This window comes from Burkholderia aenigmatica (genome assembly GCF_048627025.1).
Classification (GTDB): domain Bacteria; phylum Pseudomonadota; class Gammaproteobacteria; order Burkholderiales; family Burkholderiaceae; genus Burkholderia; species Burkholderia aenigmatica.
Genome location: NZ_CP184469.1, coordinates 2,391,456 through 2,448,783, shown reverse-complemented (window position 1 = coordinate 2,448,783; position 57,328 = coordinate 2,391,456). Strand labels below are relative to the sequence as shown.

The following is a 57,328-nucleotide window of genomic DNA, read 5'->3' as shown; positions in this document are numbered from 1 at the left end:
GTCGTCAGCAGCAGCCCCGCGACCGACGCCGCGTTCTGCAATGCCGTGCGCGTGACCTTGGTCGGATCGAGCACGCCCGATTCGACGAGGTCGCCGTATTCGCCCGTCTGCGCGTTGTACCCGAAGTTGCCCGAGCCTTCGGCCACCTTCGCGACGACGACGCTCGCTTCCTCGCCCGCGTTCGTGACGATCTGGCGCAGCGGTTCCTCGAGCGCGCGCAGCACGATCTTGATGCCCGCGTTCTGGTCGGCGTTCACGCCCTGCAGTTCGCGGATCGCCTGCCGCACTCGGATCAGTGCGACGCCGCCGCCCGGCACGATGCCTTCCTCGACGGCCGCGCGCGTCGCGTGCAGCGCGTCGTCGACGCGGTCCTTCTTCTCCTTCACTTCGATCTCGGTCGCGCCGCCGACCTTGATCACCGCGACGCCGCCCGCGAGCTTCGCGACGCGTTCCTGCAGCTTTTCACGGTCGTAGTCCGACGTGGCTTCGTCGATCTGCACGCGGATCTGCTTCACGCGCGCTTCGATGTTCTTCGCGTCGCCCGCGCCGTCGATCACGGTCGTATTTTCCTTGCCGACCTCGATGCGCTTCGCCTGGCCGAGTTCGGCGAGCGTCGCCTTTTCGAGCGTCAGGCCCGTTTCTTCGGCGATCACCTGCCCGCCGGTGAGGATCGCGATGTCCTCGAGCAGCGCCTTGCGGCGGTCGCCGAAGCCCGGCGCCTTCACGGCCACCGTCTTCAGGATCCCGCGGATGTTGTTCACGACGAGTGTCGCGAGCGCTTCGCCCTCGACATCTTCCGCGATGATCAGCAGCGGCCGGCCCGACTTCGCGACCTGTTCGAGCACCGGCAGCAGGTCGCGGATGTTCGAGATCTTCTTGTCGTGCAGCAGGATGTACGGGCTTTCGATCTCGGCGATCTGCTTGTCGGGATTGTTGATGAAGTACGGCGACAGGTAGCCGCGATCGAACTGCAGCCCCTCGACGACATCGAGTTCGTCCGCGAGCGACTTGCCGTCCTCGACGGTGATCACGCCTTCCTTGCCGACGCGGTCGATCGCTTCCGCGATGCGCTGGCCGATCGACTCCTCGCCGTTCGCGGAGATCGTCGCGACCTGCGCGATTTCCTTGCTCGTGGTGGTCGGCCGGCTGATCTTCTTCAGCTCGTCGACGGCCGCGGTGACGGCCTTGTCGATGCCGCGCTTCAGGTCGAGCGGATTGAGCCCGGCCGCGACGTATTTCTGGCCTTCGCGAACGATCGCCTGGGCGAGCACGGTCGCCGTCGTGGTGCCGTCGCCGGCCGCATCGCTGGTGCGCGACGCGACTTCCTTCACGAGTTGCGCGCCGATGTTCTGCAGCTTGTCGGCCAGTTCGATTTCCTTCGCGACCGACACGCCGTCCTTCGTGACGACGGGCGCGCCGAAGCTGCGTTCGAGCACGACGTTGCGGCCCTTCGGCCCGAGCGTGACCTTCACCGCGTTCGCGAGAATGTTCACGCCTTCGGTCAGCCTGGTCCGTGCGACGTCGCTGAAAATGATTTCCTTTGCTGCCATGATTGCGCTCCGTTATTGATTGACGACCGCGACGATGTCTTCCTCGCGCAGGACGAGAAACTCGGTGCCGTCGAGCTTGACGGCCTGGCCCGCGTACTTGCCGAACAGCACGCGCTCGCCGACCTGCAGGTCGGGCACGATGCGCTGGCCGTCCGCATCCTTGCGGCCGGGGCCGACGGCGATCACTTCACCCTGGTCGGGCTTTTCCGCGGCGCTGTCGGGGATCACGATGCCCGACGCGGTGGTGGTTTCCTGGTCGAGTCGCTTCACGATCACGCGGTCGTGCAAGGGGCGTAGGCTCATTGGTTCGTCCTGTGCTGATCTGTTCTGTCGAGATGGGCTGGCACTCTTTTGCAGAGAGTGCTGACGAGTATAAAAATGCACGGCGGCGCGATCCAATAACGGATTCGGAAATGCATTTTCACGGACGCGCTTTGGACGAACGACGCGAAAGAGAAAGAAGAAGAAAGACGGACGGGGCCGCGCGTCAGATCAGCAGCGACAGCGTCCTGAACAGCGCGAGATCCGCCTTGCGGGCCGATCGCGCATGGCGGCGGATCACGTGCAGCAGGCAGTCGATGAAGCAGCGCGCGGCGTCGCTCAGCGTGCTGCTGCGCCGCGTGACGATCCCGAGGTCGCGCGGCTCGAAGGTTTCCTTCAGCTGCAACGCGCGCATCCGTTCGCCGAACGGCGGCACGGCCGCGAGGATCGTCGGGCACCACGTGCACATGTCGGCCTGTTCGAGCATCGTCTGCAGCATCGCCACCGACTGCGCGCGCACGATGCGCCGTTCGTCGATTTCGGCGCCGTGGCGCGTGAACAGGTAGTCGACGAGCGCGGCCTGCCCGTCGGCCGCGAAATTCAGCACCCAGTCGTTCTCGACCAGGTCGTGGATCGACCGCGCGTGCTCGCGCGGATGGCCGGCGCGCACCATCACCGCGGTTTCGTAGCGCAGCATCGGCTCGAACGCGAATTCCTGCGTGCCGCCGGGTTGCACGTGCCCGAGCGCGAAGTCCATGCTGCCGTCGCGCAACAGCGGCTGCGCGACGGCCATCAGCGCTTCGTAGAGTTCGAGGCGCACGTCGGGCATCTGCTCGCGAAAGCGCAGCACCGTTTCCGCGAGGAAGGTCATCGTGAGCCACGGTGTCACGCCGACGCTCAGCCGGCCCTCGACGCGGCCACGCATGCGTTCGAGATCGCTCTGCGCGTGTTCGAGCTGCTTCAGCACGAGCTTCGCGTGCGTGAGCAGCGTCTTGCCGTAGTCGGTGAAGCCGATCCCCTCCGGTGCGCGGACCAGCAGCGGCAGGCGTTCGCTGGCCTCCAGTTCGCGCAGCGCGCGCGTGACGGCCGCCTGCGACAGCCCGAGGGTGCGCGCCGCGCCGCGAATACTCCCGGCCTCCGCGCTCGCGACGAGCGCCTGCAGCTGATGCAGCTTGATCGTGCTCATGGTGCGATACCCGACAACGAAAGGTTGTCATCATAACGAAACCGCGGCTGTTCGCCGGGATTTTCGCTGCCTACGATGCGGTCACGATCGGTCATTCGGGCGATCGGCAACCGGAATGCATCGAGGAGAATCGGGGTTGGACCACAAACCTATCCTGCCGGAAATGGCGGCCATCGAGACGGAAATGATCGCGCTCCGCCGCCGGCTGCACGCGCATCCGGAGCTCGGCTTCGAGGAGCATGCGACGAGCGACCTCGTGGCCGACTTCCTGACAACGTGGGGTTATCGGGTGACGCGCGGGCTCGGCGGCACGGGCGTGGTCGGTACGCTGACGCACGGCGCCGGGAAACGGCTCGGGCTGCGCGCGGACATGGACGCGCTGCCGATCCGCGAGACGACCGGGCTGCCGCACGCGAGCCGATGCGACGGCGTGATGCACGCGTGCGGCCACGACGGGCATACGGCGATGCTGCTCGCGGCGGCGCGCTGCGTGGCCGAGCGCGGACGCTTCACGGGCACGCTGAACCTGATTTTCCAGCCGGCGGAGGAAGGGCTCGGCGGTGCGAAGCGGATGATCGACGACGGGCTGTTCGCGCAGTTTCCGTGCGATGCGGTGTACGCGATGCACAACGTGCCGGGCCTGCCGGCTGGCGTGCTCGGTTTCTGCGACGGCCCGGCGATGGCATCGGCGGACGAGGTGCGCGTGCGCGTGAGCGGGCGCGGCGGGCATGGCGCGGTGCCGCATACGACGATCGATCCGGTGGTCGTCTGCGCGTCGATCGTGATGGCGCTGCAGACCGTCGTGTCGCGCAACGTGAATCCTCAGGAGCTGGCGATCGTGACGGCCGGCTCGATCCATGCGGGCACCGCATCGAACGTGATCCCGCCGCACGCGGAACTCGCACTCAGCGTGCGTGCGCTGTCGCCGGACGTGCGCGCGCTGCTCGAACGGCGCATTCGCGAGATCGTGCACGGGCAGGCCGCAAGCTATGGCGCGACGGCCGAGATCGACTATCGGCACGAGTACCCGGTGCTCGTCAATCACACGGCGGAAACCGCGTTTGCGCGCGACGTCGCCCGCGAATGGGGCGGCGATGGCGCGCTGATCCCGCATCTGCGGCCGATCGCGGCCAGCGAGGACTTCGCGTTCATGCTGAACGCGTGCCCCGGCAGCTATCTGTCGATCGGCAACGGCGACGGCGCCGCCGGATGCGGGCTGCACCATCCCGGTTACGACTTCAACGACGCGTGCCTCGCGACGGGCGCGAGCTACTGGATTGCGCTGGCGGAACGCTACCTCGCGTGACGGGCCTGCACGATTTTGACTGACGATTCACACAAGGAAGGAGACTGGCAATGAAGCAATGGAAACGGATGGCAGTGCTCGCGATGGCGCTGGCGGCAAGCGCGGCGCACGCGGGCGACTGGGCGGGCAAGGAGATCCGCCTCGCGGTCGATCCGACTTATCCGCCGCTCGAATACAAGCTGCCCGACGGCACGCTGACGGGCTTCGGAATCGACATCACGAATGCGTTGTGCGCGGAGCTGCATGCGCGCTGCGTGTGGGTCGAGTCGAGTTTCGACGGGATGATTCCGGGGCTGCTCGCACGCAAGTTCGACGTGATCGCGTCGTCGATGACGATCACGCCGAAGCGGCAGCAGCAGATCGCCTTCACGAACCGGATCTCGAATGCGCCGGCGCGCCTCATCGCGCGCAAGGGCTCGCCGCTGCTGCCGACGGCCGACGCACTGAAGGGCAAGCGTGTGGGCGTCGAGCAGGGCTCCGCGCAGGCGGACTACGCGGTCGCGAACTGGCAGCCGGCCGGCGTGCAGATCGTGTCGTACCAGAACCAGGATCAGGTCTATGCCGATCTCGTGACGGGCCGGCTCGACGCGGCGTTCCAGGCATCGATCGCGGCCAGCGACGGTTTCCTGAAGAAGCCGCAGGGCAAGGATTTCGCGTTCGTCGGCGCGGCGATCGACGACGTGAAGTATTTCGGGCAGGGCGACGGGCTCGGGCTGCGCAAGCAGGACAACGACCTGCGCGACGCCTTCAACCGCGCGCTCGCGACGATCCTCGCGAACGGCACGTACCAGCGCATCAACAAGAAGTACTTCGACTTCGACATCTACGGCGCGAAGTAAGCTGCGACGCCCGCCAAGCGGGCAGTCACGACAATATCAATAAGGAAAACGAATGAACTGGAGATCGTTATTCGTCGCGATTCCGGCGCTGTGTGCAGCGCCCGCGTTCGCGCAGGGCAGTGTCACGCTGTACGGCCTCGTCGATGCAGGCATCGACTACACGAACAACGTCGGCGGCCACAGCGCGTGGCAGATGGCGAGCGGTTTCGCGCAAGGCAGCCGCTGGGGGCTGAAGGGCACCGAGGATCTGGGCGGCGGCTACAGCGCGCTGTTCCAGATCGAGAACGGCTTCAACGTTAACAGCGGCACGCTTGCACAGGGCGGCCGCATGTTCGGGCGGCAGGCCTACGTCGGCCTCGGCAGCGCGCGTTTCGGCACGCTGACGCTCGGCCGGCAATACGATGCGGTGGTCGACTATCTCGCGCCGACGACCGCGAACGGCAGCTGGGGCGTCTACCCGTTCTCGCATCCGCTCGACAACGACAACACCGGCAATACGTTTCGCGTGAACAACACGGTCAAGTACGCGAGTCCGGATTTCGCCGGCTTCTCGTTCGGCGGCACGTACAGCTTCAGCAACGACACGGGCTTCGCGAACAACCGGCAGTGGAGCATCGGTGCGCAATATGAGCAGGGCGGACTGCTCGTTGGCGCGGCCTTCCTGAATGCGGACAACCCGGGTGCGACGTCAGGCGGCGCGATCGCCGGCTCGGGATCGGTCGGCGCCGATGCGAATTTCGCGTCGGCGCGGCTGCGGATCTTCGGTGCGGGCATCAACTACACGGCGGGGCCCGCGACGCTCGGGTTCGCGTACACGAACAGCAACGTCACGCGGCCGACCGCGAACGTCGGCTACCTGTTCGGCGACGAAACGATCGAGCCGGTGACCGGTCCGCTCGCGGGCGGCACGGTGTCGTCGATCAAGTACCAGAACTTCGAGGTGAACGGCAAATACCAGTTCACGCCCGCGCTGTTCGTCGGTGCACAGTACGTGTACACGACGGTGCGCTATGACGCGACGACGGGCAGCGCGAAGCCGAAGATCCATTCGCTCGGGCTGATGGCCGACTACAACCTGTCGAAGCGCACGGACGTGTACCTGATGGGCGCGTATCAGCGGGTTGCGGGCGATGCGACGGGCTCGTCGCTCGACCAGGCCTATATTCCCGGTGCGGCGGACTTGTCGTCGACGTCGAAGCAGCTGATGGTTCACGCGGGGATTCGTCACAAGTTCTGACGGGGCGATGCGGGAAGCGCCGTTGAGGCGGCGGGCCAAACGGCCCGTCGCCTCGACGCGCTTACTGCGCGACGCGAATCACCACCTTGCCGAAGTGCTGCCCCGACTGCAGGTAGGCATACGCCTGCGGCGCTTCGTCGAAACCGAACACGCGATCGACCACCGGCTTGATCTGCTTTGCGTCGACGAGCCGCACGACGTCGTCGAGCATCGTGCGGCTGCCGACCATGATGCCGTGCAACTGCCGGATCCCGCCGATCAGCGACAGCAGCCCGAGTTCGGGGCCGCCGAAGCTGCTGAGGCCGCCGATCACCGATACGATGCCGCCCATCTTCGTCGCGGCGACCGAGCGCGGCAGCGTATCCTTGCCGCCGACTTCAACGACCAGATCCGCCCCTGCGCCATCGGTGAGCCGCAGCACCTCATGCTGCCATTCGGGCGTCGCGCGATAGTTGATCGTTGCGTCCGCACCGAGTGCACGGGCGCGCTCGAGCTTCGCATCGCTCGACGACGTGACGATCGTGCGCAGCCCCGCCGCATGCGCGAGCTGCAACGCGACGATCGACACGCCGCCCGTGCCGAGCAGCACCACGGTGGCGCCAGGCCCCAGGCCGCCGTCGTCGAACAGCGCGTTCCAGGCCGTGATGCCCGCGCACGACAGCGTCGCCGCCTCGTCGTAGTTCAAATGCGCGGGAATCGCGACCAGCGCGGCTTCGTCGGACACGAAATGTTCGGCCAGCACGCCGTCGAATTGCGCGCCGGGCGACCCGGAGACTTTCTGCGGCGTCGGCGGCCCGTCGAGCCAATGCGGGAAGTACGTGTTGATCACGCGATCGCCCGGCTTGAAGCGCGTGACGTCGCGACCGGTTTCGATCACTTCGCCGGCGCCGTCGGCAACCGGAATCAGCGCGTCCGTGCCGATGCCGAGATAGTCGCCGCGCGCGAACATCAGGTCGCGATAGTTCAGTCCGGCCGAGTGGATCTTCACGACGACGTCGGTCGGCCCGACCGCGCGGCGCGGCGCGTCGATGCGCCGAAGCCCGGCCACGCCGTCGCCCGGTTTCACTTGCCATGCGTTCATGTCGACTCCTTTTCGAGATAGAGCGGACTATCATAGTGTTGCGCACGGGGACGCATTGGCGAGAAATCGGCCGATGACTGTCGTCTGTGTGGATACAAACCGGTGACCCAATGGAGCGTAATCGCATGGATGAGCGGCTGAGAGGCGTGGCCGAATTTGTCGACGTGGTGGAGTCGGGCAGCTTTGCGGCGGCGGCGCTGCGGCTCGGGGTGACGCGCTCGGCCGTCGCGAAGGTCGTCGCGCGGCTCGAACGCCGCCTCGGCGCCCGGCTCCTGCAGCGCACGACGCGCCAGCTCGGCCTGACCGACGAAGGGCTCGTCTATTACGAGCAGTGCCGGCGGCTGCTGGCCGAACTCGGCGAGACGGAGGCCGCGCTCGACGCGGGGCAGCGCGAGCCGGCGGGGCGGTTGCGCGTCAGCGTGCCCGTGCTGTTCGGGCGGCAATGCGTGGCGCCCGTCATGCGACGCCTCGTGGAGCGCCATCCGCGGCTCGAAATCGACGTGTCGTTCAGCGATCGCGTGGCCGATCTGGTCAACGACGGCTTCGACATCGCGGTGCGCATCGGCGAGCTGGCCGATACGAGCGCGCTGGTCGGCCGGAAGCTCGGCGTGCAGCGCATGGGCATCTGCGCATCGCCCGCGTATCTCGAACGTCATGGCCGGCCAGCGGGGCTCGACGCGCTCGCGTCGCACGTCGGCATCGCGTATTCGCGCGGCGGGCATGCGACGCCGTGGCGGGTCGTCGGCGCGGACGGCGCGGTGCACGACCATCGCCCGGCCGGCCGCCTGCGGCTCGACGACCTGCAGGCGATCGCCGATGCCGCCGCCGCCGGCGCGGGCCTCGCGTGGCTGCCGTGCTGGCTGATGGCGCCTTACCTGCGCGACGGCCGCCTCGCGCTCGTGATGGACAGCAACAGCGTATCGGGTGCCGAGGTGTCCGCGGTGCGGCCGGCATCGCGCCAGGTGCCGTCGAAGGTGCGCGTCGTCATCGATGCGCTCGTCGACGAGATACCGCGCATGCTGGCGTCGGACGATTGACGCGTGACGTTGGAGGCGCGACGCGCCGAGCCGCGGCGATCGCGACATCCACACGACGCATGTTCGGCTGGCGCGGCGTATGATCGTCGCAGCCGAATATCCGGGGGCGCGCCGTCATGAAGCGGGAACCGCAGGTTGTCATCGTCGCGACAGTGGCCGTACCGAACCTCAACGGGCACCCGGTGTGCCGCTGATGCGCGGGCTCGCACGCCGCCCCGGCACGAGCGGGCCAGACATCCCTGCGACGACACCATGCGAGCGCGCATGACGACGATCGATACCCCGAAGGCCGCACGGCAACCGGGCTGGTTGCGCATCGCGCCCGCGCTGTTCCTGCTCCTGTGGGCAAGCGGCTTCGTGTTCCTGAAGCTCGGCTTGCGCTATGCCGATCCGCTCACGTTCCTCGCACTGCGCTACGCATGCGTCGTCGCGCTGCTCGCCGGCCCGTTCCTGTGGCTGCGCCCCGCGTTGCCGCGCACGGGGCGTGCCTGGCGCGATCTCATCGTGGTCGGCCTGTTGCTGCAGGCCGGTTATTTCGCGTTCACGTACCTGAGCCTCAAGCTCGGCATGTCGGCCGGCGCCGTCGCGCTCGTCACGTCGCAACAGCCGATTCTCGTCGGATTGCTCGCGCCGATGATTGCCGGCGAGCGCGTTGGCGTGTTGCGCTGGATCGGCCTCGCGCTCGGCGCCGCGGGCGCGGTGCTGGTGATCCTCGCGCGTTCGTCGGTCGACGTCGCGTCACCGTGGGCGCTCGCGTTCGCGCTGTTCGCGCTCGCGTGCATCACCGGCGGCACGCTGTGGGAAAAACGCTTCGGCACCGACGTCCATCCGGTTACCGCGAACCTCGTGCAGTACGCGGTCGGCCTCGCGGTCACGGCACCGCTCGCGTTCGCGCTCGAACCGATGCACGTGCAATGGACCGCCGGGCTCGCCGGTTCGCTCGCGTACCTCGTCATCTGCAACTCGCTGATCGCGATCTCGCTGCTGCTCGCGATGGTGCGCCACGGCGAGGCGTCGCGCGTGTCGGCGCTGTTCTTCCTGATTCCGCCCGCGACCGCGCTGATCGCGCTGGTGGCGCTCGGCGAGACGATCGGCGCGCTCGCATGGCCGGGCATGGCGCTCGCGGCCGCGGGGCTGTTTCTCGTGATGCGCTACTGAACGCACGCGGGATGCAACTCGCCACGCGCATCTCACATATCGAGACGACGTCCCGGTAATTGACGCGAAATTCGCACGGCTTCTAGACTGGCCTGGATGACGCCGCGCTTCACGCGGCGCGACGCCGCCGCCGTGCGCGCGGCGACTGTACCGTCCCTCGAGACGGGCGAGACGAACCAGGAGACACACCGATGACCGCTGCCGCCCCGCAGTTGCACGCCGCGACGATGCGGCGCCTGAACCTGCGCCTGATTCCGTTCCTGATGCTGCTGTATCTCGTCGCGTATATCGACCGCTCGAACATCTCGGTCGCGGCGCTGCAGATGAACGCCGATCTCGGGTTGAGCGCCGGGATGTACGGGCTGGGCGCGGGGCTGTTCTACGTGACCTACATCCTGTTCGAGGTGCCGAGCAACCTGTTCCTCGCGCGCGTCGGCGCACGCCGCTGGATCGCGCGGATCATGATCACGTGGGGCATCGTCGCGGCCGCGATGAGCGCCGTCCATACGCCGGGGCAACTCTATGCGATGCGCCTGCTGCTCGGCGCGGCGGAAGCGGGGTTCACGCCGGGCATCATCTACTACCTGTCCGCATGGTATCCGCCGAGCGATCGTGCACGCGCGATGTCGTTCTTCTATATCGGCGCGACGCTCGCGTCGGTGATCGGGCTGCCGCTGTCCGGCGCGCTGCTGAACCTGAACGGCGTGCTCGGCATCGAGGGCTGGCGCTGGCTGTTCCTTCTCGAAGGCGTGCCCGCGCTGCTGCTCGGATTCGTCGTGCTGCGCCGCCTGCCCGACACGCCCGCCCATGCGCGCTGGCTGCCGGCCGACGAACGCGCGTGGCTCGAAGCGACGCTGCGTGACACCGCGCCGCGCGAGCACCTGTCGCACGGCGTCGCGCTGCGGCGTGCGTTCGGCGACGGCAAGGTGTGGGCGCTCGCCGCGTTCTGGCTGCTGCAGGCGTTCGGCACGATCGGCCTCACGCTTTTCCTGCCGCTGCTCGTGAAGAGCCTGTCGGGACAATCGAGTTTCGCGGTCGGCAGCCTGTCCGCGCTGCCGTTCCTGTTCGCGTGCGTCGCGATGTACGTGAACGGCCGGCGTTCGGATCTCGGCGGCGAACGCGCGCTGCATCTCGGCGTGCCGATGCTGCTCGCCGGCGCGTTGCTGATCGCGGCGATCTATACGCCGACGCTGCCCGTCGCATATGCGCTGCTCGTGCTCGCGGTCGGCTTCAACTGGGCCGCGACGCCAGTGTTCTGGGCCGTGACGACCGAATACGTGTCGGGTCTCACGGCCGCCGCGTCGATCGCGCTGATCAACGCGGTCGCGAACATCGCGGGGCTCGCGCTGCCGCCGGTGATGGGGCGGATCAAGGACGTCACGCATTCGTACGACCTCGCGCTGCTGCTGGTCGCGGTCGCGTTGCTGGCCGGCGGCGTGCTCGGGTTGCGGGTCGCGTCGCGGCGCGCGATGCAGGTGGCGGCGGGGCGGGTGGGCTGACCACCGCCGCGTGCGCCGATGCCGGATGCGTCACGCGGCGGGTGCGTGCCTGGCAAGTGCAGTGACGCACCCGTGACGCGCTCGCGCCGAGCCGAGCCGAGCCGAGCCGAGCCGAGCCGAGCCGAGCCGAGCCGAGCCGAGCCGAGCCGAGCCGAGCCGAGCCGATTCAATTCGACTCCCGGAGTGAATTGCAGTTCACCGAATACTCCGCGTGCTCGCCATTGACGTGCAGCACCCGTGTCGCGTTACAGGCATCGCTCGAATCGACGCTCTGCCGCAGCGTCGCGAGCGGCCGATCCTCGCCGCCGGCGAGCCGCGATTCGCCGGCGCGCGTCAGCGCCGCCGAACCCGCGCCGCCGGTTTTCGTGATGCGCTGGCTGTACGACACGTCGACCGGTGTTGGAAATCACTGACGATGCGGACGCGGATCGAACATACCGTGTTGCTACAGCCGCACCCGTAGCGACACGACGTCATTCCCGTTACGCACGTAGAATCGTCCAACGAAAGCGCAGGTTCCGGGCTTCCGCTCCGGAAACGCGCTTCCACGCCATTCATGTGAACGGACTTCGGGAGCACTCATGTCATCTCGCACGTATCTCGTCACCGGCGCCTCGCGCGGCATCGGCTTTGCGGTCAGCGCCTTGCTCGCACGGCGCGGCCATCGCGTCATCGGCCTCGCGCGTCACACGCAGGACATCGATTTTCCCGGCGAATTGCTCGCGTGCGATCTCGCCGACATTGAGCAGACCGCGGCCACCCTTGCGCGCATCGGCGAGCAGCATCAAGTCGACGGCATCGTGAACAACGCCGGCATCGCGTTGCCGCAACCGCTCGGGCAGATCGACTTCCAGTCGCTGCAGGCGGTGTTCGATCTCAACGTGCGGGCTGCGATCCAGGTCACGCAGCACTTTGCGGATGCGATGAAGGCGCGCGGCTACGGACGCATCGTCAACGTTTGCAGCCGCGCGATCTTCGGCAGTCTCGATCGCACCGCCTATTCCGCCGCGAAGAGTGCGCTCGTCGGCTGCACGCGCACGTGGGCGCTCGAACTGGCCGAGCATGGCGTGACCGTCAACGCGGTGGCGCCGGGGCCGATCGAGACGGAACTGTTCCGGCAGACGCGGCCCGTCGGCAGCGAAGCCGAGCGCAAGGTGCTCGCGACGATTCCCGCGCGCCGGCTCGGCACGTCCGACGACGTGGCGGCCGCGATCGCGTTCTTCCTGGCGGACGAAGCCGGCTTCGTCACGGGGCAGGTGCTGGCCGTGGATGGCGGCGGCAGTCTCGGCGGGCGTAGTTGACGCAGCGGTTGAAGCATTCGGCACGGTAGACGCGAGGCCCGGCAGCGGCCGGCTTCGATACCCAATCCGGGCGCGCGCATACGCGTGCGCTGATGGCGCGCATGTGGCTTGCGCGCATATTCCGCTACCCCGTTAGCATGTGACGAATCCGACTTTGGGCGCCGCGCGCGCGACGCTAAGATCGCCGATCCTGTAGATCGAGCGTTCCAGAGCAATGAAAAAGTCCGCTTCGCCGTTGCATGCTTTTCGTTTCCGTGTCGTCTGCGCCGCGATTGCCGGTGCGCTGTCGCTCGCATCGTGCGGCGGCGTCGACAGCGATCCGCCGTCGTCACCGGCCGGCACCACGCCGCCGCTGGCTCAGAAACGCCCGAACATCCTGTACATCATGGCCGACGATCTCGGCTATTCCGACATCCATGCATTCGGCGGCGAGATCAACACGCCGAACCTCGATGCGCTCGTCGCGTCGGGCCGCATCCTGTCGAACCATCACACGGGCACCGTCTGCGCGATCACGCGTGCGATGCTGGTGTCCGGCACCGACCACCATCTCGTCGGCGAAGGCACGATGGGCGTGCCGACCGACGAACGGCGCGGGCTGCCCGGCTACGAGGGCTACCTGAACGATCGCGCACTGTCGTTCGCACAACTACTGAAGGACGCCGGCTACCACACGTACATCGCGGGCAAGTGGCACATCGGCTCGGGAATCGTCGGCAGCGCGACGGGCAGCGGCCAGACGCCCGACCAGTGGGGTTTCGAGCGCAGCTACGTGCTGCTCGGCGGCGCGGCGACCAATCACTTCGCGCACGAGCCGGCCGGCTCGTCGAACTACACCGAAGACGGCCGCTACGTGCAGCCTGGCCAGCCCGGACAGCCGGGCGGTGTGGGCGGCAGCCCGGCCGTGTTCTATTCGACCGATTTCTATACGCAGAAGCTGATCTCGTACATCGACTCGAACCAGCGCGACGGCAAGCCGTTCTTCGCGTATGCGGCGTATACGTCACCGCACTGGCCGCTGCAGGTGCCCGATCCGTGGCTGCACAAGTACGCGGGCGTGTACGACGCCGGCTACGACGCGATCCGCAACGCGCGGATCGCGCGGCAGAAGGCGCTCGGCCTGATCCCCGCCGACTTCAAGCCGTTCGACGGTCTGCCGGAAACGACGGCCGCGTCGCCCGCGACCGCGAACAACGGCACGGCCGGCGCGAAGTACATCAGCGCGGTGCATTCGGCCGCGGACGGCTACAGCGACTACGGCCCCGGCAAGGTCGACAAGCTGTGGTCGAGCCTGTCGCCGGCCGAGCGCCGTGCGCAGGCGCGCTACATGGAGATCTATGCGGGGATGGTCGAGAACCTCGACTACAACATCGGCCTCCTGATCCAGCACCTGAAGGACATCGGCGAATACGACAACACGTTCATCATGTTCCAGTCGGACAACGGCGCGGAAGGCTGGCCGATCGACGGCGGCGCCGACCCGACCGCGACCGATACCGCGAACGGACAGGCGCCGATCTACTCGACGCTCGGCACCGACAACGGCAAGCAGAACGCGCAGCGCCTGCAGTACGGGCTGCGCTGGGCCGAGGTGAGCGCGTCGCCGTTCCGGCTCACGAAGGGCTATTCGGCCGAAGGCGGCGTGTCGACGCCGACGATCGTGCACCTGCCGGGCCAGACGCAGTCGTTGCCGACGCTGCGCGCGTTCACGCACGTGACCGACAACACGGCGACCTTCCTCGCGGTCGCGGGCGTCACGCCGCCGTCGCAGCCGGCGCCGCCGCTCGTCAACACGCTGACGGGTGTCGACCAGAACAAGGGCAAGGTAATCTACAACAACCGCTACGTGTATCCGGTGACGGGCCAGTCGCTGCTGCCGGTGCTCACGGGTTCCGCGACGGGCGAGGTGCATACGACGCCGTTCGGCGACGAAGCGTACGGCCGCGCATACCTGCGCAGCGCCGATGGCCGCTGGAAGGCGTTGTGGACCGAGCCGCCGCTCGGGCCGCCCGACGGTCACTGGCAGCTGTACGACCTCGCGTCGGATCGCGGCGAGACGACCGACGTGTCTGCGCAGAACCCGTCGGTGATCAGCACGCTCGTCGACCAGTGGAAGACCTACATGAGCAACGTCGGCGGTGTCGAGCCGCTGCGTCCGCGCGGCTACTACTGATCGCGGAGACGACACGATGCGGTTCAGGTTCTGGACGATCGGCGCGGCGCTGGCCGCCACGCTGTTCGCCGCCGCGTTCGCGGCCGGCTATGCGAATCCCGTCGCACCGGCGGGCGATGCGTTCGACGACGCGAATCGCGGCCGCGCGCTCGCGCCGCTCGGCTCGGAGCGGCAGTGCGCGCGCTATTCGGGACTGCCGGCCGGGTGGCGCGACGACGCGAAGGCCGGGATGGTGCACCTGCGCGGCGGCGCGTTCGTGTTCGGCAGCACACGCGGCTACGTGGACGAGCGCCCGGTCGGCGACGGCCGCACGCGTGTCGGCGGGTTCTGGATCGACCAGACCGACGTGACGATCGCGCAGTTCGCCGCTTTCGTGCAGGCGACCGGCTACGTGACCGAGGCCGAGCAGCAAGGTGGGGCGGCGGTGTTCCATGTGCCGACGCGCGACGAGATGAACGCGCGCGACTTTGCGTGGTGGTCGTGGGTGAAGGGCGCGTCGTGGCGCCATCCTCGCGGGCCGGGCAGCGGCATCGACGGGCTCGGCAACCTGCCGGTCACGCTCGTCACGCAGCGCGATGCGCTCGCGTATGCACACTGGCTCGGCCGCGACCTGCCGACCGAGGCCGAATGGGAATACGCGGGCAAGGCCGGCCGCGACGATGCGTCGCTCGATGCCGCGCCGCGCGACGCGCAGGGCAAGCCGGCCGCGAACTACTGGCAGGGCGTGTTCCCGGTGCTCGATACGGCCGAGGACGGTCACGCGGGGCTCGCGCCGGTCGGCTGCTACGCGGCGAACGGGTTCCGGCTCTACGACATGATCGGCAACGCATGGGAATGGACGAAGGACGCGTACACGGGCCCGCACCAGTCGCATACGAACGGCGACACGGCGGCCGTCGCGCCGCCGACGCGCCGGCACGATACGCCGATGGTCATCAAGGGCGGCTCGTTCCTGTGCTCGCGCGACTACTGCGTGCGCTATCGTGCGTCGTCGCGCGAACAGCAGGAAGCCGATCTCGGCGCGTCGCATATCGGGTTCCGCACGATTCTGAGGGATGCAACATGAAGCGCGTGTGGCATTGCGCGGGGGCGTGGCTGATCGTTGCGTGCGGGGTCGTGCATTCGGGCTCGACGGTTGCAGCCGAATCAGTCGCTCCGGCCGTGCGCGTCGGCGTGACGCGCGGCGTGCATGCGCAGATCCTGGACGAAGTGAAGCGGGTCGCCGCGTCGCGAGGGTTGGGTGTCGACGTCGTCGAATTCGACGATGCGTCGCGCATCGACGCGGCGCTGGCCGACGGCCGGATCGACGCGGCCAGCTTCGAGGATGCGCAACAGCTTGCCGCGACACGCGCGCGGAAACGCTACGCACTGGCCGACATCGCGCCGACCGTCACGCTGCCGATGGCGCTCTATTCGCGCAAGCTGAAGACCCTGAACGAACTGCAGCCCGGTGCGAGGGTCGCGATTCCGGCCGATCCGCGCGGGATGGCGCGCGCGCTCGTGCTGCTGCAGAACGACACGCTGGTGACGCTGCGCGAGCAGGCGGGCCTGCACGCGACGTTGCGCGACGTGACCGGCAACCGGCTCGGGCTGAAGCTCGTCGCACTGCGCCGCGATCGCCTTCATGCGGCGCTCGACACGGCCGCGTTCGTCGCGATCGACAGCGACGATGCCGCGCGCGCCGGGCTGCAACCCGCGCGCGACAGCATCAGCATCGAGGATGCGCGCTCGCCGTATGCGAACGTGCTGACGGTGCGCGATGCCGATCGCGCGAAGCCGTGGGTGACGCAGCTCGTCGCGGCCTACCATTCGGACGATGTCGCGCGCTTCATCCTCACGCGCTACCAGGATTCGGTGCGGCGGCCGTGGTAGACAGCTACCTGCTCGCGTGCAACGCATGCGGACGCTGCTGCAACAGCGCGCCGACGTTGTCGTTGCGCGAACTGTTCCGCCATCGGCATCGCTTCGTCGGCGCGCTGACGATCCGTCGCGTACCGAAGCGGCGGATCGGCGAGCGCTGGCGCGCGGGCGGCCGCGAGCACGTGCTCGATGCAGAAGACGTCGCGGCTTCCGATGCGCTGGCGGAGCGGTTGTTTCATCGCACCGGCGGCGCGGGCGCCGAATGGATCGCGCTGACGCTGCAGGGTTACGACTATCCGTCGCTTGGCCGGTGCGCGGCGCTGGCCGACGATGGCCGCTGCAGCGTGCATGCGGACAAGCCGTCGATCTGCAGCGCGGTGCCGCTCGATCCGATGCTGCCGGATCGCTTGCAGTCCCGAGTGCTGGCCGCGCGGCGCGACGATGCGCGATGGCTTGGCGCGAACTGCATCGTCGAAACGGCGAGCGCGCACGCGTCGGTCGAATCGTCATTCCCGATTCCGCTGGTGACGGCCGGACAGGTCGCGGACCGTGCGGCGCTCGACGCGTATCGCGAAGCACTCGTGTTCGAGCGCGCGGTGTGGCGCGATGCGGTGTTCGCGTCGTGGATCGGCGGCGGGCAGGGCGTGCAGCACGCCGTGTCGCGGCTGGCGCCCGGCGGTTACCTGACCGTGTCGATCGTGCCTGTCCTGCTGGCCGTCGCACCGGTATCCGAGCATTGCCGCACGCGCTGCATTGCGTTCATCGACGCGCAACTCGGGTTGATCGACATGAACATCGAAGCGGCACTCGCGCGGCGACATGCCGACGACCGCCCCGCGACACGCGAGCTGCGCGGCTTCGCGCAGGCGCTTGAACGTGCGCGGCAGGCACTGGTCGCGATGCCGACGCCTGCGGCCGGCAGGCGTGAAGACGCGCTGCGCATCGACGCGTGGCTCGCCGACCGGCCCGCCGCCGATCCGCTCGCCGCGTAACGATCGCGGCACGCCACACGTGCCTTACAATCGGCGCTCTTTCAATCGCTTTCGATGGAGCGGGCATGTACGCGTCGACCTTCATTTTCCGAGCCGGGCAATACGACGACGAATTCCACCGGCTCGACCGGCAGATCGCCGACATGGCGCGCGCGACGCCCGGCTATCTCGGCGAGGAGACGTGGGAGAACGCCGAATCGGGGCTGATCCAGAACGTCTACTACTGGGAGTCGGAGGCGGCGCTGCAGCAACTGATGCAGCACCCGGCGCATCTCGAAGCGAAGACGAAGCAGGCGCGCTGGCTGGACGGCTATCGCGTGGTGATTTCGAAAGTGTTGCGCGAGTATGGCGACGGCAAGCTCACGCAGCCGCATGCGGGGCAATCCGCCTGAATGGCTGTCTGATTCATTTCTTTCGCATTACGGATAAATAACAAGGCGCCGCACTCGGCAACCCGTGTTTGCGCACGGGTTTCCGCGAGATCGCGTGCAATCAATTCTTCATCAAGCATGGCTAAGGTGGCGAGGCTTCACGTCGTCAGTCTGTCCACCAACAACGTCCTCACTCGATGTCGTACGGAGCCTTGTCCATGCCGAATTTCGCCTTGTCCGCGAAGCGCCGCCGCGCGCTCCGCGATCGTACCGTTCCTGTCTTCGCACTCACGCTGATCGCCGCGAGCATCGGCGCGCAGGCTGCCCCGCATGACGACGGCGGCGACAGCCGTTTTGCACCGGGGTTCGTGCCCGGCTTCCTGGTGCTCAGCCGCAGCGTGTACGACAACGTGTCGAGCAACGTCCAGCCCGGCGTGATCCTGCCGCCGAACTGCGCGAAGACGACCGGCGGTTGCGGCGCGGCTGCCGGCGCGCCGAACGACGGCACCTATCCGTACGTGTGGAACAACGACCGCTACGACGGCAGCTTCGGCATCACGTCGCGCATCTTCCTCGACCAGATCACGCCGGCCGGCGGTGTCGTCAGCACGCTCGAAGTGCCGAACAGCCTGCACAAAGGCTTCGCGCACGACCAGATGGTGACGAGCTTCAGCTCGAAGTCGGAACTCGGCCTGCACCTGTCCCTCGACGGCAGCTATCTGACGTTCATGGGCTACGTCGCGCCGGTCAACGCGATCGACGTGTCGAACTCGAACACGCCGCTCGCGGTCGATACGACGAACCCGGACGGGCAGAACGTCTATCGCGCGATCGCGCGCGTCGATCGCCACGGGCATTTCCGCTTCACCGAGACGAACGCGTACAGCGGCAACAACGGCCGCGCGGCGATCCTGAACAATCGCGACGGCCGCGAGATGTACTACACGTCGGGCAACGCCGGCAACGGCTCGAACCCGCAACCGGACAACGTGATCCTCGGCGCGGGCGCGCAGCTCGTCGACGGCGCGAAGCATCACGAAACGCAGCAGGATCCGGGCGTGCCGACGCCGCTCGCGAGCTTCTCGGTCACCGAACTCGGCGCGAAGGCCGACAAGATCGGCAAGGACGACAACTTCCGCGGCATCGCGGTGCACGACAACGTCGTGTACTACACGAAGGGCAGCGGCGGCAACGGCGTGAACACCGTGTACTTCGTCGATACGACCGGCACCGCGTGCCCGTCGGGCGTCGGCGTGCCGTCGCCGAAGGCCGTGCTGCCGACGGCGCCGCTCGCATACAACGCGGCCACGCTGCAGACGACGGGCCTGCCGAACAACATGTGCGTGCTGGCCGGCTTCCCGACCACGCCGAACAAGACCGCGACGACGCTCTCCTATCCGTTCGGGATCTGGTTTGCTGACGCGAACACGCTGTATGTCGCGGACGAAGGCGACGGCTACACGGGCGGCGCGGACCTGTACACGCACGCGGCTGCGCAGACGACGGCGGGCCTGCAGAAGTGGGTCTACGACGCGGGCGCGAAGCAGTGGAAGCTCGCCTATACGCTGCAGAACGGGCTGAACCTCGGTCAGCCGTATTCGGTTGCCGGCTACCCGGCGGGCAACAATTCGGCGACGGGCCTGCCGTGGGCACCGGCGACGGCTGGCCTGCGCAACCTGACCGGCCGCGTCGAACGCGACGGCACGGTGACGATCTGGGCGATTACGTCGACGGTCAGCGGCAACGGCGATGTCGGGGCGGATCCGAACCGTCTGGTTGCGGTGCGTGACGTGCTGAAGAACACGAGCGCAACGACGGCCGCGCACGAGCAGTTCGCCGTGCTGCGGACTGCGAAGTTTGCGGAAGTGCTGCGGGGGATCGAGTTCGCACCGGGGACGGATACGGGGCGGTCGCACTGAGGCGAGCGAGCCCCGGCTGATACCGGGTGACAGAGGCCCGGCTGCGCGTTTCCGCGGCCGGGCCTTTCAACTGTGTCTTAGCGCGGGTTCAATCGGTGCGTTGCGCTTCACCGTCCTTCGGCTCCGCTTGCGCCGCGCGCTGCCAGATCGGGAACATCGCGTTCTGGACCGACGTCTGCGCGTCGATGACCTTGCGGTGATCGATGCCTGGCAGGTCGAGCAGCCGATCGACCGCCGCTTTCACACCGTCGGCGTTCTGCGGGAACCCGCACGCGAACTGCTTGTTCGTATCGAACAGGATCCACCACACGTCCGATTCGTAGGGCCCCTGGTCGTTGGTTTCGATCACGACCGCGCCGAGGTCGGCCAGCGCGATTCCGTGCGTCGTGCCCTGCGGGTCGGTCGCCTCGATGCGTGTACCGGTCGTGGTTACGACCCAGCGGCTCGACGGGATGGGCGAAAGAGGCGGTGACGGTGCGGTCCCCGGTTGCGCCGCGTCGCCGGCGCCGGCGGACGCGGCGGCATCCATCGCATCCATTGGATCGACCGGTTCATCCGGCCCGATCCCCGTTGCAGGCGCGACGACGTCCTTGTTCCCGTGCCCGCCGATCCACGGCAACGCGGCGCCGCCAACCATGGCCGCAAGCCACAGGTAGTACCCGATGCCGAAAGCGTGGATCGGCTTGAAGTCCGGGCCGGTCGGAATCGTGTGCCATCCGAGCGCGAAGGCCACGGCCACGGCGAGCAGTGCGGACACGACACGGTTCGGCTTGATCAGCGCCACGATCAGCAGCGGGTTGCCGAGCCACGCGAATTGCAGGTCGAGGATCGCGAGCGGGCCGATCACGAGCACCATGTAACCGCGCCACCAGTGCACCGCGCCGATCGCATTCGGCGGTTCGGCGGCGACCGGCAGCAGCAGCGACACGACGTACAGCGCGACGAGGACGGCGCGCGCGAGGTTCAGGCGAGCGGAAGCGGTACGAGTCTGCATGTTGCCTTCTTGTTGTGCAGGGGCGAGCGACGCGGTCGATGCCGGACGGCCGTGCCGGCATTCACGACGCGTGGCGCGCACGCGTCGCAGGCGATTGTGGGCGATTCGCGCGGCGATGTCGAATGCGCACCGGACACCCGGCCTCGCCCCCCGCCGGCCCGCACCGCATCAAAGCGCTTCGACCAGCAACCGCTTGCTCTTCTCGCAATACTCGTGACATGCGGCCCGCGCGGCAGTGGCCGCGCCGTGCACGAACCGCGGCGCATCCGCCCGCCGCGACATCGACACGACGATCGACGGCGGCGAAGGTTGCAGCGGCAGCTCGACGACTTCACCGCTTTCGATCAGCGCATCGACGAACAGACTCGGAATCGCCGCCACGCCAAACCCGTCGCGCACGAGCTGCACGATCACCGAGATCGACGGCGAGCCGGTGATGCGCGTGTCCGACAGCGGTACGCCGTGCGTGTGCGCGAGCGTACGCACGATGTCCTCCAGCGCACGATGCGGCGCCGTACCGCGCCCGTAGGTGAGAATCGGCTGCCGCAGCACCTGCCGCGCGAGCCCCGTGCGCGCATTCGGCAGCAATCCGGCACGCGCGATCCAGCGCACCGGATAGTTCGCGAGCGCATCGCACACGACCGACGCCTCGTCGCTGCCTTCCACGCGGATGATCAGGTCGAGCTCGCCCGCCATCAGCCGGCGCTGCAGCACGACGCTGACGTCGACGGTCAGGTCGATTTCCAGCTGCGGATAATCGGCCGCGAGCCGCCGCATATAGTGCGGCAGCCAGCTGTGTACGACGGTCTCGATCACGCCGAGCCGCAGCTTGCCGCGCAGCGCGCTCTCGCCGGACGCAGCGGCCTGCAGCTCCTGCGTCGCCTCGACCACGGCTTTCGCATAGCCGAGCAGGTATTCGCCGTTCGGCGTGAGGCGGAATTCGCGGCTGTCGCGGTCGACGAGGACGGTCTGCAGTTCGTCCTCGAGCGCCTTCAGGCGCTGCGAGATCGCGGCCGGCGTCGCGTGCAGCGCGGCGGCCGTCGTACGGAAGTTGCGCAGCTTCGCGAGCGTGACGAAGGTTTCGAGAAAACGCGTGTTCATGGCGGTCGGACGGACGGTGGAGGCGCACTGTGCCGGTGAGGAAAAGTGAACGGAGCCGGGGAAAACCCCGAGATCCGTTAAGAAATTCTATACACGAAGCGCAAAAAAACTCGTTGGCGGCAAAATTTTTTCTTTTCTATTCTTCGCCGTATCCGATGACACGCCATCGTCATCCTGCCGACACACCGATCTGCCACAAGCCTTGACCACCATGACGCCTTCCGAATTCCGCCAGTCCGTGCGCCGCGGCGCGTTCCGCGGCCCGACCGCCGGCCACTGCGGCCCGTACGCGCAAGCGAACCTCGCGATCCTGCCCGAAGCGGTCGCGCACGATTTCCTGCGCTTCTGCCAGGCGAACCCGAAAGCGTGCCCGCTGCTGGGTGTCGGCGAACCGGGCGCGTTCCGGGTCGACGCGCTCGGCGAGGATCTCGACATCCGCACCGACGTGCCGAGCTACAACGTCTACCGCGACGGCCGCCTGACCGAACGCGTCGAATCGCTGGAAGCGCTGTGGCGCGACGATTTCGTCGTGTTCGCGATCGGCTGCTCGTTCTCGTTCGAAGACATGCTGGCCCGCGAAGGGATCGGCCTGCGCCACGTCGAGGAGGGGCGCAACGTGCCGATGTACCGCACGTCGATTCCGAACCGCCGCGCGGGGATCTTCGGCGGCCAGCTCGTCGTGTCGATGCGGCCGATGCGCGGCGCCGACGCGATCCGCGCGGTGCAGATCACGAGCCGGTTCCCCGGCGTGCACGGTGCGCCGATCCATCTCGGCGATCCGCGCGAACTGGGCATTGCCGACCTGAACGCGCCCGAATTCGGCGATGCAGTGACGATCCGCGACGGCGAGCTGCCGGTGTTCTGGGCGTGCGGCGTGACGCCGCAAACCGCGCTGATGGACGCGAAGCTGCCGATCGCGATTGCGCACACGCCGGGCCACATGCTGATGACCGACATCACGAACGCGTCGCTGGCCATATTCTGAGCTGGGGCAACGACGACCCGCACGACATACCGCACGGACGATCGCCATTTGACGGCGCATAACGACAGGAGCACCACCATGGAAAGCAAGACCCTCGCGGCGAGCGCCGCGGAGCCCGCGAGCCCCGAGCGCAACGGCCTGTTCTCGTGGTACGGGGACGCGCAGCCGCGCGAGCGCCGCGCGTTCTGGAGCTGCAAGGTCGGCTACATGCTCGACGGAATGGACACGCAGATGCTGTCGTTCGTGATCCCGACGCTGGTGGCGACCTGGGGCATCTCGCTTGCGGATGCCGGCTTCATCGGCACGATCACGCTGCTCGCGTCGGCGCTCGGCGGCTGGATCGCCGGCATCCTGTCCGACCGGATCGGCCGCGTGCGCACGCTGCAGCTCACCGTGCTGTGGTTCGCGGTGTTCACCGCGCTGTGCGGGCTCGCGCAGAGCTACCACCAGCTGCTCGCGGCGCGCGCGCTGATGGGCTTCGGCTTCGGCGGCGAATGGACGGCCGGCGCGGTGCTGATCGGCGAAGTGATCCGCGCGCGCGACCGCGGCAAGGCGGTCGGCCTCGTGCAGTCGGGCTGGGCGATCGGCTGGGGCCTGTGCGCGCTGCTGTATGCGCTGCTGTTCTCGGTGCTGCCGGCCGAGCAGGCGTGGCGCGCGCTGTTCCTCGTCGGGCTGGCACCGGCGCTGCTGGTCGTCGCGATCCGCCGCTACGTGAAGGAGCCGGACGTCTACGAGAAGGAGAAGGCCGCGCAGGCGAAGGTGGCCGATGCACCGCGCCTCACCGAGATCTTCGCGCCGAAGCTGATCACGACGACGCTGCGCGCGGCGCTGCTGACGACCGGTGCGCAGGGCGGCTACTACGCGATCACGACGTGGCTGCCGACCTTCCTGAAGACCGAGCGCCACCTCACCGTGATGGGCACCGGCGGCTATCTCGCGATGATCATCTTCGGCTCGTGGGTCGGCTACCTGACGAGCGCGTACCTGACCGACCGCCTCGGCCGCAAGCCGAACTTCATCCTGTTCGCGGTCGGCTCGATGGTGATCGCGTTCGCGTACACGTCGCTGAACCTGACCAACGCATCGATGCTGTGGCTCGGCTTCCCGCTCGGCTTCTTCGCGTCGGGCATCTTCTCGGGGATGGGCGCGTTCCTCACCGAACTGTTCCCGACCCGCGTGCGCGGCTCCGGCCAGGGCTTCTGCTACAACGTGGGCCGCGCGATCGGTGCGCTGTTCCCGTTCCTGATCGGCGCGCTGTCCAAGCAATACGGGCTCGGCATGAGCATCGGCATCTTCGCGGTCGCCGCGTACGGCGTGGTGATCGTCGCCGCGCTGACGCTGCCCGAGACACGCGGCCGCGAACTCGACGCCGCGTAAGCGGCAGGGCGCTCCGCCCTTCAATTTTTTCCCCTTTCATCGACCCCGTGACACGGCGCGCGACGCGCGCCGTGCGGCGGCGCTCGTCCTTCGATTCAACGACGCATCGACCCGACATCATGACTGACCGACACCTTTCCCCCGTTCCGTCCGACGCCGCACGCTGGCAATTCTGGATCGACCGCGGCGGCACGTTCACCGACATCGTCGCGCGCCGGCCCGACGGCACGCTCGTCACGCACAAGCTGCTGTCGGAGAACCCCGAGCAGTACCGCGACGCGGCCGTGGCCGGGATCCGCCACCTGCTGGGCCTCGCGGCCGGCGAGCCGATCACGCCCCAGCGCGTCGACATGGTGAAGATGGGCACGACGGTCGCGACCAACGCGCTGCTCGAACGCAAGGGCGAACGCACCGCGCTCGCGACGACGCGCGGCTTTCGCGACGTGCTGCGCATCGCGTACCAGAACCGGCCGCGCCTGTTCGATCTCGACATCGTGCTGCCCGACGCGCTGTACGAGACCGTCGTCGAGATCGACGAGCGCATCGGCGCGCACGGCGACGTCGTCGTGCCGCTCGATGTCCAGGGTGCCGAAGCGTCGCTGCGCCGCGTGTTCGACTCGGGCGTGCGCGCACTCGCGATCGTGCTGATCCACGGCTATCGCTACACCGCGCACGAACGCGCGCTGGCGGACCTCGCGCGCCGCATCGGCTTCACGCAGGTGTCGGTGTCGCACGAGGTGTCGCCGCTGATGAAGATGGTGTCGCGCGGCGATACGACCGTGGTCGACGCGTACCTGTCGCCGATCCTGCGCCGCTACGTCGAGCAGGTCGCGCACGAGATGCCGGGCGTGAACCTGCAGTTCATGCAGAGCAGCGGCGGGCTGACGCGCGCCGACGCGTTCCAGGGCAAGGACGCGATCCTGTCGGGCCCGGCCGGCGGCATCGTCGGGATGGTGCGCGCCGCGCAGGCGGCCGGCTTCGAGCGCGTGATCGGCTTCGACATGGGCGGCACGTCGACCGACGTGTCGCACTACCACGGCGAGTTCGAGCGCGTGTTCGAGACGCAGGTGGCCGGCGTGCGGATGCGCGCGCCGATGATGAGCATCCACACGGTCGCCGCCGGCGGCGGCTCGGTGCTCGGCTTCGACGGCGCGCGGCTGCGCGTCGGGCCCGAATCGGCCGGCGCGAACCCGGGGCCGGCCGCGTACCGGCGCGGCGGCCCGCTGACGGTGACCGACTGCAACGTGATGCTCGGCAAGATCCAGCCCGATCATTTCCCGCGCGTGTTCGGCCCGCAGGCGGACGAACCGCTCGACCGCGACGGCGTGGTCGCGAAGTTCGCCGCGCTCGCCGACGAGATCCACGCGGCGACGGGGCGGCGCGAGACGCCCGAGGCGCTCGCCGAAGGCTTCCTGGAGATCGCGATCGGCAGCATGGCGAACGCGATCAAGAAGATCTCCGTGCAGCGCGGCCACGACGTGTCGCGCTACGTGCTGACGACGTTCGGCGGCGCGGGCGGCCAGCACGCGTGCGGCGTGGCCGACGCGCTCGGGATGACGCAGGTGTTCGCGCATCCGCTTGCGGGCGTGCTGTCCGCATACGGAATGGGGCTCGCCGACCAGACCGCGATGCGCGAGCGGGCGGTCGAGGCCGTGTTGTCGGACGATTCGCTGCCGGCGCTGAATGCCGCGCTCGACCGGCTGGCCGACGAGGCGGTCGGCGCGCTGCTCGAACAGGGTGTGCCGCCGGAGCGGATCGCGACCGAGCGCCGCGTGCACCTGCGCTACCAGGGCACCGACTCGGCGCTCGACGTGCCGGCCGGCAGTGTTGCGGCGATGCAGCAGGCGTTCGAGGCCGCGTACCGGCAGCGTTACGCGTTCCTGATGCCCGGCACGCCGCTCGTGGCCGAACTCGCATCGGTCGAGGCGATCGGCCGCTCCGACGCGCCGGTGGAGATCGCGCCGCTCGCACCGCGCGGCGACGGCGATAACGCCGCGCTGCGCGCCCATTCCGCGGTGCGCTTCCATTCCGGCGGCCAATGGCACGCCGCGGCGCTGTACGTACGCGACACGCTGCTGGCCGGGGACGCGATCGACGGCCCGGCGATCGTCGCGGAGAAGAACGGCACGACCGTCGTCGAGCCCGGCTGGCGCGCGCAGATGACCGCGCAGGGCAACCTCGTGCTGACGCGCGTCACGCCGCTGCCGACACGCCGCTCGCTCGGCACCGACGCCGATCCGGTGCGGCTCGAGATCTTCAACAACCTGTTCATGTCGATCGCCGAGCAGATGGGGCTGCGGCTGCAGAACACCGCGTACTCGGTGAACATCAAGGAGCGCCTCGACTTCTCGTGCGCGATCTTCGACGGCGACGGCAACCTGATCGCGAACGCGCCGCACATGCCCGTGCACCTCGGCTCGATGGGCGAGAGCATCCGCACGGTGATCGAGCGCAATCGCGGCCGCATGCGCGACGGCGACGTATTCATGCTGAACGACCCGTATCACGGCGGCACGCACCTGCCGGACGTGACCGTCATCACGCCGGTGTTCGCGGACGGCTCGGACGCGCCGCTGTTCTATGTCGGCTCGCGCGGCCACCACGCGGATATCGGCGGCACGACGCCGGGCTCGATGCCGCCCGATTCGACCCACATCGACGAAGAGGGCGTGCTGATCGACAACTGGCAGCTCGTGTCGGCCGGCACGCTGCGCGATGCGGACACCCGCGCGCTGCTCGCGTCGGGCCGCTACCCGGCGCGCAACGTCGAGCAGAACATGGCCGACCTGCGCGCGCAGGTCGCCGCGAACCAGAAGGGCGTCGACGAATTGCGCCGGATGGTCGCGCAGTTCGGCCGCGACGTCGTGCTCGCGTTCATGGGGCACGTGCAGGACAACGCGGAAGAGGCCGTGCGGCGTGTGATCGGCGCGCTGCAGGACGGCGCGTACCGCTACCCGCTCGACAACGGCGCGGAGATTCGCGTCGCGATCCGCGTCGACCGGGCGGCGCGGCGCGCGGAAATCGATTTCACGGGCACGTCCGCGCAGCTCGACAACAACTTCAACGCGCCGAAGGCCGTGTGCATGGCCGCCGTGCTGTACGTGTTCCGCACGCTGGTCGGCGACGACATCCCGCTGAACGCCGGCTGCCTGAAGCCGCTCACGGTGATCGTGCCCGCGCGCTCGATGCTGAACCCCGAGTATCCGGCGGCGGTCGTGTCGGGCAACGTCGAGACGTCGTCGGCGGTCACCAACGCGCTGTACGGCGCGCTCGGTTGCGTCGCGTCGAGCCAGGGCACGATGAATAACTTCACATTCGGCAATGATCGCTACCAATACTACGAGACTATTGCGGGCGGCAGCGGTGCCGGCGACGGTTTCGCGGGCGTCGGCGCGGTGCAGACGCACATGACGAACTCGCGGCTCACCGATCCGGAGGTGCTCGAATGGCGCTACCCGGTGCGGCTCGACTCGCACCGGATCCGCGCCGGGTCGGGCGGCGGCGGGCGCTGGCGCGGCGGCGACGGCGCAGTGCGGCGGGTCCGCTTCCTCGAGCCGATGACCGCGTCGATCCTGTCGAACAACCGGATCCACGCACCGTTCGGCGCGGCGGGCGGCGAGGCCGGCGCGCTCGGCCGCAACACGATCGAGCGCGCGGACGGCACGGTCGAGGCGCTCGACCATATCGGCCGCGCGCAGATGGCGCCGGGCGACGTGTTCGTCGTCGAAACCCCGGGCGGCGGCGGATACGGCGCGGCGGGCTGAGCCGTACACCCGGCGCGGGCACCCCGCGCCGGGTGCGAGGCGACATTGCAACAGACTGTGGAATAAAGCCGCGCATTAACGCACGAACGGAATCAAAAATGACGGAAAATCGGGTCGCCGGCATGCGATCCGACCCTGTCGCCACGATCCTGTCACATCGCTGCCACCGAATCCTGGAATCAGCCGCAAACGCCCGCCTGGCGGGGCGCTCAGCCCGTCTCGCCGAACCCGTTGCGCACCGCCGCAACCGCGATTGAGCGGGCTGCCAATCATGAAAAATCCGGCTTGCCAATCGAGTCCCGATTCCTTGACACTCTGCTCTAAATGTGAGTGCCCATCATGATCGTCATTTGATAAGATGGCTCTCATCATTCGTTAGGCACAACCTGCGCGCATCACGCGCGAACGCCGGGTCGCATTAGCTGGAAACAAGTACGGGACGAGGCCCATCATCACGGCAATCACGGCCGCCGTTCCGGGTGCGCGCGACGCGCGGCCCGGAACGGCGGGCGGCCGGCTCGCTCCGTCTACACTGTGCGTTTTTTCTGGATCGGGGCGTCTCCATGGATGACGAAAACGATAGCGCGGTGCTCGAGGCGCATGTCGGTACGCGCAGCCCCTGCTGGCGTCTCGGCAGCGACAGCAATGCACTCGAACTGGCGGCCGTCCGCGGCCTGACCAACGTCGCCGTTGCGCTGACGGTCGAACAGGCCGCGCGCATCCGCGCGCTGACCGGCGTTACGTCGCACCTCGTGCTCGACATCGCGCTGTTCGGCCAGCCCGTCAGCCTCCATCTCGTCGGCCGGAAGGTCGACACGACCGACTGGGCCGGCACGGCCTCCGCGTATTCCGATACCGAATCCGTCGCGGGCGATCTCGCGCACGGGCTCGCGTTTGCCGAGCAGGTCGTGTCCGAAGTGAATTCGCTCGTCGTGATCCTCGACCGCAACGGGATGGTGCAGCGCTTCAACCGCCTGTGCGAGGAAGTGACGGGCAAGCGCGAGGTCGACGTGATCGGCCGCAGCGCGTTCGAGCTGTTCATGAGCCCCGAGCAGGGCGCGCAGTCGCGCAGCAACATCTCGGGCTTTTTCGCGAGCAACCACTCGTTCGCGGTCGAGCGCTACATCAACACGGTCAACGGGCCGCGCCTGTTCCAGTTCCGCAACAAGTTCGTGCAGAGCGGCAGCGGCGTCGACGAGCAGTTCCTGATCTGCTCGGGCATCGACATCACCGAGGAGCGCAGCGCGCAGCAGCGGCTCAGCGAACTCGCGAACACCGACGTGCTCACCGGGCTGCCGAACCGCCATGCGATCAGCGAGCGCATCCACGCGGCGATCGCCGCGGAGACCGCCGCGTCGCGCGGGCAGGTCGGCATCCTGTTCCTCGATCTCGACAACTTCAAGCGCGTCAACGATCACTACGGGCACATCACCGGCGACCGGCTGCTGCAGGACGTGTCGTCGATCATCAGCGGCTGCCTGCCGTCCGGCGCGACGCTCGCGCGGCTCGGCGGCGACGAATTCCTCGTGCTGTTCGAGCACGGCACGCGGCCGCTGCTCGAAGCGACCGCGCAGATCATCCTCGAACGGCTGCGCACGCCGATCCATCTCGGGCTGATGGAGGTCTACACGAGCTGCTCGATCGGCATCGCGATGCATCCGCAGCACGGCGATTCGCTCGAGACGCTGATCCGCAGCGCCGATACCGCGATGTACGTCGCGAAGGAAGAGGGCAAGCACACGTATCGCGTGTTCTCGCTGGAGATGAACCAGAAGGTCGCGAAGTACATGTGGCTCGACACGAACCTGCGCAAGGCGCTCGAGGAAGAGCAGTTCGTGCTGCACTACCAGCCGGTCGTCGATATCGCGACCGGCGACGTGCACGGTGTCGAGGCGCTGGTCCGGTGGCAGTCGCCCGACCGCGGGCTCGTCGCGCCGGTCGAGTTCATCCGCTTCGCGGAGGAGTCGGGCCTGATCGCGCCGCTCGGGCGCTGGGTGATGCGCAGCGCGGCCGCGCAGGCCGCCGCCTGGAAGGCGAAGGGGCTCGGTATCCGGATCGCGGTGAACGTGTCCGCGCGGCAGTTGCAGGACATGAACATCGTGTACCAGCTGGCGTCGATCCTCGACGCCGCGGGGCTGAAGCCCGGCCTGCTCGATATCGAGCTGACCGAAAGCTGCTTCATCGAGGACGAGGATGCGGCCAACGGGCTGATGCGCCAGTTCCGCCAGCTCGGCGCGGAGATCCATCTCGACGATTTCGGCACCGGCTATTCGTCGCTGTCGCAGCTGTCGCGCCTGCCGCTCGACGCGATCAAGCTCGACCGCAGCTTCATCACGGGCATCGACCGCAATCCGCGCTCGCAGGCGCTGGTGCGCTCGGTCGTGTCGCTCGCGAAGGCGCTGAATTTCGCGGTGGTTGCCGAAGGCGTCGAAACGCATGCGGAAGCCGAGTTCCTCAAGCAACTCGACGTCGATCACGCGCAGGGCTACTACTACGCGCGCCCGATGCCGGCGCAGGCGTTCGAGGCGTGGCTCGCGGAGACGAGAAAGCTCAGGCTGATCGCCTGAGCTTCGTTCACGAACGGGCGCCGCCGGCACGCGGCGGCGCCCGTCGCATTACACCGTGCGCAGCTTCGACACGCGCCGGTTCTGCAGCATCACGAGGCGTTCCATGTACGCGAGATCCTTCGGCTCGATCGTGAACGCCGCATGCACCCACGCTTCCGTGATGTCCATCAGCTCGGAGCGCGTCAGCTGGAACACCCGCTCGCGGGCGCGCAGCATCGCGCGCACGCCGTTCAGCTTCGGCTTCGTCACGTCGATGAAGGTGCGCGTCGCGAGATACGCGTCGCCCGCGTCGAACGTCTGGTCGATCAGGCCGCGATCCTCGTACCACTCGGCCGCGTGCGCTTCACCGGTCGCGATCAACTGCTCCGCGAGACCCCGATCGGCCTTGCGCGCGACCAGCGAATAGCCGCCCATGCCCGGGAACAGGTTGAACGCGATCTCGGGGAACCCGAGCTTCACGCCCTTCTGCGCGAGCATGTAGTGATGCGCGAGCGCGGCCTCGAAGCCACCGCCGAGCGCGCTGCCCTCGACCATCGCGATCGAGATCGCGCCGGTACCGAAGCCCGTGTAGATCTCGTACACGCCGTCGATGCACGAGCGCGCATAGGCCATCAGCAGGTCACGCTTGCCGCTGCGGATCGCGTCGACGAAGAAGCTCAGGTCGCCGCCGACGTTGAACAGCTCGGGGACGAGCGAGCCCGTCACCCAGAAGTCGAACGGCAGGCCCGAGTCGCGCGCGACGCGTGCGAGATGGATGATGTCGGTAACGAGTTGCTGGTTGAAGCACGGCCGCGGCTCCGATCGCAGCATCATCCACATGACATTACGTCCCTCTTCATAAAAGGCAGTCAGTTGCGTGAGTTCGCCGGCTTCATAAAACGGGCGGCACGCGGGATGGGATTGGAGTTGCATGGTATGTCCTCGTGAGATGTGGTTTTTGAAGACCATCGCGCCCGGTGCCGAGCGGGAGGCGAGTTCCCGCCGGGCGCCGGGCGCGAGGCATCGCCATTGTTGCGCGCGCACATTCGGCGTATCTGTGGAATGGGTCACCGGAGAGGCGCGCGGGCCCGTGCTGGACGGCGGTCGAGGACAAACGGTCGAGGCGCGGGGAGCGTCCGGCCGGGCCGGTATCGCGGCGTTCCGGACGTGACGACGGAATGCGGGCAGGCCGCATGACGGCAAACTTGAGAACGGCGCGGCAATGCCGCGTGCGACGCAGGCAGTCGTAACCGCGCATTGGCAATGCGGGGAGCGTGTCGCGACCGCTCGCCGTGCAGGGTATTCACGGGTGCCGACGGGGATCCGGCAAATTCTTTGCGGCGTTAGAATCGCGCGCCCGTTCATATCTGCGCGCCCCGTTCCGCACGCAGGGACGCAGATCTCCTCCGCGGCCGGCATCCGACGGAACTTGCCAGAGTCGGTCGGCTTCAGCCAACATTCGCATCCGGCACGGCCGCGCGTTCCGAGCGCGGCCGGCATGGAGGAGAACACGTATGTCAGAGAAACATCGGGTCCTGGTACTGGACGACGATCCGGAGGTGCGCGCCTGGTTGAGGGTCGTGCTGGAAGAGGCAGGGTTCGACGTATCGACGGCCGACAGCGCGGCGATGATGCAGCAGCAACTGGCCGCCGCGCCGCACGCGCTCGTCATCCTCGACCTGAAGCTGCGCGGCGAGGATGGCCTGACGGTGGCGCGCGAGCTGCGACGCCGGTCCGACGTCTCGATCATCATGATCAGCGGGCTGGGCGACGAGACGGACCGCGTGCTCGGCCTCGAAACCGCGGCGGACGATTTCATCACGAAGCCGGTGTCCGGGCGCGAGCTGATCGCGCGCGTGCGCGCGCAGCTGCGCCGCACGACCGAGCTGTCGATGCCGCGTCCCGCACCGAACGGCGGCGGCCCGCGCTTCTGCTTCGACGGCTGGACGCTCGATTTCGCCGCGCGGACGCTGACGCACGGCGGCAATCCGTGCGCGCTGACGCAGGGCGAATTCGAGCTGCTCGCCGCGATGGTGCAGCAGCCGTCGCGCGTCTGGTCCCGCGACCAGTTGCTCGAACATACGCGCGGCTTCGGCATCGACGTGTACGACCGGACGATCGACGTGCTGATCCTGCGCCTGCGCCGCAAGATCGAGCCGAACCCCGAGCAGCCGACCTATATCCGCACGCAGCGTGGTATCGGCTATGTGTTCGCGGTACCCGTCGTGCGCGTGTGACGCGATGCGGACGACGTTCAGGCTGGTGCCGCCCTGGAGTGTCCGGGCCAAGCTGATCGCGACGTTTCTGCTGCTGTTCGGCATCACGCTCGCGGTCGTGGTGGTCGGCGTGCTCGGCATGCGCGCGAACCAGAACGCGCTCGACGAATACGAAGCGAACGTCGTGCCGGAGATTGCCCGCGCGCTCGAGTTGTCGGACAAGGTCGCGCAGCTCGCCGCGGTCGCGCCGAGCATGATGCTGACCGATTCGCCGGACCTGCTTCACAACGACACCGAGCTGCTGCGCGGCCTGCTCGGCGACATCCGGCGGCTGTCGCCCGGCTTCGGCAAACAGCCTGGCCCCGCCGCGAAGGCGGGCGAACAACTTGCCGTGATCGACGATCTCGACGCGATCGACCAGGATCTCGCCCGGCTGCTGATCGTGTCAGGCCGGCAGCGGCAGCTCAAGGAGGAGTTGAGCGACCTGCGCCTCGCGAACGACCGCATCGGCGACAGCATCGCGCGCGACAAGAGCGTGATCGCGCAGCGCGCGCCGACGCTGCTCGAGATCTGGGCACGCACGGCCGGTGCGCTGCAGGCAGCGAACGCGGCGGAGCTCGGCAGCGCGGAAAGCGATAACGAGGCGCTGTGGCTGCGCGTGCGTGAACGCGGCGAAGACCGTCGCCAGCCGGCGCTTGCCGACGCGCTGCAGCGCCTCGATGGCGGCACGCGCAACGCGTTCGCGGTGCGCCGCGAGTTCTTGTCGAGCGAAGCGCAGACGGGCTATCTCGTCACGCTCCTGCGCGGCCACGCGGACCACCTGAGCGGCAAGTCGGCGCGCTACGTCGAGCGGTTGCGGCAGATCGCCAGCGAACGCAGTGACAAGGTGCGCAAGGTCGCGGTGTCGAGCCAGTCGGGCCTGTTGCTGCTGGCCGTCGCGGGCGTCGCCGTGGCGCTGCTCGGCGTCGCGTATGCGAGCCGCATCCTGCACAAGTTGCAGGCGATGACGCGCGTGATGGCGCGACTCGCGAAAGGGATCACGTCCGACCAGATGCCGTCGACGCATCGGCCGGACGAAATCGGCGAGCTGGCGCGCGCGTTCGAGGTGTTCCGCACCAACCTGATCGAGAAAGAGCAACTGACCCAGGGGCTCGAGTCGCAGCGCCGCCTGCAGGAGTCGGTGCTCAACTCGATGAACGACGGGGTGTCCGTCCACGACACGCACGGCAGCTTGATCGCGTGGAATCCGACCTTCGCGACGCTGCTCGGGATCGACCCGGGCGCGCTGCATGCGGGCCTGTCGCTCGCGACGCTGCGGCAGGCCATGCATCAGCCCGCGCGCTGGCGCCAGGTGTCGCGCGAGACCGCGACCCGCACGTCGGACGGCGCGCGCATTGCCGCATCGGCCGAGCTGCACCTGCGCGACCATCGAACCCTCGAATTCCACTGCCAGCCGCTTCCGGACGGCGGATGGGTGGCGGTCTGCCGCGACCTGACGAGCCGGCGCGCGGTCGAGGCAGAGTTGCGCCAGGCACAGAAGATGGACGTGCTCGGCCAGTTGACGGGCGGCGTCGCGCACGATTTCAACAACTTCCTTGTCGCGATACTCGGCAACCTGGAGCTGCTGCTGCCGCGGCTCGACGGGCAGCAGGACGCGCAGACGATGGCCGAGCGGGCGCGCCGCGCGGCCGAACGCGCGTCGCGGCTCACGCGGCGGTTACTCGCGTTCGCGCGGCGCCAGCCGCTGCAGGCCGAACGCGTGTCGGTCAGGGCGATGCTCGCGGAGATGCTCGATCTCGTCGAATACTCGGCGGGCCAGCGCGTGACCGTCGTGCTGGAGCCGGCCGCCGACGCGATGTGGGTGAACGTCGACCGCGGTCAGCTCGAGAACGCGGTCCTCAACCTGACGCTCAACAGCGCAGCCGCGATGCCGGACGGCGGGACGCTGGCGCTGGCCGCGCGCCGCGAGCCGGCGGCGGACGGTGCCGCGGCGCCGCCGGCGATCGTGCTGAGTGTCACCGACACGGGCTGCGGAATCGCGCCGGTGCTGCTCGACAAGGTGATCGAGCCGTTTTTCACGACCAAGGCGGCCGGCGAGGGGAGCGGGCTCGGGCTCAGCAGCGTCTACGGCTTCGTGCGCCAGAGCGGCGGCGATCTGCGCATTCACAGCGAGGTCGGCCAGGGAACGCGCGTCGACCTGTGGCTGCCCGAGTGCGCCGCACCCGAACGGCGCGGCGTACCGGCCGTCGTTGCGGCCGCGCCCGTTGCCGGACAAGCCGGTGCTCGCGTGCTCGTGGTGGACGACGATCCCGAGGTGCGCGACACGGCGCTCAGCCAGTTCGCGGCGCTCGGCGCGCGGGCCGACGCGGTGGCGACCGGCGACGCGGCATTCCGCTGGCTGGCCGAGCACGGCCCCGTCACGCTCGTGCTGTCGGACATCTCGCTCGGCGCGGGCGGCAGCGGCATCGCGTTCGCGGCGCGGCTCGCCGAGCGCTGGCCGGCACAGCGCGTCGTGCTGACCTCGGGCTTGCCGCCCGAGATTCATCAGACCCATCCCGACTGGCGCGCAGACCTGCCGTTCGTGCCGAAGCCGTTCGATCTCGCGGCACTCGCCGCGCTGCTGGGCTGACGCGCGACGGCGATTGTTTCGATTGTTAATGGCGCGCCGCGTTTCCGAAATTTTCGATTAACCGGACTGGAGTCTCATAGACCCACGGCACCCGGCGACGCGCTCGCGACACCGCGGCGCGCGATTCGAACGATTCGAAAAAAACTGGAGACACCGAATGACGAAGCTCAAGGCAGGTTTGCTGACGATGGCGCTCGCGATGACGGCTGCCACGGCCGGCGCGACGACGCTGCGGATCGCATGTGGCGCAGCCGGCGTCGACCAGGATATTTGCCAGGTCTCGGCGAAGCGCTGGGCCGAGAAGACCGGAAACGAGGTCGAATTCATCAGCATGCCAAACAACTCGAGCGAGACGCTGGCGCTTTATCAGCAACTGCTCGGTAGCGGTTCGGACAAGATCGACGTGATGCAGATCGATACGGTCTGGCCGGGCATCCTCGCGAACCACCTGATCGACCTGAAGCCGTACAGCAAAGGGTTCGAAAGCCAGTCGTTCCCGAGCATCGTCGCGAACGATACGGTGAACGGCAGGCTGGTCGCGATGCCGTGGTTCATCGATACGGGGCTGCTTTACTACCGCAAGGACCTGCTCGACAAGTATCGCGTGAAAGTACCCGCAACGTGGGATGAGCTCGACGCCACCGCGCGCAGGATCCAGTCGGGCGAGCGCAGCGCAGGCAACGAAAAGGTCTGGGGCTACGTGTGGCAGGGGCGCGCGTACGAAGGGTTGACCTGCGATGCGCTCGAATGGATCAGCAGCTACAACGGCGGCACGGTGGTCGACGACAAGGGGCGCGTGACGATCGACAACCCGGGCGCGGTCAAGGCGCTCGAGCAGTCGGCGAAATGGGTCGGCACGATCAGCCCGAAGGCCGTGCTGAACTACGGCGAAGAGGAGGCGCGCGGCGTGTTCCAGGCCGGCAATGCCGTGTTCATGCGCAATTGGCCCTACGCGTGGGCGATCGCGAATCGCACGGGCAGCCCGATCAAGGGCAAGGTCGGCATTGCGCCGCTGCCGAAGGGCGGCGCCGACGGCCGCCCGGCCGCCGCGCTGGGCGGATGGCAGCTCGCCGTGTCGCGTTACTCGCCGAATCCGAAACTGGCCGCCGATCTCGTGATGTACCTGTCGAGCGCGGAAGTGCAGAAGATGCGTGCGATCCAGGGGTCGTACAACCCGACGCTTCCGGCGCTGTATCGCGACAAGGACATCCTGCAGGCCAACCCGTTCATGGCCGACCTGCTGCCGACCTTCAGCACGGCGGTCGCACGGCCATCGACCGTGACGGGCGCGAAGTACAACCAGGTCAGCAACCAGTTCTGGAACGCCGCGCACGACGTGCTCGCCGGCAGCGACACCGCATCGGGCGCGCTCGCGCGGCTCGCGGTCGCTCTTAAACGGCTCGCGCCGGGCGGCAGCTGGCACTGAGCGCCGCGGCGCGCGCTTGATCGATCGGGCCGGCCTTTGTAGGGTGCCGGCCTGAAAGGAGACATCGAATGAGAACCGGAAGCATCGAAATCAGTAGTAGTCCTTCATTTGCTGGTGTGCCCGTCCGGGCGCGGACCGGGCTCGCTCACGCGCGCCGACGCCAGGCGTGGCTGCTGGTGACGCCTGCGCTGCTCGCGCTGGCGGCCATCGCCGGCTGGCCGCTGCTGCGCACCGCGTGGTTCAGCCTGACCGACGCGCAGCTATCCGACTTGTCGCAGCGTCATTTCGTCGGCCTCGACAACTATCTCGGCGCAGCGGGCGTGCTGCGCGATCCGGCCTGGTGGCAGGCCGTCGGCAATACCGTTCTGTTCGCCGTCGTGTCGGTGGTGCTCGAGACGAGCACCGGGCTCGGCGTCGCGCTGCTGCTCGACGTGCCGTCGCGGCTGCGTACGCTGCTGCGTGCGGCCGTGCTCGTGCCGTGGGCGATCCCGACCGTCGTATCGGCGAAGATCTGGAGCTGGATGCTCAACGACCAGTTCGGGATCGTCAACGCGATGCTGATGTCGATCGGCGCGATCCATGAGCCGCTCGCGTTCACCGCCGATGCGCAGCTCGTCTTCCCGACCATCGTGCTCGTCGACGTGTGGAAGACCACGCCGTTCATGGCGTTGCTGATGCTCGCCGCGCTGCAGACCGTGCCGCGCGATTGCTACGAGGCCGCGCGTGTCGACGGCGTGCCGCGCTGGCGCGTGTTTCGGTCGGTGACGCTGCCGCTCATCCTGCCCGGCGTGCTGGTCGCGATGATCTTCCGCTCGCTCGACGCGCTGCGCGTGTTCGACCTGATCTACGTGATGACGTCGAACAGCCGGGTCACCAAAAGCATGTCGGTCTATGTGCGCGAGCAGTTGATCGATTTCCAGCAGGTCGGGTTCGGGTCGGCGTCGGCGATGCTGTTGTTCGTCACGATCGTGCTGTTCACCATCGGCTACATGGCGCTCAGCCGCCGCCGGATGCAGGAGGCGTGACATGAAGAAGCATCCGCTCGACATGGCGATTCACGGGCTGCTGTCGGCGCTCGTGCTGGTGATCGCGCTGTTCCCGTTCATCTACATGATCGGCACGTCGATCAAGCATGGTGACGCGTTGTTCGATACATCCCTGTTCCCCGCGAGCCCGTCGCTCGACAACTATCGCCAGCTGTTTCGCGACCAGCCGTTCGGCGCGTACCTGCTGAACTCGGCGCTCGTCGCGGGCGGCGCGGTCGCGCTGTCGCTCGCGGTGTCGGTGCTCGCCGCGTATGCGCTCGGCCGCGTGTCGTTCCGCGGGCGCGGGGTGCTGATGATGTGCATTCTCGGCGTGTCGATGTTTCCGCAGGTCGCGATCCTGTCGGGCCTGTTCGAGCTGGTCCGCGCGCTCGGCCTGTACGACCACCTCGGCGCACTGGTGCTGTCCGATCTGATCTTCACGCTGCCGTTCACGATCTGGATTCTCGTCACGTTCATGCGCGAGTTGCCGCGCGAGCTGGAGGAAGCGGCACTCGTCGACGGGGTCGGCGTGTTCACGCTGATCTTCCGGATCTTCCTGCCGCTGCTGCGGCCGGCGCTGGCCGCGACGTCGCTGCTTGCGTTCGTGTCGGCATGGAACGAGTTCCTGTTCGCGCTGACCTTCACGATCTCGTCGGAGCAGCGCACGGTACCCGTCGCGATCACGATGATCTCGGGCGCGAGCAGCTACGAATTGCCATGGGGAACCATCATGGCGGCGTCGGTCATCGTCACGGTGCCGCTCGTGCTGCTGGTGCTGGTGTTTCAGCGACACATCGTCTCCGGCCTGACCGCCGGCGCGGTCAAGGGTTGACGCGTCTCGACCCGATCAGGATCAAGAGGGAAAACATGAGTCAGATCAAGTTGAACGGCCTCCACAAGCAGTTCGGCACGGCCCCCATTCTCAGCGACGTGAATCTCACGGTCGAGCCGGGCGAGTTCTGCGTATTCATCGGCCCGTCGGGCTGCGGCAAGTCGACACTGCTGCGGATCGTCGCCGGCCTCGAGGAGCAAAGCGCGGGCGACGTGTGGATCGATGGTCGATGTGTCAACACGTTCGCACCTGCGCAGCGCGACATCGCGATGGTGTTCCAGAGCTATGCGCTCTATCCGCACATGTCCGTCTACGAAAACATGGCGTTCGGGCTCCGTCATCTCCGCTTGCCGAAGGACGAGATCGACCGGAGGGTGCGGCTCGCGTCCGAGTCGCTGCGCCTCGGCGAGCTGCTCGAACGCAAACCCGGCGCACTGTCCGGCGGCCAGCGGCAGCGCGTCGCGATCGGTCGCGCGATCGTCCGCAAGCCGAAAGTGTTCCTGTTCGACGAACCGCTGTCGAACCTCGATGCGGCGCTGCGCGTGAAGACGCGCGTCGAGATCGCGAAGCTGCACCGCAGCCTTGACAGCACCAGCATGATCTACGTGACACACGACCAGGTCGAGGCGATGACGCTCGCCGACAAGATCGTGCTGCTGCGGCCGCTCGAAGGACGCAGCGGGATCCCGAGCATCGCCCAGATCGGCACGCCGCTCGATCTGTACCACCGTCCGGCGAGCCAGTTCGTCGCCGGCTTCATCGGCTCGCCCGCGATGAACTTCCTGCCGGCAAGCGTTGCGGCGGCAAGCCGTACCGAGGTTCGCGCGCTGGCACGCAACTACCCGCTCGACGCCAGCGTGTCCGGCGACAGCCTCGAGGCGGGCACCGGCGTGACGCTAGGCATCCGCCCCGAGCACGTGCGGGTTGGCACCGGTGCGGTGACGGGGCAGGTCGCGCACGTCGAGCAGATGGGCGAACACACCTATCTGTATCTCGACACACCGCTGTGCGGCCAGCCGATCGTGGCGAAGACCGATGCCGGCGGCGCGCGGATCGGTGACCGCCTGCGCGTCGATCTGCCGGCCGGCGCGTTGCATCTGTTTCATCCGGACGGACGCGCGGCGGCACGGACGCCGCGCGAGCCTGCCGCGCCGGCGCTCGCGATCGCCTGAGCGGCACGCGGCGAATCCAGCCACAGGTTTCAGGCGGCCACGGCGCATGGCCGCTGTCGAATTGGCGCCAACTCATCGATAAAGGATAGTCATGCTAAACAAGAAGCTTTCAGTGATCGTGTGGAACGAGTTCGAGCACGAACGGGAAAACGCGGGCGTGCGTGCGATCTACCCCGACGGCCTGCACCAGGTGATCGCCGCCGCGCTCGCCGAGACGCCGGCGCTCGGACACGGCGCGTTGCCGCTCGAGATCGGCACCGCGACGCTCGACCAGCCCGATCACGGTCTCAGCGAAGCGCGGCTCGCCGCGTGCGATGTGTTGATCTGGTGGGGGCACAAGGCGCACGCGAAGGTCTCCGACGAGATCGTCGAACGCGTGCAGCGACGCGTGCTCGAAGGGATGGGCCTGATCGTGCTGCATTCAGGGCACTTCTCGAAGATCTTCCGCCGCCTGCTCGGCACGAACTGTTCGCTGAAGTGGCGCGAAGCGGCCGAGAAGGAGCGGCTGTGGGTCGTTGAACCGTCGCACCCGATCGCGGCCGGTCTCGGCGAGTATTTCGAACTGCAGCACGAGGAGATGTACGGCGAGCGCTTCGACATCCCGCAACCGGACAGCACCGTGTTCATCTCGTGGTTCGAGGGCGGCGAAGTGTTCCGCTCGGGCTGCTGCTGGGAACGCGGCCACGGCCGGATCTTCTATTTCCGCCCCGGGCACGAAGCCTACCCGACCTATTACGACCGAAACGTGCAGCGCGTGATCGCGAACGCGGTGCAGTGGGCCGCACCGCGCGTGACCCTCGCCGACCGCTGCCCGAACTCGCCGCCGCTCGAGACGCTCAGCGAGAAGAGCAAGCAGTTTGCGCACGTCGGCATCCAGCAAAGCGCAGGAGACCTCGCATGAACGACGATTACAAGGTTGAGCTGCCGGAAGCGGCGGCCATCGCACGCGGCCGGCGCCTGCGCGTCGGCGTGATCGGGCTCGGGATCGGCCGCAAGCATATCGAAGGCTGGCGCGAGCATCCCGACGTCGACGTGGTCGCGATTGCCGATCCCGACGAGAAGCGGCTCGCAAAGGTCGGCGACACGTTCGGCATCGACGCACGCTACGCGTCGGCCGACGCGATGCTGGCAGCCGAGAAGCTCGACATCGTCAGCGTGTGCACGCCGAACAAATTCCATCGCGAGCTGACGCTCGCCGCGTTCGACGCCGGCTGTCACGTGCTGTGCGAGAAGCCGATGGCGCTGAACGCGGACGAGGGGCGCGAGATGCTGATCGCAGCGCAGCGCGCCGGCAAGCGGCTGATGATCAATTTCTCGTACCGCTTCAGCGCGCAGTCGCGCGCGCTGAAGGCGCAGGTCGAAAGCGGCCTGTTCGGCGATTTCTATTTCGGACGTACGGTCTGGCATCGCCGGCGGGGGATGCCCGGTTTTGGTGGCTGGTTCGGCACGAAGGCGCTGGCAGGCGGCGGGCCGCTGATCGATCTCGGCGTGCATCGCCTCGATCTCGCGCTGTGGCTGATGGGCTATCCGAAGCCCGTATGGGTGATGGGCAGCACCTACGATCCGATCGCGCGTGAACTGGCCGCGCGCGCGGGCAAGACGTTCGACGTCGAGGATCTCGCGGCCGCGCTGATCCGTTTCGACAACGGCGCGACGCTCGCGCTCGAGGCGTCATGGGCAACCAACATCCAGGAAGCGGAGTTGATGGAAACCCGCCTCCTCGGCACGCGTGCCGGGTTGCTGCAGAAGAACCTGAACGAGGGCTACACGTTCGATGCGCACGTGTTCATCGAGCAGAACGGCGCGCAATTCGACATGCGCTTGAATCCGCCCGCGGAAGGCGCGCATTCGGCGATGTACGACTACGCGGAAGCGATTCTGTGCGACGTTCCGCATCCCGCACCCGGCGAGGAAGGGCTGATCGTGATGGAAATTCTCGACGCGATCTATGCGAGCGCAGCCGCGGGCGAGCCGATCCGCATTCACGCACCGGGACCGGCGGCCGCCGACGTGCCGCCGGTGCTCGATCTCGACTCGCCGGCTGAGGTCGCGGGCTGAGTTCGTGCGGGGCCGGCGCGCGGATCGTCCAGCGCGCCGGCTGGCCGGCAGCATCGCGGACGACGCAGCACACACACCTATTCGATGACGCCGCGCATCGCACGCGGCGCACTGACAACGTTTGGAGACACGTTCATGATCGACGAAGCAGGCTGCGCCGTGCGCGGCCCCGCACGCACCCCGTTCAGGCTCACGCGGCTTGCCGCCGCGTTCTCGCTGGCCGTCGCGTCGGCCGCGCTGCATGCGGCGCCGGACCCGATGACGGTCGCCGCGGACAGCGCGCCGGGCGGCCTCTCGCAGGCCACCGGCGTCGTGCCGGCCGACACGAGTGCCGCCAACGTGGCGACGCCGACGCCGTCGTCGGCCTGGAACCAACTGACGCCGTGGACGCAGTTCCATGGCTATCTGCGGGCCGGCGTCGGCACGAGCGACGGCCATTCGCAGGCCTGCTTCCAGTTGCCGGGCGCACCGAGCAAATACCGGCTCGGCAACGAATGCCAGATCTACAGCGAACTGGAGATCGACCAGACGCTGTACAAGTTTTCGAACGGCATGCAGCTGTCGGCAGTCGGCATGGCGAGCCTCGTCAACGATCTCGACCGCACGCCGACCTTCGACGGCAATCACGGAAGGATTCGCCTGCCGCAGTCGTACGTGCAGCTCACGAACTTGCCGGGGCTCGACGACATGCGCATCTGGTTCGGGCGCATCTATTACCGGCGCAACGACGTTCACATGAACGACTTCTACTACTGGAACCCGAGCGGCCTCGGCGCGGGCGTCGAGAACGTGCCGATCGGCGGCGGCCTGAAGCTCAGCTACGCGCTGTTCCGCGAGGACTACATCGATCAGCCCAACTACGCGACGCGCCACGACCTGCAACTGTCGGGCGTGCACCCGAACCCCGGCGGCGAACTGCAGTTCGGGCTGTCCTACATCCCGGCCCGCGCGCCGGTGCTGAATGCGGGCGGCATGCTGCAGGACGCGCACAGCGGCTGGTCGTTTACGGTCCAGCACGTGCAGACCAACCTGCTCGGCGGCAAGAACAAGCTCGCGTTCCAGTACGGCGTCGGTCCGGGCACGGGCCTCGGCTACACGGGAACGCTGACCAACGACAACCGCTACAAGAGCCTGCGCGTCCTCGACGCGTTCGACTGGCAGGCGACGCGAGACTTCGGCGGACAGGTGGTCGGCATCTACCAGCGCGATATCGCGCCGTCGGGCGGGTCGCAGACCTGGGTATCGGTGGGCGTGCGGCCGGTGTATGCGTTCACGCAGCACATCAAGCTGCAGGGCGACCTCGGGCACGATCGCGTGACGCCGTCCGGCGGCCCGACGCGCACGCTGCTGAAGGCGAGCGTCGCGCTGACGCTCGCGATGGACCGCTCGTTCTGGTCGCGGCCCGAATTCCGCGTGTTCTACACGTATGCGCGCTGGAACCAGGCCGCGCAGGATGCGGCGGCGCCCGGGGATCCGCTGTCGACGACGGGTATCTTCGGCACGTCGCGTACGGGTTCGACGGTTGGTGCGCAGGTCGAATGGTGGTGGTGAGCGCGATGACGGAACGTTGTACGACGATACCGATGGGTGCCGATGCCGAGCCGTTCTCGCGCATCGTGTTCGGGATGTGGCGGATCGGCGACTGGGCGTTGTCGGTCCGCGAGCGTCGCGCGCTGATCGAGGCAGCGCTGGAACTCGGCGTGACGAGTTTCGACCATGCGGACATCTATGGCGACTATGCGGCCGAGGGCCTGTTCGGCGACGTGCTGGCCGATGCGCCGCACCTGCGCGAACGGATGCGGATCATCACGAAGTGCGGGATCCGGCTCGTATCCGCGCGCCGGCCCACGCACGGGATCAAGCACTACGACACGCGGGCCGCGCATGTCGTCGCGTCGGTCGAGCAGTCGCTGCGCGCGCTGCGCACCGACCGGCTCGACTTGCTGCTGCTGCATCGTCCCGATCCGCTGATGGATGCCGACGAAGTCGCGACGACCTTTGCCGCGCTCCGGCGTGACGGAAAGGTGAGGGAATTCGGGATATCGAACTTTACGGCGGCACAGGCAGCGTTGCTGCAGGACCGGATGGCGGCGCACGGGATGTCGCTCGCGACGAACCAGGTCGAATGTTCGCTGCTGCATCTCGCACCGCTCGACGACGGCACGTTCGATCAGGCGCAGCGCTGGCGTTGTCCGCCGATGCTGTGGTCGCCGCTCGCGGGCGGACGCCTGTTGACCGATGCATCGCCCGTCGCGACGCGCGTGCGCGCGACCGCGGCGCGGATCGGCGACGCGCTTGGCGTGTCCGCGACGACGGTGCTGTTCGCGTGGCTGCTCGCGCTGCCATGCCGGCCGTTACCGATCGTCGGGTCGGGCCGGATCGCGGCGCTGCGCGAAGCGGTGGAGGCAACCCGCATCCCGCTCGGGCGCGAGCAGTGGTTCGAGCTGCTGAGCGCGGCGCGCGGCGTGGAGGTGCCATGACCGTTGCGATCGACACACGATGACAACTCGGGAGAGACGATGAGCGAAGCGATCATGAATGGCCCACCGGTTGAGCCGGGCGGCGTGCGCGCCGACGAACCCCGCTTGCTGGCGGACATCGGCGGCACGCACGCGCGCTTCGCGCTGGAGACCGCGCGCGGCGGGATCGGCGACGTGCGCGTCTATCGATGCCGCGCCCATGCCGGTGTGGACGACGCGGTGCGCGCGTTCCTGCGCGACGCGGGTGGCGTGCGGGTGCGCGACGCGGCGATCGCGATCGCCAATCCCGTGGACGGCGACATGGTCAGCATGACCAATCATGACTGGCGTTTCTCGATCGACGCGACGCGCCGCGCGCTCGGATTCGACACGCTGCGCGTCTTCAACGACTTCGCGGCGCTGGCGATGGCCGTGCCGCATCTGTCCGCGGGACAACGGCGGCAGGTCGGCGGCGGGCACGCGGCGCCCGCGGGTACGATCGGCGTGCTCGGCGCGGGAACGGGGCTGGGCGTCTCGGCACTCGTGCGCGCGGGCGACGCATGGGTGCCGTTGTCCGGCGAGGGCGGGCATGTGTCGTTTGCGCCTGCCGACGCACGCGAGGCCGACGTGCTGCACTACGCGCGGGCGCGCTGGCCGCACGTATCGTTCGAGCGGCTGGTCGCCGGGCCTGGCATCGCGGTGATTCACGCGGCGCTTGCGGCGCGCGACGGCTACGACGCGCCCGGGGCCGACGCGACCGATACGGCCGCCATCATCGATCGTGCGCTCGACGGCGACGCACGCAGCGTGGCGACGCTCGAGTGCTTCTGCGGCATGCTCGGTACGTTCGCGGGCAATCTGGCTCTGACCCTCGGCGCGACCGGCGGCATTCATATCGGTGGAGGCGTCGTGCCGCGCCTCGGTGCATGGTTCGATGCGTCGCCGTTTCGTGACCGCTTCGAGGCGAAGGGGCGCTTTGCCGGCTATCTCGCGAAGATTCCGACCTTCGTGATCACCGCACCGCATCCGGCCTTCGTCGGCGTGTCGCGCCTGCTCGCCCGGGCGTTGGGCGAGGCCGGCTGACGCGTTGCACGGGCCGCCGAGCCGTTGCACGAAGGTTGCCTTCCCGACGCCCATCGATCGGATGGACGCTCGCGTTGCCACGCATGCTCGTCCTGTTGCACGTCGATCGACCGTGCCGCCGCCGCGGGCAACACGCGCGTGCCGTGGCCGCACCGTCATGTCCGGCCTGTGTGGCTGTCACTCGACTGTCTGAAACGTGTCGGCGTGCTGAAAGAAATCCGGCCGTGCGCGACGCCGGCTTATGGAATACGCCGACTGGAACTTGTCCCGGAACTCATTTACTTTTAGAACAGTGTCGCCTATGCGTCGGGCGTTCCGGAGGAGTCGTGACCGCATTCCAGAAAGTGTGGCAGTTGCTCGTCGGAAAACCGCTCGACCCGCTCGATCCGCGCACGCGGCATGCGATCGCCGTGACGCCGCTGCTCGCCTGGGTCGGGCTCGGCGCCGACGGCCTGTCGTCGTCGTGCTACGGCCCGGAAGAAGCGTTCCTCGCGCTGGCGCACCACACGCCGCTCGCGCTGTTCCTCGCGCTCGCGACGGCGGCGACCGTGTTCATCATCGCGCTCGGCTACAACCAGGTGATCGAGCTGTTCCCGACCGGCGGCGGCGGCTACCGCGTCGCGACGTCGCTGCTCGGGTCGAAGCCGGGGCTCGTGTCGGGCGCGGCGCTGCTGGTCGACTACGTGCTGACCGTGGCGACCTCGCTCGCAAGCGGCGTCGACGCGTTCTTCAGCCTGCTGCCGGTGAGCGCGCAGGCGTTCAAGCTCACGACCGAGATCGTGCTGATCCTGATGATGACGGGGCTCAATTTCCGCGGGATGCGCGAATCGATCATGGTGCTGCTGCCGATCTTCATCGGCTTCGTGATCCTGCACTTCGCGCTGATCGTGTATGGCGTCGCCGTGCACGGCAGCAACCTCGCGATGATCGTGCCCGATGCGGTGCACGAGGCGCACGGCATGTCGCAGTCGCTCGGCGTATTCGTGATGCTCGCATTGCTGATGCGTGCGTTCTCGCTTGGCGGCGGTACCTATACGGGCCTCGAGGCCGTGTCGAACAACGTGAACATGCTCGCCGATCCGCGCGTGCCGAACGGCAAGGTGACGATGTGGTACATGTCGACGTCGCTCGCGTTCACGGCCGGCGGCATCATCCTGCTGTACATGCTGTGGCATGCGCGGCCGGTCGAAGGCGAGACGCTGAACGCGGTCGTGTTCGGCAGCGTGATCGACCATCTCGGGCTAGGTTCGGCGTTCGCGCGCCACGCGTTGCTCGCGGCCGTGCTCGCGTTCGAGGCCGGGCTGCTGCTGGTCGGCGCACAGACGGGGTTCCTCGATGGCCCGGCCGTGCTGTCGAACATGGCGTCGGATTCGTGGGTGCCGCGCCATTTCCGCGACCTGTCGGGGCGCCTCGTGCGGCAGAACGGCATCATCGTCGTCGGGCTGTCGAGCCTGCTGATCCTGTTGTGGACGCACGGCAACGTCGACGTGCTGGTCGTGCTGTACAGCATCAACGTGTTCCTCACGTTCAGCATGTCGCTGCTCGGGCTGTGCACTTACTGGTGGCATCATCGCAGCCAGCAGGGCTGGTTCAAGCATTTCTTCCTGTCGGCGCTCGGGCTGAGCGTGACGGCGACCGTGCTCGTCATCACGCTGATCGAGAAGTTCACGGCGGGCGGCTGGCTCACGGTGCTCGTGACGAGCGCCGTGATCGCGCTGTGCTTCATGATCAACCGCCACTACGCCTACACGCGCGCGCAGCTCGCCAAGGAGGACGAACTGTTCTCGGGCAAGGCGCCCGAAATCGACGAGGCCACCGCGCCGGGCAAGCCCGATCCGTCGCAGCCGACCGCCGTGCTGCTGGTCGGCAAGCATCGCGGCGCGAGCATGCACGCGCTGCTGTGGGTCAACCGGCTGTTTCCCGGGCACTTCCGCAACGTGATCTTCCTCGCGGTCGGCGAAGTGGACGCGAAGGCGTATGACGGTCACGAGCATCTCGAGCGGCTGCGCCACGCGATCACCGAATCGCTCGACTACTATGTCGCGCACTGCCGCCGCAACGGCATCGCGGCCGACTACCGGATCGCGTTCGGCACGAATCCTGTCGTCGAATTCATGAACCTCGCGTCGTCGACGCTCGACGAGTACCCGAACTCGGTGTGCTTCGCGAGCAAGCTGATCTTCCGCCGCGTGAATTTCCTCACGGCCTGGCTGCACAACCAGACGCCTGTCGAGCTGCAGGCGCGCCTGCATGTCGAAGGCAAGCAGATGGTGTTGCTGCCGATGAACGTCGGGTAGCGGCGCACGTCGCGCGCGGTCATCGCATCGCCGCACGATGATGTGCGATTCAGGGCCCGTACGCTTGAATACATCACAATGTGATATAAAATCAAAGCAGGCCTACGTGCCATCCGGCCTCCACGCCACCAACGAACCCGGCCGCGCGACGCGCGCATCGTGCCGGGCGAACGTCCGGTTCAGAAGAACGGGCGGCGCTCACGCGCAGCGGGATGGCCACGGGGCCTCGCCGCGACCGGCGGCACGATGCGCCGTACGGTTCGCGGCGACGACATGGGGAAATGACGATGCTGATCACGTTTCGCTCCTCCGCCGCACCCGACATCGTGATGTTGCGCGATCTGGCGCAGTATCTGCTGGGGCTGGTCGGCAAGGGGCTCGACGTCCGCGGCGTGATTTCCACCGACGAGCTGCCGGGTGCGATCGCGCGGCTCGAACAGGCCATCAGGGACGATGCGGCGCGCGAGCGCGCCCACGAGCATTCGACGCAGGCGTTGCGCGACGACGTGTCGCCGCATGCGGGCGGGCTCGCGCAGCGCGCGTGGCCGTTGCTGGACATGATGCGTGCGGCCCGCGAACAGGGCCGGCACGTGATGTGGGGCGTGTAGGCGCCATCGCGCGTGCCGCCCGCGGTACTGGACCTCCGCTGGAAGGCCGGCGGCAAGCGCGTCGTTCGACGCGCGGCCGCCGGCCGATTTTTTTGCGCGGCGCGCCAACGCGACTACGGATGATGATGCGTATGCGAGCGTGACGAGCGTCGCGCGGGCCGGTGCAGCAGCCTGTCGCGCGTGCGGTCGCGGCCGCGCCCGGCCGTGAAGAACAGCACCGCGAACACGAGAAGCGCGATCAGCAAGAGCGCCTGGACGAGACCGTTTTCCATGTCGCCTCCAGCATGACGAGGGACCAAGGGCGCCGCGACCGGCCGTCAGCCGGCGGGCATGAACGGGCCGGCGAGCATCGTGTCGATGAAGCGCTTGGCCAGCGCGATCGAGATCCTGACCGCATCCGCGTCGTTGCGGAATACGTGATGCTTCGGGTCGAGCAGGTGCGCCTCGTGGCATCCGCGGGCGTCGTGCCAGACCACGACGGCGAGCGGCTCGTACAGCGCGCCGAGTTCGAGCCCTTCACCGGCTACCGGGTCGACGAGCGCGATCGCGCGAATCCCGCACTGGCGATAGGTCAGGCAGAGCGGCGAAGCCATGACGGCCTCCGTGGCAGGCGCAGATCGTTCCGACCCCGTGCGGTGCGTGATCGGACGAACGGGCGCCGCGCCGTATTCACGTCAGCATCGGTATCGCTTCGATCAGCGCGATGCCGAGCAACGCACCGATCGCGGCACCGACCAGTCTCGGATGCCACCGCAGATGTAGCGCCGTCAGCAGTGCGCCAAACAGGACCAGGCCCAGCAGCGTGAACGCGATCACGAGATAACCCATCTCGAAGTCGCTATTGATGATTGGCATGATGCCTCCTTCCCCATGTCGGCGTGTCGTGTCCGGCAGCGTGTCATGCCGTCGACGTCGCACGCATGGAGGATCTGACTGAATTATATGTCGCAACGTGATACAAAAAAGCCCTCCCGTCCGGGACAGCGCGCACGGGGGCGGCATGCCGGCGTGGCGAAGCGGGTGATGCACGCGCGGCCGGCTCGCCGCCGCGCGGCTTGACGCTCGCCGGCACGTCACCCACACTGGTTCGCACGACGGGCACGCGGCGCACGAGCCGTCATGTGCGCGTCATGCGGATCGAACCGTCCGCGCCGGCGCGCGGCCCTGGCGCCCGGCAACGAACGCGCGGAGAGCTTCGACGTGGTGCTTTTTCCTTCCCGCTGGACCGGCCGCCTGCTTGCCGGTGCGATCGCGCTCGGCGCTGGCGCAGGCGCTGCCGTGGCCGATGTACGCGACCCAGGCAACGCACTCGATACGGGCACCGACGCGCCCGTCACGATCGTCAGCGATGTCCACGAATTCGTGATCCAGCACGACGGTTCGCTCGACGAGCACGACGACTCGACGCTGCGTGCGAACAACGCGAGCGGCATCGACGCGGTCGCGCAGCGCTACGTGTGGTTCGACAAGAATCTCGAGAAGGTGGACCTGCTGGCGGCCGAGACGATCGATCGCGACGGTGTCGCGCATCCGGTCGGCGCGGACGGCATCCGCGACGTGCAGGAACCGCGCTCGGCCGGCGCGCCGACGTTCCAGGACGGGCTGTTGCGCACCGTCGTGTTCCCCGGCGTCGAAGCCGGGTCCAGCACGCGCGTGGCGTTCCGCAAGACCCGCACGAAGCCGGTCAACCGCGGCTACTTCGGCTACACCGTCGAGCCGTCGCGCGAGCCGGTCGACAGCCAGCGGCTGATCTTCGACGTGCCGGCCGACATGCCGCTGTACGCGGATGCGCGCGGCTACGTCGCGCTGCCGCCGGTCACCGCGAACGGCCGCACGCGCTACGAATTCGACTACCGGCACGGCCCGTACGACCGCATCGAGAACGGCGCGGTCGGCTACGCGACCTACGGCGACCGGCTCGTCGTGTCGACGCTGCCCGACTATGCGGCGTTCGCTGCGCGCTACCGAAACGCGGCCGTCGATCCGGGCACGGACGATCCGGCCGTTGCGCAACTGGCGCGTACGCTCACGGCGGGCGCCGCCGATTCGCGCGACAAGGCGCGCATCCTGTACGACTGGGTGCAGGCGAACATCCGCTACGTCGGGCTGTTTCTCGGCGAAACGGCCGCCGCGCCGCATCGCGTCACGGACATCCTGCGCAACCGCTACGGCGACTGCAAGGACCATGTCGCGCTGTTCGGCGCGCTGCTCGCAGCGGTCGGCATCCGTAGCGAACCGGTGCTGCTCAATCTCGGGTCGGTCTACACGCTGCCGTCGGTACCCGGTTACGGCGGCGGCGCGATCAACCACGCGATCACGTGGCTGCCCGATCTCGCACTGTATGCGGACACGACGACGGCCGGCATCGCGTTCGGCTATCTGCCGCCGATCGTGATGGATCGTCCCGCGCTGCTCGTCGACACGGGCGTGCTGTCGCGCACGCCGGCCACGCAGCCGCGCGGCCGCATCGCGCGGGTCGAGATCGATGCGGCCGGGCCCGGCGCCACGCGTTTTCATGCGTACGTCGAGGACGACGGCTGGACGGCCGAACTCGAACGCAACCTGTTTCGCCGCGCGACGCCCGACCTCATCGCGCAGCTCGCGAACGACCGCCTGCGGCAAAGCGGCTTGCGCGGCCGTGCACAACTGTCGACCAGCGACCGGCGCGTGACCGACGGGCCGTTCGACGTGACGATCTCGGGCACGCTCGATCATTTCGTGTGGCCCGACGGCACGACCGCGTTGCCCGCGCTGTCGAGCCTGACCGGCGGCATCGCGACGCAGGTCGAGCGCTGGCTGGCCGAACCGGTGCGCACGCAACCGTGGGGCTGCATCGGCGGCACGTTCGACGAAACCGGCCAGATCGCGCTGCCGGCCGATGTCGCGGTGACCGACCTGCCGGCCGATACGGTCGTGCACGACCGCTTCGTCGACTTCACGTCGCATTACGTATTCGACGCGGCCGCGCGCGTCGTGCAGGTCACGCGGCGGATGACCGCGGATTTCGGCCGTCAGGTGTGTACGCCGGACGAATTCACGGCGCTGCGCGCGTCGCTCGAACACATCGAACGCGACACGCAGGCACAGATCGTCGTGCGGGCGAAAGGGCGTTGAACGGGCAGGGGAAGTGCGCGCGTCGAGGCCATCGATCGACGCGCAGGAGGGACATCATGACGGAACGGGACTACGAGATCGCCGATCTCTCGAAGGATTTGCTGGGCCGGATCGTGCAGGGCACCGTCGCGAGCGGCGCAGTCGTGGATGCGGAGCAGTGCGCGGCGCTCGCCGTGCAGTGCGCGACGGCGCTGGTCGACCGGCTCGAGGCACGCAGCGGCTGAGCGGGCGGGCGCATGCGTCGCGCGCCGCGCTTGCCGATCCGGTGTCACGGGCTGGTCGCCAGCGTGCCGCGAACGGTCGTGCGCTGACGCTGACAGTAGCGCCCGAGCCCGACAATGCCGACGAGGGAGACGAACGACAGCAGCGTGAAGAACGCCGCGAGCGGCAGCCATTGTCCGCGAAACTGCTGTGCGAGCATCGTACCGATCAGCGGCGTCGTACCGCCGGCGACCATCGCGCACAGCTGGTACGCGATCGAGATGCCGGAATAGCGGACGCGCGTCGGAAACGCCGGGGTCATGAAGCCGGCGATGACCGCGTAGATCGCCGACAGCGTGACGACCGAGAACGAAATACCGGCAACAATCGCGACGGGGTTCTGGGTCTGAACGAGCAGGAACATCGGATAGGGTGTCAGCATCGACAGCACGGCCGCGCAGGTGAGGAAGCGCGTCTCGCCGAAGCGTTGCGCGAGCAGCGCGGAGACGGGTTGCGACAGCAGCTGGATGAGGGTGACGACGAACAGGCAATCGAGTATGAACGACTTCGACATGCCGAGGTAGGTCGTCACGTACGAAATCATGAACGTATTCGTGAAGAAGAATCCGGCCGAGCCGATCGTCGTTGCCGCGGCGGCCAGCAGGATCGGTACCCACGCGGTGCGCAGCACTTCGGCGACGGGGTACTTGGCCACTGCGTTGGTATCGCGCACGCGTTCGAATTCGGGCGACTCCTTCACGCCGAGCCGGATGGCCATCCCGATGAGCAGCAGCACGAAACTCGCGAGGAACGGCAGGCGCCAGCCCCAGCTGACGAAGCTGTCGTGGTCGAGCGACGTGACGAAGCGGAACGCGAGCAACGACAGGATCAGCCCGGCGGGGCTGCCCATTTGCGGGAACGACGCGAAGAACGTCTTGCGGCCGGCCGGCGCGTGTTCGCTCGCCATCAGCACGGCGCCGCCCCATTCGCCGCCAACCGCGATGCCCTGCAGGATCCGCAGCAGCACCAGCAGGATCGGCGCCCAGATGCCGATCGTCGCGTAGCCGGGCAACAGGCCGATGCCGGTCGTCGCGATCCCCATCAGGAACATGGTCAGCACGAGCATTTTCTTGCGGCCGATGCGGTCGCCGAGGTGGCCGAACACGGCGCCGCTCAGCGGCCGCGCGACGAAGCCGACGAAAAAGGTGCCGAACGACGCCATGGTGCTCAGGAAGTGGTTGCCGCTCGGGAAGAACACGTCGCCGAGCACCAGCGCGGCGGCGGTCGCATACGTGTAGTAGTCGTAGAACTCGACGGCGGTGCCGATGAACGCCGCGGTGGCGGCGCGCACGGGCTGATGCGTGTGGGGGGCAGGTTGAGACATGGGCTGTCCTGTCGTTCGTATGAGGGCGCCGGCCGTGCCGCGATGTTCTGTCGCGCGTGGCCCTGGCGTGCCGCAATGCGGTTTATCCGTCGCCGATATGCGTGCGTAAAATTCTGTTTTTTAATTCCGAGCATTAGCGGCGTTTATGCTCGCCGCCTGCGCATGCGCGTCGGCTACGCGCCGGCATTGTGCGTGCCGTTCGAGCAGCCGGCGCGCATTGTTCGCGTCGGGCGCATCGATGCGCCCGGGGGCGGCGGCGTGGCCGGATGCCGATTGCGCACGATAGGCGTCCAGCAGCGCGCGTGCCGCGTGCGCGTCCGCATCGGACGGCGTCAGCGCCTGGTTGATCGCGTCCACATGTGCGGCGAACACCGCGCATTTCGACCGGAAGCCGAGCCCGGTCGACGTGTCGAGATCGTGCGCGAGGACGTCTGCCGCGAGGTAGGTGCAGGGCAGGTCGATCGGCTGGCAGCCGGCCGCGATGCATTCGATCAGGAAGCGGCTGCGCGCGTGCAGCAGCTCCAGCCCGTCACGCGTGCGGCGCGCGCCGAGGCTCGCAGCGAGATCTTCGACCGCCAGCATCGCGTGGCGGATGCGCGGGCTTGCCGCGAGCAGCGCGCCCAGGTGCACGAGTCCGCGGGCCGACTCGATCGTCGGCACGATCTCCGTCGAGCCGTCCGGCATGCCGTGCCGCGCTTCGAGCGCCGTCAGCGCGTCGGCGAGCCGTGCGAGTTGCGCCGGCGTTTCCGCATGCGGCAGGAAGATCGCGCCGGGGCGGCCGGGCATCACGCCTTCGAGATCGGCTTGGCCGTCCTGCTCGAGCGGGTTGATCCGCACCGCGCCGAGTGCGCCGCAGGCGGCCGCGTCGCCAAGCAGCGAGACGATGCGCTGGCGCGCGGCCGGCCGGTCCGCGGGCGCGGTCATTTCCTCCAGGTCGGCGACGATCGCGTCGGCAGACGTGCCGAGCGCGGCGGCGTGAGCGGCGGCATCGGCGCCGGGGACGAAGAGCCATGCGCGTCGCAGCGCGGCAAGCGGTCGGTCAGGGTAGCGGGTCACGGTCGGGAGCAATGTCGGGGTCGGAAAGGGGGCGGTTTCGCGTGGCGCAATGTGGGGATGGGCCGCTTACGCGCGCACCGCTCGTGCGAGCATCGCGTGCAGCAGCACGTCCGCACCGCGCGCCACATCGGCCGGCAGCGCGTCTTCGGCTTCGTTGTGACTCAACCCGCCGACGCACGGAATGAACACCATCGCGGTCGGGCAGTGTTTGGCGAGATGGATCGCGTCGTGTCCGGCGCCGCTGATGATGCGCTGGTTCGGATAGTCGAGCGTGTCGACCGCGTGCTGAACGGTGTCGATGCAGGCCGGATCGAACGGCGTCGCCGGGCTGACCCAATGTTGCGCGATCGCGACCGACACGCCGCGCCGCGCGGCCACTTTGCCGAAACGTGCGCGCACGGCGGCTTCCATGTCGGCGATCGCCGCGTCGTCCGGATGGCGCAGGTCGACCGTGAACGTGACGTCGCCCGCGATCGTGTTGCGCGACGCGTTGCGGATCTGCCATTCGCCGATCGTCGTCAGTCCCAGCGGGAAGTATTCGGCGGCGATCGCCTCGAGTTCGGCCGCCATGTCGGTGGCGGCAAACAGCGCATCTCTCCGGTACTGCATCGGCGTCGTGCCCGCATGGGCGGCTTGCCCTGCGACGCGCACGTCGAGCCAGCGGATCGCCTGGCCGCCCGTGACGACGCCGATCGGCACGCCGTTTTCCTCGAGCACCGGCCCTTGTTCGATATGCGCTTCGAAATAGGCGTCGAACGGCGCGCCGGGCACGGCGCGCTCACCCGCATAGCCGCTCGCGCGGAGCGCATCGGCGACACTTACGCCCGCCGCATCGCGTGACGCGAGCGCGGCGTCGAGCGGCATTACGCCAGTGAACGCGGCGGAGCCGAGCATCGCGGGCGTGAACCGCGCGCCTTCCTCGTTGGTCCACACGACGATCTCGATCGGCCGTTCGGTGGCGATCCCCGCGTCGTTCAGCGTGCGCACGACCTCGAGCGCGGCGAGTACGCCATACACGCCGTCGAAGCGCCCGCCTTCCGGCTGGGTATCGAGGTGGCTGCCGCTCGCGACGGGCGCCGCGTCCGGCCGCAGGCCCGCGCGCCGCGCGAACAGGTTGCCGACGCGATCGACGGTGAGCGTGAGCCCCGCGTCCCGGCACCACGTCTCGAAGCGTGCGCGGCCGGCCGCGTCTTCGTCGGTCAGCGCGAGGCGGCGCACACCGCCTTTCGCGGTCGCGCCCACTTGCGCCATGTCCATGAGGCTCTGCCAGAGCCGCTCCGCATTGATCTTCAGCATCGTCGAGGTTCCTGATCGGTCGGCCGCCCAAGGGCCGGTGTTCATCGTGTCGTCTTTATCGAAAATCAAAAATAATTAGTCCAATTTTTAATCGTTATCCTGAGTATAATTTTCACGAATAATGAAGCCGCGAGCCCCGTGATGAGCAAAGACCGCCCCGACACCTACCTGAACGACCGCCTCGACTGGAACCTGTTGCGCACCTTTCTCGCGATTGCGCGCGAGCAGAGCGTGAGTCGCGCGGCGATGCGCCTGCACCTCACGCAGCCGGCCGTGAGCCAGGCGTTGCGGCGGCTCGAGGATCAACTCGGCCTGCGTCTCGTCGACCGCCACGGGCCGCGCATCGAGGTCACGCAGGCAGGCATCGAGGTGCAGCAGATCGCCGAAGACATCTACGGCACGATCTCGCGGCTGTCGCTTGCCGACGTCGATCGCGATCACGACATTTCGGGCACCGTGCGCATCGGGATCGTCAGCGGCATCGACTTTCCAGCGTACGACGATTTCCTCGCCGAGTTTCATCGGACCTATCCACGCATCGAGTTCGAAAGCCAGGTGATGCGCAGCGCCGACGTCGTCAACAGCCTGCAACAGCGGGCGCTGACGCTCGGGCTGACGCCGCGCCGCGCGCTGCCGAAGCGCATCGACGCCCGCGTGTTCCTGCGCCAGCATTACGCGCTGTTCTGCGGGCGTCACCATCCGCTGTTCGGGCGCGACGGCCTGCGCACGGCGGACCTGGCCGGTCTGCCGTTCGTGTCGTTCACCGGCGACAAGGTCGGCGATCACATGTCGCCGCTGACGATCTTCCGCGACGAGATGGGATTCACCGGGCGCGTGATCGCATCGTCGTCGAGCATGGCCGAGGTCAAGCGCTTCATCTTCGCGGGGCTCGGGATCGGCTGCCTGCCCGAGCACATCGTCCGGGATGACATCGCGCACGGACGTTTCCAGCGCCTGCCGCCCGACGAAGGCGTGGCCGACGTCGACATCCACTTCCTGTGGTCGCAGGGCCGCAAGCTCAATGCGGCCGAGGCGGCGTTCGTCGACGCGCTGAACGCGTTTCTCGACCGCCACGAGGCGCCCGACGCACCGGCCGCGCCGTGACCCGGGCGGCCGCCGGCGTTCAGTAGCCGCGTGCGACATCCACCACATTGCGCAGCGGCTCGCCGTCCAGCAGCCGCTGTACGTTTTGCGCGACCTGCTGGCCAATCGTGTCGGAACTGGCGACCGACGCCATGTGCGGCGTGACGATCAGGTTCGGCGCGCGCCAGAGCGGATCGTCGGCGGGCAGTGGCTCGACCGGGAACACGTCGACGAGCGCGCCGCCGAGCTGGCCGCGTTCGAGCGCCGCGGCAAGATCGGCGACGACGAGATGCTCGCCGCGTCCGACGTGGATCAGCTTCGCACCGGGCTTCAGCCGATCGAAGGTGGTCGCATTCAGGATGCCACGCGTTTCATCCGTCAGCGGCAGCAGGCACACGAGGATGTCGGTGCCGGCGAGAAACGCGTGCAGGCCGTCGTCGTGCTCGAACAGGTCGATACCGGGCAGCGCGCGCGGCTGGCGCGCCCAGCCGCGGACCGCGTAACCGCGTTGCTGGAGATCGACGGCGACACGGCCGCCGATCTCGCCGAGCCCCATGATGCCGACCGTGCATTGCGACGGATGCGCCTGGTCCGGGCGAAACCAGCGCGCCGCCTGCTGGTTGCGCATCGCGAGGTCGAGCCGGCGGTGGAAATGCAGCACGCCCCAGGCGACGAACTCGCTCATGCCGCGCGCATGCTGCGGATCGACGACACGGCACAGCGGCAACGCGGGCAGCGCCGGATCGGCGAGGATGTTGTCGACGCCGGCCGCGATGCTGTGGACGAGCCGCAGGTTCGGCATCGCGGCGAGCGCGCCGTGAGGCGGATCCCAGCACGCGGCGATTTCCGCGT

At 68.1% G+C, this 57,328-nt stretch carries 48 protein-coding genes (2 of these 48 only partly in view); 33 read left to right on the top strand and 15 right to left on the bottom strand.

Features of this window, described 5'->3' with window-relative positions:
- From groL to ACN8ZM_RS27930, 3 genes are all read right to left on the bottom strand, one after another.
- Positions 1-1,550, bottom strand: partial view of a chaperonin GroEL gene (groL, locus tag ACN8ZM_RS27940; RefSeq protein ID WP_420211347.1) — the 5' portion only. 91 nt of this gene lie to the left of the window's left edge; only the first 1,550 of its 1,641 coding nucleotides appear in the window; the start codon lies at positions 1,548-1,550; its stop codon lies beyond the left edge, outside the window.
- Positions 1,551-1,562: 12 nt separating this feature from the next.
- Complete coding sequence (gene groES, locus ACN8ZM_RS27935) at positions 1,563-1,853, bottom strand: co-chaperone GroES (protein WP_027790739.1); 291 nt, start codon at positions 1,851-1,853, stop codon at positions 1,563-1,565.
- A gap of 184 nt (positions 1,854-2,037) precedes the next feature.
- Positions 2,038-2,997, bottom strand: a complete 960-nt coding sequence (locus tag ACN8ZM_RS27930; protein ID WP_089453678.1) for a LysR substrate-binding domain-containing protein — start codon at positions 2,995-2,997, stop codon at positions 2,038-2,040.
- Positions 2,998-3,181: 184 nt separating this feature from the next.
- On the opposite strand from ACN8ZM_RS27930, the gene ACN8ZM_RS27925 reads away from it, so the two are divergent.
- The 3 genes from ACN8ZM_RS27925 to ACN8ZM_RS27915 are packed head-to-tail and all read left to right on the top strand — an operon-like array spanning position 3,182 to position 6,379.
- Positions 3,182-4,303 (top strand): M20 aminoacylase family protein, encoded by a 1,122-nt coding sequence (locus tag ACN8ZM_RS27925; protein WP_420212681.1) that lies wholly within the window; start codon positions 3,182-3,184, stop codon positions 4,301-4,303.
- Between the two features lie 50 nt (positions 4,304-4,353).
- Complete coding sequence (locus ACN8ZM_RS27920; protein ID WP_089453677.1) at positions 4,354-5,142, top strand: ABC transporter substrate-binding protein; 789 nt, start codon at positions 4,354-4,356, stop codon at positions 5,140-5,142.
- Positions 5,143-5,194: 52 nt separating this feature from the next.
- Positions 5,195-6,379: a porin gene (locus ACN8ZM_RS27915; RefSeq protein ID WP_175025659.1), complete on the top strand. Its 1,185-nt coding sequence runs from the start codon at positions 5,195-5,197 to the stop codon at positions 6,377-6,379.
- Between the two features lie 61 nt (positions 6,380-6,440).
- On the opposite strand, the gene ACN8ZM_RS27910 is transcribed toward ACN8ZM_RS27915, so the two are convergent.
- Positions 6,441-7,460: a zinc-dependent alcohol dehydrogenase family protein gene (locus ACN8ZM_RS27910; protein ID WP_420211346.1), complete on the bottom strand. Its 1,020-nt coding sequence runs from the start codon at positions 7,458-7,460 to the stop codon at positions 6,441-6,443.
- A gap of 125 nt (positions 7,461-7,585) precedes the next feature.
- Between ACN8ZM_RS27910 and ACN8ZM_RS27905 the strand changes: the two genes are divergently transcribed.
- From ACN8ZM_RS27905 to ACN8ZM_RS27895, 3 genes are all read left to right on the top strand, one after another.
- Positions 7,586-8,497, top strand: coding sequence for a LysR family transcriptional regulator (locus ACN8ZM_RS27905; RefSeq protein ID WP_089453674.1), 912 nt, complete (start codon positions 7,586-7,588; stop codon positions 8,495-8,497).
- 264 nt (positions 8,498-8,761) lie between these two features.
- Positions 8,762-9,655: a DMT family transporter gene (locus ACN8ZM_RS27900; protein ID WP_420211345.1), complete on the top strand. Its 894-nt coding sequence runs from the start codon at positions 8,762-8,764 to the stop codon at positions 9,653-9,655.
- 191 nt (positions 9,656-9,846) lie between these two features.
- Positions 9,847-11,154: an MFS transporter gene (locus ACN8ZM_RS27895; protein ID WP_420211344.1), complete on the top strand. Its 1,308-nt coding sequence runs from the start codon at positions 9,847-9,849 to the stop codon at positions 11,152-11,154.
- 166 nt (positions 11,155-11,320) lie between these two features.
- On the opposite strand, the gene ACN8ZM_RS27890 is transcribed toward ACN8ZM_RS27895, so the two are convergent.
- The gene (locus ACN8ZM_RS27890; RefSeq protein WP_420211343.1) at positions 11,321-11,542 is read right to left on the bottom strand and encodes a hypothetical protein; all 222 of its coding nucleotides are present in this window, start codon (positions 11,540-11,542) and stop codon (positions 11,321-11,323) included.
- 193 nt (positions 11,543-11,735) lie between these two features.
- Here ACN8ZM_RS27890 and ACN8ZM_RS27885 point away from each other — a divergent pair, with 193 nt between their 5' ends.
- From ACN8ZM_RS27885 to ACN8ZM_RS27855, 7 genes are all read left to right on the top strand, one after another.
- Positions 11,736-12,455: an SDR family oxidoreductase gene (locus tag ACN8ZM_RS27885; RefSeq protein WP_205823968.1), complete on the top strand. Its 720-nt coding sequence runs from the start codon at positions 11,736-11,738 to the stop codon at positions 12,453-12,455.
- A 214-nt stretch (positions 12,456-12,669) separates the two neighbouring features.
- A complete protein-coding gene (locus tag ACN8ZM_RS27880; protein ID WP_420211342.1) occupies positions 12,670-14,628 on the top strand; it encodes an arylsulfatase in 1,959 nt (652 codons plus the stop codon).
- A gap of 16 nt (positions 14,629-14,644) precedes the next feature.
- Positions 14,645-15,694, top strand: coding sequence for a formylglycine-generating enzyme family protein (locus ACN8ZM_RS27875; protein WP_420211341.1), 1,050 nt, complete (start codon positions 14,645-14,647; stop codon positions 15,692-15,694).
- Complete coding sequence (locus ACN8ZM_RS27870) at positions 15,691-16,500, top strand: MetQ/NlpA family lipoprotein (protein ID WP_420211340.1); 810 nt, start codon at positions 15,691-15,693, stop codon at positions 16,498-16,500. Before ACN8ZM_RS27875 ends, ACN8ZM_RS27870 begins: the two co-directional genes overlap by 4 nt.
- The gene (locus ACN8ZM_RS27865) at positions 16,494-17,480 is read left to right on the top strand and encodes a flagellin N-methylase (protein WP_420211339.1); all 987 of its coding nucleotides are present in this window, start codon (positions 16,494-16,496) and stop codon (positions 17,478-17,480) included. Before ACN8ZM_RS27870 ends, ACN8ZM_RS27865 begins: the two co-directional genes overlap by 7 nt.
- A 65-nt stretch (positions 17,481-17,545) precedes the next feature.
- Complete coding sequence (locus tag ACN8ZM_RS27860) at positions 17,546-17,872, top strand: antibiotic biosynthesis monooxygenase family protein (RefSeq protein WP_039354446.1); 327 nt, start codon at positions 17,546-17,548, stop codon at positions 17,870-17,872.
- A gap of 197 nt (positions 17,873-18,069) precedes the next feature.
- Positions 18,070-19,770 (top strand): hypothetical protein, encoded by a 1,701-nt coding sequence (locus ACN8ZM_RS27855; RefSeq protein WP_420211338.1) that lies wholly within the window; start codon positions 18,070-18,072, stop codon positions 19,768-19,770.
- Between the two features lie 88 nt (positions 19,771-19,858).
- On the opposite strand, the gene ACN8ZM_RS27850 is transcribed toward ACN8ZM_RS27855, so the two are convergent.
- The gene (locus ACN8ZM_RS27850) at positions 19,859-20,764 is read right to left on the bottom strand and encodes a hypothetical protein (protein WP_420211337.1); all 906 of its coding nucleotides are present in this window, start codon (positions 20,762-20,764) and stop codon (positions 19,859-19,861) included.
- A 168-nt stretch (positions 20,765-20,932) separates the two neighbouring features.
- Complete coding sequence (locus ACN8ZM_RS27845) at positions 20,933-21,865, bottom strand: LysR family transcriptional regulator (RefSeq protein WP_089453664.1); 933 nt, start codon at positions 21,863-21,865, stop codon at positions 20,933-20,935.
- A 211-nt stretch (positions 21,866-22,076) separates the two neighbouring features.
- Here ACN8ZM_RS27845 and ACN8ZM_RS27840 point away from each other — a divergent pair, with 211 nt between their 5' ends.
- The 4 genes from ACN8ZM_RS27840 (at position 22,077) to pdeR (ending at position 30,558) form a co-directional block, all read left to right on the top strand.
- On the top strand, positions 22,077-22,850 hold the full coding sequence (locus tag ACN8ZM_RS27840) for a putative hydro-lyase (RefSeq protein ID WP_089453663.1): 774 nt from the start codon (positions 22,077-22,079) through the stop codon (positions 22,848-22,850).
- A 78-nt stretch (positions 22,851-22,928) separates the two neighbouring features.
- Positions 22,929-24,227 (top strand): MFS transporter, encoded by a 1,299-nt coding sequence (locus ACN8ZM_RS27835; RefSeq protein WP_043178405.1) that lies wholly within the window; start codon positions 22,929-22,931, stop codon positions 24,225-24,227.
- A 119-nt stretch (positions 24,228-24,346) separates the two neighbouring features.
- Positions 24,347-27,991, top strand: coding sequence for a hydantoinase B/oxoprolinase family protein (locus tag ACN8ZM_RS27830; protein ID WP_420211336.1), 3,645 nt, complete (start codon positions 24,347-24,349; stop codon positions 27,989-27,991).
- A gap of 563 nt (positions 27,992-28,554) precedes the next feature.
- Positions 28,555-30,558 carry a cyclic di-GMP phosphodiesterase gene (pdeR, locus tag ACN8ZM_RS27825; RefSeq protein WP_043178401.1) on the top strand — a complete coding sequence of 668 codons (2,004 nt, stop codon included), beginning with the start codon at positions 28,555-28,557 and terminating at the stop codon, positions 30,556-30,558.
- 48 nt (positions 30,559-30,606) lie between these two features.
- On the opposite strand, the gene ACN8ZM_RS27820 is transcribed toward pdeR, so the two are convergent.
- Positions 30,607-31,470, bottom strand: a complete 864-nt coding sequence (locus tag ACN8ZM_RS27820) for a crotonase/enoyl-CoA hydratase family protein (RefSeq protein ID WP_043178398.1) — start codon at positions 31,468-31,470, stop codon at positions 30,607-30,609.
- Positions 31,471-32,051: 581 nt separating this feature from the next.
- Here ACN8ZM_RS27820 and ACN8ZM_RS27815 point away from each other — a divergent pair.
- The 13 genes from ACN8ZM_RS27815 to ACN8ZM_RS27755 all read left to right on the top strand — a co-directional run bounded on the left by ACN8ZM_RS27815 (position 32,052) and on the right by ACN8ZM_RS27755 (position 48,342).
- Positions 32,052-32,774, top strand: a complete 723-nt coding sequence (locus tag ACN8ZM_RS27815) for a winged helix-turn-helix domain-containing protein (protein WP_043178396.1) — start codon at positions 32,052-32,054, stop codon at positions 32,772-32,774.
- A gap of 4 nt (positions 32,775-32,778) precedes the next feature.
- Complete coding sequence (locus ACN8ZM_RS27810; protein WP_420211335.1) at positions 32,779-35,382, top strand: PAS-domain containing protein; 2,604 nt, start codon at positions 32,779-32,781, stop codon at positions 35,380-35,382.
- Positions 35,383-35,539: 157 nt separating this feature from the next.
- Positions 35,540-36,808 (top strand): ABC transporter substrate-binding protein, encoded by a 1,269-nt coding sequence (locus tag ACN8ZM_RS27805; protein WP_043178391.1) that lies wholly within the window; start codon positions 35,540-35,542, stop codon positions 36,806-36,808.
- A gap of 68 nt (positions 36,809-36,876) precedes the next feature.
- Positions 36,877-37,833, top strand: a complete 957-nt coding sequence (locus ACN8ZM_RS27800) for a carbohydrate ABC transporter permease (protein WP_420211334.1) — start codon at positions 36,877-36,879, stop codon at positions 37,831-37,833.
- A gap of 1 nt (position 37,834) precedes the next feature.
- Positions 37,835-38,665 carry a carbohydrate ABC transporter permease gene (locus tag ACN8ZM_RS27795; protein WP_089453659.1) on the top strand — a complete coding sequence of 277 codons (831 nt, stop codon included), beginning with the start codon at positions 37,835-37,837 and terminating at the stop codon, positions 38,663-38,665.
- A 35-nt stretch (positions 38,666-38,700) separates the two neighbouring features.
- Positions 38,701-39,837: an ABC transporter ATP-binding protein gene (locus ACN8ZM_RS27790; RefSeq protein WP_043178386.1), complete on the top strand. Its 1,137-nt coding sequence runs from the start codon at positions 38,701-38,703 to the stop codon at positions 39,835-39,837.
- A gap of 91 nt (positions 39,838-39,928) precedes the next feature.
- Positions 39,929-40,738, top strand: coding sequence for a ThuA domain-containing protein (locus tag ACN8ZM_RS27785; RefSeq protein ID WP_420211333.1), 810 nt, complete (start codon positions 39,929-39,931; stop codon positions 40,736-40,738).
- On the top strand, positions 40,735-41,895 hold the full coding sequence (locus tag ACN8ZM_RS27780) for a Gfo/Idh/MocA family protein (RefSeq protein WP_205822921.1): 1,161 nt from the start codon (positions 40,735-40,737) through the stop codon (positions 41,893-41,895). The genes ACN8ZM_RS27785 and ACN8ZM_RS27780 overlap by 4 nt, the downstream gene beginning before the upstream one ends.
- Before the next feature lie 135 nt (positions 41,896-42,030).
- The gene (locus tag ACN8ZM_RS27775; protein WP_089453754.1) at positions 42,031-43,446 is read left to right on the top strand and encodes a maltoporin; all 1,416 of its coding nucleotides are present in this window, start codon (positions 42,031-42,033) and stop codon (positions 43,444-43,446) included.
- Positions 43,434-44,375, top strand: a complete 942-nt coding sequence (locus ACN8ZM_RS27770; RefSeq protein WP_420211332.1) for an aldo/keto reductase — start codon at positions 43,434-43,436, stop codon at positions 44,373-44,375. Before ACN8ZM_RS27775 ends, ACN8ZM_RS27770 begins: the two co-directional genes overlap by 13 nt.
- Positions 44,376-44,414: 39 nt before the next feature.
- Positions 44,415-45,437, top strand: coding sequence for a glucokinase (locus ACN8ZM_RS27765; RefSeq protein ID WP_420211331.1), 1,023 nt, complete (start codon positions 44,415-44,417; stop codon positions 45,435-45,437).
- A gap of 326 nt (positions 45,438-45,763) precedes the next feature.
- Entirely contained in the window at positions 45,764-47,734 is a 1,971-nt protein-coding gene (locus ACN8ZM_RS27760; RefSeq protein WP_043178378.1) for an APC family permease, read from the top strand.
- Positions 47,735-48,021: 287 nt separating this feature from the next.
- Positions 48,022-48,342, top strand: a complete 321-nt coding sequence (locus ACN8ZM_RS27755) for a DUF1840 domain-containing protein (RefSeq protein ID WP_059240809.1) — start codon at positions 48,022-48,024, stop codon at positions 48,340-48,342.
- 113 nt (positions 48,343-48,455) lie between these two features.
- Here ACN8ZM_RS27755 and ACN8ZM_RS27750 read toward each other — a convergent pair whose 3' ends face one another.
- The 3 genes from ACN8ZM_RS27750 to ACN8ZM_RS27740 form a co-directional block, all read right to left on the bottom strand.
- A complete protein-coding gene (locus tag ACN8ZM_RS27750; RefSeq protein ID WP_179258840.1) occupies positions 48,456-48,614 on the bottom strand; it encodes a hypothetical protein in 159 nt (52 codons plus the stop codon).
- Positions 48,615-48,659: 45 nt separating this feature from the next.
- The gene (locus tag ACN8ZM_RS27745; protein ID WP_043178377.1) at positions 48,660-48,935 is read right to left on the bottom strand and encodes a hypothetical protein; all 276 of its coding nucleotides are present in this window, start codon (positions 48,933-48,935) and stop codon (positions 48,660-48,662) included.
- A 76-nt stretch (positions 48,936-49,011) separates the two neighbouring features.
- Positions 49,012-49,197, bottom strand: a complete 186-nt coding sequence (locus tag ACN8ZM_RS27740) for a hypothetical protein (RefSeq protein ID WP_043178375.1) — start codon at positions 49,195-49,197, stop codon at positions 49,012-49,014.
- 345 nt (positions 49,198-49,542) lie between these two features.
- Between ACN8ZM_RS27740 and ACN8ZM_RS27735 the strand changes: the two genes are divergently transcribed.
- Entirely contained in the window at positions 49,543-51,456 is a 1,914-nt protein-coding gene (locus ACN8ZM_RS27735; protein ID WP_420211330.1) for a DUF3857 domain-containing transglutaminase family protein, read from the top strand.
- A 56-nt stretch (positions 51,457-51,512) separates the two neighbouring features.
- On the top strand, positions 51,513-51,680 hold the full coding sequence (locus ACN8ZM_RS27730; protein WP_175025813.1) for a hypothetical protein: 168 nt from the start codon (positions 51,513-51,515) through the stop codon (positions 51,678-51,680).
- Positions 51,681-51,724: 44 nt separating this feature from the next.
- Here the strand turns inward: ACN8ZM_RS27730 and ACN8ZM_RS27725 are convergent, their stop codons facing one another.
- The 3 genes from ACN8ZM_RS27725 to ACN8ZM_RS27715 all read right to left on the bottom strand — a co-directional run bounded on the left by ACN8ZM_RS27725 (position 51,725) and on the right by ACN8ZM_RS27715 (position 55,393).
- Complete coding sequence (locus tag ACN8ZM_RS27725; protein WP_043178373.1) at positions 51,725-53,041, bottom strand: MFS transporter; 1,317 nt, start codon at positions 53,039-53,041, stop codon at positions 51,725-51,727.
- Between the two features lie 120 nt (positions 53,042-53,161).
- Positions 53,162-54,097 (bottom strand): HpcH/HpaI aldolase/citrate lyase family protein, encoded by a 936-nt coding sequence (locus ACN8ZM_RS27720; protein ID WP_420211329.1) that lies wholly within the window; start codon positions 54,095-54,097, stop codon positions 53,162-53,164.
- 66 nt (positions 54,098-54,163) lie between these two features.
- On the bottom strand, positions 54,164-55,393 hold the full coding sequence (locus ACN8ZM_RS27715; protein ID WP_420211328.1) for a Zn-dependent hydrolase: 1,230 nt from the start codon (positions 55,391-55,393) through the stop codon (positions 54,164-54,166).
- A 141-nt stretch (positions 55,394-55,534) separates the two neighbouring features.
- Between ACN8ZM_RS27715 and ACN8ZM_RS27710 the strand changes: the two genes are divergently transcribed.
- Positions 55,535-56,497 carry a LysR family transcriptional regulator gene (locus tag ACN8ZM_RS27710; protein ID WP_420211327.1) on the top strand — a complete coding sequence of 321 codons (963 nt, stop codon included), beginning with the start codon at positions 55,535-55,537 and terminating at the stop codon, positions 56,495-56,497.
- A gap of 19 nt (positions 56,498-56,516) precedes the next feature.
- On the opposite strand, the gene ACN8ZM_RS27705 is transcribed toward ACN8ZM_RS27710, so the two are convergent.
- Positions 56,517-57,328: the 3' portion of a 2-hydroxyacid dehydrogenase gene (locus tag ACN8ZM_RS27705; protein WP_179258839.1), read on the bottom strand. 115 nt of this gene lie beyond the right edge of the window; only the last 812 of its 927 coding nucleotides appear in the window; its start codon lies off the right edge, out of view — the gene reads right to left on this strand; the stop codon is at positions 56,517-56,519.

Excerpts from the sequence above, each read along its gene's own strand:
- groES (WP_027790739.1), bottom strand. The coding sequence starts at position 1,853 with ATGAGCCTACGCCCCTTGCACGACCGCGTGATCGTGAAGCGACTCGAC.
- ACN8ZM_RS27930 (WP_089453678.1), bottom strand. The coding sequence starts at position 2,997 with ATGAGCACGATCAAGCTGCATCAGCTGCAGGCGCTCGTCGCGAGCGCG.
- ACN8ZM_RS27925 (WP_420212681.1), top strand. The coding sequence starts at position 3,182 with ATGATCGCGCTCCGCCGCCGGCTGCACGCGCATCCGGAGCTCGGCTTC.
- ACN8ZM_RS27920 (WP_089453677.1), top strand. The coding sequence starts at position 4,354 with ATGAAGCAATGGAAACGGATGGCAGTGCTCGCGATGGCGCTGGCGGCA.
- ACN8ZM_RS27915 (WP_175025659.1), top strand. The coding sequence starts at position 5,195 with ATGAACTGGAGATCGTTATTCGTCGCGATTCCGGCGCTGTGTGCAGCG.
- ACN8ZM_RS27910 (WP_420211346.1), bottom strand. The coding sequence starts at position 7,460 with ATGAACGCATGGCAAGTGAAACCGGGCGACGGCGTGGCCGGGCTTCGG.
- ACN8ZM_RS27905 (WP_089453674.1), top strand. The coding sequence starts at position 7,586 with ATGGATGAGCGGCTGAGAGGCGTGGCCGAATTTGTCGACGTGGTGGAG.
- ACN8ZM_RS27900 (WP_420211345.1), top strand. The coding sequence starts at position 8,762 with ATGACGACGATCGATACCCCGAAGGCCGCACGGCAACCGGGCTGGTTG.
- ACN8ZM_RS27895 (WP_420211344.1), top strand. The coding sequence starts at position 9,847 with ATGACCGCTGCCGCCCCGCAGTTGCACGCCGCGACGATGCGGCGCCTG.
- ACN8ZM_RS27885 (WP_205823968.1), top strand. The coding sequence starts at position 11,736 with ATGTCATCTCGCACGTATCTCGTCACCGGCGCCTCGCGCGGCATCGGC.
- ACN8ZM_RS27880 (WP_420211342.1), top strand. The coding sequence starts at position 12,670 with ATGAAAAAGTCCGCTTCGCCGTTGCATGCTTTTCGTTTCCGTGTCGTC.
- ACN8ZM_RS27875 (WP_420211341.1), top strand. The coding sequence starts at position 14,645 with ATGCGGTTCAGGTTCTGGACGATCGGCGCGGCGCTGGCCGCCACGCTG.
- ACN8ZM_RS27870 (WP_420211340.1), top strand. The coding sequence starts at position 15,691 with ATGAAGCGCGTGTGGCATTGCGCGGGGGCGTGGCTGATCGTTGCGTGC.
- ACN8ZM_RS27860 (WP_039354446.1), top strand. The coding sequence starts at position 17,546 with ATGTACGCGTCGACCTTCATTTTCCGAGCCGGGCAATACGACGACGAA.
- ACN8ZM_RS27855 (WP_420211338.1), top strand. The coding sequence starts at position 18,070 with ATGCCGAATTTCGCCTTGTCCGCGAAGCGCCGCCGCGCGCTCCGCGAT.
- ACN8ZM_RS27850 (WP_420211337.1), bottom strand. The coding sequence starts at position 20,764 with ATGCAGACTCGTACCGCTTCCGCTCGCCTGAACCTCGCGCGCGCCGTC.
- ACN8ZM_RS27845 (WP_089453664.1), bottom strand. The coding sequence starts at position 21,865 with ATGAACACGCGTTTTCTCGAAACCTTCGTCACGCTCGCGAAGCTGCGC.
- ACN8ZM_RS27840 (WP_089453663.1), top strand. The coding sequence starts at position 22,077 with ATGACGCCTTCCGAATTCCGCCAGTCCGTGCGCCGCGGCGCGTTCCGC.
- ACN8ZM_RS27835 (WP_043178405.1), top strand. The coding sequence starts at position 22,929 with ATGGAAAGCAAGACCCTCGCGGCGAGCGCCGCGGAGCCCGCGAGCCCC.
- ACN8ZM_RS27830 (WP_420211336.1), top strand. The coding sequence starts at position 24,347 with ATGACTGACCGACACCTTTCCCCCGTTCCGTCCGACGCCGCACGCTGG.
- pdeR (WP_043178401.1), top strand. The coding sequence starts at position 28,555 with ATGGATGACGAAAACGATAGCGCGGTGCTCGAGGCGCATGTCGGTACG.
- ACN8ZM_RS27820 (WP_043178398.1), bottom strand. The coding sequence starts at position 31,470 with ATGCAACTCCAATCCCATCCCGCGTGCCGCCCGTTTTATGAAGCCGGC.
- ACN8ZM_RS27815 (WP_043178396.1), top strand. The coding sequence starts at position 32,052 with ATGTCAGAGAAACATCGGGTCCTGGTACTGGACGACGATCCGGAGGTG.
- ACN8ZM_RS27810 (WP_420211335.1), top strand. The coding sequence starts at position 32,779 with ATGCGGACGACGTTCAGGCTGGTGCCGCCCTGGAGTGTCCGGGCCAAG.
- ACN8ZM_RS27805 (WP_043178391.1), top strand. The coding sequence starts at position 35,540 with ATGACGAAGCTCAAGGCAGGTTTGCTGACGATGGCGCTCGCGATGACG.
- ACN8ZM_RS27800 (WP_420211334.1), top strand. The coding sequence starts at position 36,877 with ATGAGAACCGGAAGCATCGAAATCAGTAGTAGTCCTTCATTTGCTGGT.
- ACN8ZM_RS27795 (WP_089453659.1), top strand. The coding sequence starts at position 37,835 with ATGAAGAAGCATCCGCTCGACATGGCGATTCACGGGCTGCTGTCGGCG.
- ACN8ZM_RS27790 (WP_043178386.1), top strand. The coding sequence starts at position 38,701 with ATGAGTCAGATCAAGTTGAACGGCCTCCACAAGCAGTTCGGCACGGCC.
- ACN8ZM_RS27785 (WP_420211333.1), top strand. The coding sequence starts at position 39,929 with ATGCTAAACAAGAAGCTTTCAGTGATCGTGTGGAACGAGTTCGAGCAC.
- ACN8ZM_RS27780 (WP_205822921.1), top strand. The coding sequence starts at position 40,735 with ATGAACGACGATTACAAGGTTGAGCTGCCGGAAGCGGCGGCCATCGCA.
- ACN8ZM_RS27775 (WP_089453754.1), top strand. The coding sequence starts at position 42,031 with ATGATCGACGAAGCAGGCTGCGCCGTGCGCGGCCCCGCACGCACCCCG.
- ACN8ZM_RS27770 (WP_420211332.1), top strand. The coding sequence starts at position 43,434 with ATGGTGGTGGTGAGCGCGATGACGGAACGTTGTACGACGATACCGATG.
- ACN8ZM_RS27765 (WP_420211331.1), top strand. The coding sequence starts at position 44,415 with ATGAGCGAAGCGATCATGAATGGCCCACCGGTTGAGCCGGGCGGCGTG.
- ACN8ZM_RS27755 (WP_059240809.1), top strand. The coding sequence starts at position 48,022 with ATGCTGATCACGTTTCGCTCCTCCGCCGCACCCGACATCGTGATGTTG.
- ACN8ZM_RS27750 (WP_179258840.1), bottom strand. The coding sequence starts at position 48,614 with ATGGAAAACGGTCTCGTCCAGGCGCTCTTGCTGATCGCGCTTCTCGTG.
- ACN8ZM_RS27745 (WP_043178377.1), bottom strand. The coding sequence starts at position 48,935 with ATGGCTTCGCCGCTCTGCCTGACCTATCGCCAGTGCGGGATTCGCGCG.
- ACN8ZM_RS27740 (WP_043178375.1), bottom strand. The coding sequence starts at position 49,197 with ATGCCAATCATCAATAGCGACTTCGAGATGGGTTATCTCGTGATCGCG.
- ACN8ZM_RS27730 (WP_175025813.1), top strand. The coding sequence starts at position 51,513 with ATGACGGAACGGGACTACGAGATCGCCGATCTCTCGAAGGATTTGCTG.
- ACN8ZM_RS27725 (WP_043178373.1), bottom strand. The coding sequence starts at position 53,041 with ATGTCTCAACCTGCCCCCCACACGCATCAGCCCGTGCGCGCCGCCACC.
- ACN8ZM_RS27715 (WP_420211328.1), bottom strand. The coding sequence starts at position 55,393 with ATGCTGAAGATCAATGCGGAGCGGCTCTGGCAGAGCCTCATGGACATG.
- ACN8ZM_RS27710 (WP_420211327.1), top strand. The coding sequence starts at position 55,535 with ATGAGCAAAGACCGCCCCGACACCTACCTGAACGACCGCCTCGACTGG.